The sequence below is a fragment of the Parabacteroides sp. MSK.9.14 genome, assembly GCF_019041495.1.
In the GTDB taxonomy this organism is placed as follows: domain Bacteria; phylum Bacteroidota; class Bacteroidia; order Bacteroidales; family Tannerellaceae; genus Parabacteroides; species Parabacteroides merdae.
This window is the reverse complement of sequence record NZ_JAHPXO010000014.1, coordinates 57,672-115,342: the sequence shown is the minus strand read 5'-3', so window position 1 is coordinate 115,342 and position 57,671 is coordinate 57,672. Positions and strand designations below refer to the sequence as shown.

Below are 57,671 nucleotides of genomic sequence, written 5' to 3'. Positions count from 1 at the left end.
ATTGATGCCCTTGACCAAATAAATTCAGGTTCGGACAAGAACAAAAATAACGCAGGTGTAGCAAGCGAATTGGCCAACGCATCTTTTGTAGGACGTATCAATTATGATTACGCAAGCAAATATTTATTCGAATTCTCTTTTCGCGAAGATGGTTCCGCAAAATTCTACAAAAACAACCGTTGGGGATTCTTCCCGAGCGTATCCGTAGGATGGCGTTTATCCGAAGAATCATTTATCAAGAATAACACCCAAATTTTTGACAACTTAAAGATCAGAGCATCATATGGCGTCATGGGGGATGACCAATTCTTGGACTCTAGCGGTAATCCGCAAGTTCTTCCGTTCCAATACCTGACAGGTTACAACTATCCGGGTGGAACAAATTATATCTTCGGTAGCGATGTAGTCAATTCATTGATAACAAAAGGATTGGCTAACACAGAATATTCTTGGTTGACATCCAAGATACTAAATGTCGGTTTCGATGCATCTTTGTGGAATCGTAAATTAGAAGCAAGTGTAGATGTTTTCTACCGGAAACGCGACGGCTTATTTGCATACCGTTCCGGTTCATTACCCAACACTTTTGGAGCTTCTTTCCCACAAGAAAACTTAAACAGTGATGATTTCCGAGGTTTTGAGTTGGTATTAGGACACACAAATACAGTAGGAGACTGGACTTACTCGGTCAAAGGTAATATGTCGTTCACTCGCGCGAAAAACCGCCACATTGAACAAGCTGATCCAATCAACTCCTATAAGAACTGGACCAGTAACTTTAGCGATCGTTGGAATAATATGTCTTTCGGTTACAAATGTGTAGGTCAGTTCCAAGATCAAGAAGACATCAATAACTGGGCAATCCAAGATGACGCCGGCAACACGACTATGATGCCGGGCGACTTGAAATACGAGGATTTCAATGGCGATGGCGTAATTGATAATAACGATATTCAACCAATTACCCGTAGCAACACGCCAGAAATTTATTTCGGTTTGGACCTGAGTGCCTCTTGGAAAGGTTTCGACTTCTCCTTGTTGATGCAAGGAGCAACCAATTACAATGTATATATGTCTGGTTGTTTGGGTAATGCCATGTTCAACGGGTCCAATACATTGGAATGCTTTATGGACCGATGGCATCGCGAAGACTTGTATGATCCTGAATCGGCATGGATTCCGGGGAAATATCCGTCAACATGGAACTCCGGGAAGCCATCTAACACTCGTGTTTCTACCTTCAACCACATCAGCTCATACTACCTGCGTGTAAAAAACATCGAGTTCGGCTACACCTTCCCCAAAGAGTGGTTAAGCAAGGTTTATGTTGAAAGATTACGTCTGTATGTATCCGGAAATAACGTACTGACATTTGATAATCTGCCGTTTGGCGACCCAGAAGCACCCAGTAGCGATAGAATCTTATATCCGCAGTTGAAAATTTGGAATATTGGTGTAAATGTTACATTTTAAGAATTTGATTAAAATATGAAAAGCATAAAATTATTAGTACTGTCTTTGTGTGGGCTATTTAGCATGTCGTCCTGTGTCAACGACTTCTTGGACCGTGATCCTATGGATATTATATCTGAAGACTTGGTTTGGTCCAATGAGAATGCGGTCAACGCTTATATGGCCGGAATGTACGAAGATATGTTCGTCGAACCTCATGCATGGTTGATTAACTGGGGTACCTTGGGGCATTACACAGACGAATCCATGCGTAGTTATTCATGGGGCTATCCCTACACCCCGGTATTGGATCTCTCCAGCTTGCAACAATGGGAATACAATAAAATACGTATCGCCAATGTGTTCTTGCAAAACATCCAAACCTCTACATTGAACGAGGATTTGAAACAACGTTGGACAGCGGAAGCACACTTTGTACGGGCATTCCACTATTTCACAATGGCAAAACGCTATGGTGGTGTACCTTTGATAAAAGAGGTACAAGAATATACCGGAAACAACGTAGAAGAACTAAAGGTTCCGCGCAATACGGAAGAAGAAGTCTGGAACTTCATTGCTGAAGAGTGTGATTTAGCGATCGCCGGTTTGCCTGAATCCTACGGATCTACAGACCAGTTCCGTGTAACCAAATATGCCGCAGCCGCTTTGAAAGCAAGAGCTCTGCTTTATGCAGGCTCCATCAGTCGCTATGGCACCGTACAGTTGAATGGCTTGGTAGGTATTCCTGCAGATAAGGCAAACGACTTTTTCAAAAGATCCATGGAGGCCTCTGACATGATCATTAAATCAGGCAAGTTCGCTCTATTCAATCAAGATCCGGATCCTGCTGCCAACTACCAACAACTGTTCTTAGACAAAACAATGAACAGCGAAGCTATCTTTGTAAAAGCTTTTGCATCTCCTGACAAAGCGCATAATTTCGATTATGCTATGGCCGCTCCCTCCTTCAAAATTGACTGGGGAACCAATACAAGTCCGACGTTGGAATTAGTAGAATCATATGAGTATATAGATGGAACACCTGGTACGTTAAAAACAACCGATGCAAGTGGAAATCTGATCTATTACGAAAACGCAGAAGATATTTTCAAGGATAAAGACCCGCGTTTCTTCGCCTCTATTCTTTACCCAGGTTCTCCTTGGCAAAACGGAGAGTTGGAAGTAAGACGCGGCATTATCAAAAATGATGGCTCCAAAGAGGCTGCCTCGGCATTCACGGATGTGTTCAGCGAAGATCCGTCTATGAAAACCGGAGGTAAAGATGGGCTCGTCATGGCAGGTGATTGCAGTCGTACAGGATTTTATATCAAGAAATTCATGGATCCTACCAATCGAGTAGAAATGGACCGTTCCGAAACGAACTTTATGGTGTTCCGTTATGCAGAAACCTTGCTGAATTATGCGGAAGCCGCTTTCGAATTGGGACTAAAAGACCAAGCTCTCCAAAAAGTGAACGAAGTACGTAAACGTGCTGGTATCAAGGAGAAAAATAGCTTGACAATGGATGATATCCGAAACGAAAGACGCGTAGAATTGGCATTCGAGAATTTACGTTACTGGGATTTGGTCCGTTGGCGTGTTGCTTCCAAAGTAATGAACAACACAACTTTCTCGGCATTAATTCCTTGGTTGGACTATAAGACCAAAAAATATGTTTTCGAGAAATCGGTCAATACCTTGAATCTGCCCAAAACGTTTTTGGACAAACAATACTACTTGGAGATTCCGGGTGTAGCTCAAAACGATTTATTAGAACAAAATCCGGGTTATTAATCTTTTCATATTTAAAGACATGAAAAAAATATTTTTATATGCAACACTAATTTGTGGCTTGTGCTCCTGCGGGCTTGACAACTATGACGCACCTACCGCTTCCCTAAGTGGAGCGATCATAGACAAAGAGACAAAAGAAAATGTCCCCGGACAAGCTCAAAACGGGACAAAAATACGTATGTATGAGTTTTATAATGACGAATGGTCTGTACAACCCAACGATTCATGGGTGAGCCAAGATGGCACATTCTCGAATACAGCAGTATTTACCGGTAAATACAAGATTTTAGCCGAAGGGCCTTTTGAGACAGTAGAACCGATCGAAATGGAAGTCTCAGGTTCAAAACAGATGAACTTTGAAGTAACACCGTTTTTGCGCATATCGGCAGAAGCGACATCCAACGAAACAGGCAAAGTTACGGTTAAAACTTCCGTAGACAATGTTTTAGATAAAACAATACAAGCAGTAGAATTCTACTACTGCAAGACTCCGTATGTGGATAAAAACACCTTTACGGCTAAAGAATCTGTAGAACTTGGTACGGAGACCGAATTAGACATTGCCACTTATTCTCATACGTTCGAGAATCTCAAAAGCGGAAAGACTTTCTACTTCCGGGTAGGAGCCTTAGCTGTTAACCCTGGCGGATTCTATAATTATAGTAAAGTAATAGAAGTTACCGTTAAATAAATCAGATCTATTTAAGGACTGTTTTTGCATTTTTCATTAACACAAGAAAATGCAAGACAGTCCTTAATCATCACAATGTAAACGGCCTAATATGAGTAAAACATCCAAATATCTGCTGATGATAGGTATCTATCTATTTCTTTCCTTGCTTTTTCTTATCGGAATAGAGTGTGGATTGAGAGCTTTCGGATATGGTGTAGATTTAGACCATCTTTTCTTGCAAACAGCGAATGGTAAATATTTATATCTCAACAAAAACATCAGTAGAAGGTACTTTACTCAATCACAAGCCACAAACGGAAATGTAGAGTTTTTTCGGAAAAAGAAACAAAAAAACACATTCAGAATTTTTGTTCTGGGCGAATCAGCAGCAATGGGATTTCCCTATCCCAATAATATTTCGTTCCAACGAATGCTGAAATACCAATTGCAAAAGACAAATCCAGACAAAGATATCGAGATCATCAATTTAGCTCTGACTGCAATCAACAGTTACACTTTTTACGATTTCGCACAAGAACTCGTTCATTTTGAGCCAGATGCGATTTTTATTTATGGTGGACACAACGAGTATTACGGAGCTTTGGGTGTAGGCTCCAATAATACACTCGGTAGCCATCCAACATTTATCCGTTGGGCAATCCGTTTGCGTCAGTTACGTCTTACTCAATGGCTCGATTCTTTAAAAAGCCACTTAAGCCCTCAAAAGGAGTTCTCAGACAACTTGATGAAATATGTGGTCAAAGAGCAAGTGATCCCCTACAAAAGCAAACTATTTCAACAAGGACTGGAACAGTTTCAAAACAATATGAAATTAGTACTTAATCTGTTCAAAAAACACCAAATACCAGTTTTCTTCTCAACTGTCGGAGTTAATTTAAAAGACTTAAAGCCTTTCAAAAGCATATCGTCTGACGAACATAGCGCCGATGAATATTATCAACTGGCACAAGAACAATTGCAAGCACAAGATAGCATAGCAGCATACACATCCTTCAGTCGGGCACGAGACTTGGACGCCCTTAGATTTAGAGCATCCAAAGAGATTAATGAGATCATCCGAGAATTAGCCAAAGATGACGATAATATTTACTTGGTAAATACCGAAGAGGAATTTAACCGAAAAAGCCCGTTCGGTATTCCCGGACGAGAATTATTGCTGGAACATGTACATCCTACTATCGAAGGGCATCGGGTGATCGCAAATTGCTTTTTGGAAGTTCTTCGGCAAAACCAATCCTGTTTTTCCAACAAAAAACTACAAATCGGCACTTCAGAAGATCTATACAACTTTCCTGTTTTAGAGTTTGACTCCTTAGCTGGAGAATATGCTTGCTTACAACTGCGTAAAGGATTCCCATTCTATGAAAAAGATCTCTCTACAATTACCCCTAAAACAGAAGTAGAAAAGATCGCAGCAAACTACGTACGACAAAAAAACTGGTATCAATCCATGGATCAACTGTATCAGTACGCACTTAATAGCAAGAATGAAAAATTATGTTTGGATATTCTCCGGGTTCGTATCACGGATAACCCTTACGACCTCACCTTCCTTGGTCAAGGAGGAGAATTCGCAGAGATCCGAAAAGAATATCCTTTAGCTATCTTCTTCTACACACGAAGTTTCCGCCTGTATCCCACGGTTCAAACAGCACAGAACTTAGTTGCAATCCATTTACGGCTCGATCAACCCGATCTGGCTCTTCCTTACATTGAATATATACTCCGAAACGGAAATCCGAAATTTAACGGACTCAAAGAGCTTTGCCATAAGATCATCCAGTACAAACAAGAATTAAATTGGCAATCGAATGATTCAATCCGGCAAGCAATCCGATCGATCTATCTACAAATGGGTAATCAGGATGCAGCCGACCTATACAATTAATAATAAAATGAGCTATATTTTAGGTATATCCGCATATTATCATGATGCAGCCGCAGCTTTGATAAAAGATGGCGAGATCATAGCTGCCGCACAAGAAGAACGCTTTACCCGAATCAAGAACGATGCATCTTTTCCTGCAAATGCAATCCGTTATTGTTTACAGCAAGCGGGAATTTTATTGTGTGATATCTCCACAATTATCTATTACGAAAAACCCTATCTGAAATTTGAGCGAATTTTAGAAATCTTTTATCGATACGCACCATGGGGGGTGGAACAGTTCATTAAAGGAATACCAATATGGATTGAAGAAAAACTTTTTTGCAAACGAATGCTCAAGCGTGAATTACACAAGTTAGGAAAATTCGATGAACAACATTGTAAACTTTTGTTCTCGGAACATCATTTGTCACATGCGGCTTCCGCATTTTTCGGTTCAGATTTTCAAGAAGCTGCGATTATAACAGTAGACGGTGTAGGAGAATGGAATACACTATCTATCGCTCATGGGAAAGCCAATCAAATTCAATTAATAAAAGAAATGCGATTTCCTGATTCTATTGGATTGTTCTATTCTGCATTTACCTATTATTTAGGATTCAAGGTGAACTCCGGGGAATATAAGATGATGGGATTAGCCCCTTACGCCGATCGATCTGACCGACAAACCTCAAAATTTGTCGATCAGATCAAACAACATCTACTGACGATCCATCCCGATGGTTCTATATCATTGAATATGTATTATTTCTCCTTCCACAAAAAAATGCGAATGGTTCATGAAAAGCGTTGGGAACAATTATTTCAATTGAAACCTCGAAAGGCAGAAAGCGAAATACGCCCAGAACACGCAAGTCTAGCACTTGCAGCTCAAATCGTATTGGAAGAGATACTATTGAGAATTGTTCAAACAGCCCAAAAGCTCACTGGCTGTTCCAACCTATGTCTAGCCGGAGGAGTCGCTCTAAATTGCGTAGCAAATGGTAAAATCATTCGTTCACAATTATTTGAGCATGTCTTCATCCAACCTGCCGCAGGAGATGCAGGAGGAGCATTAGGAGCGGCTTGGGCCACTTATTATATTTACCAAGGACATTCACGAAAAGCCGGGATGAACGGAGACAAGATGCACTTCGCCCAAACCGGTCCTCAATATACAGAGCATGAGATTCAAGATTTTTTGGACTCGAATAACATTTCTTATCACTATTTGGATGAAGCATTTTTATATGAAGAAGTGGCTAAACACATAGCTTCCGGTTTATGTATAGGTTGGTTTCAAGGGCGTATGGAGTTTGGCCCACGTGCATTAGGAAACCGAAGTATCTTAGCAGATCCCCGTGATAAAGAGATGCAAAAAAGATTAAATTTGAAAATCAAGTTCAGAGAAAGCTTCCGACCATTTGCTCCAGTTATATTAAAAGAAAAAGTCGGCGATTATTTTGAAAAGCTGAACGAATCCAATTATATGCTGATAACAACCAACATTTCTCTGAAACATCGGATACCATTGCCAAAGCATTATCAAGATTTAGATGCCGCAGAACGATTGGCGTTACCAAAATCAGATATTCCGGCAGTTACCCATGTGGATTTTTCCGCGCGCGTACAAACTGTTGATGAACAAAGTAATCCCAAATTAACGAAGCTTTTACGGGCATTCGAACAATTAACAGGCTACCCTTTGCTTATCAATACAAGTTTTAACGTACGTGGCGAACCTATTGTCTGCACCCCGCAAGATGCATACCGTTGTTTTATGACAACCAACTTAGATCTCTTGGTTTTAGGGAATTATATAATCAATAAAAATAACATACAAAAATCATAGAATATGGACACATTGAAAGACTTACTACTTTTTATAAAAGAACGAAAAAAATGGTGGTTGCTACCTGTATTAATATTCTTGCTATTGATTGGCTTGTTGCTAATCTCTACAAGTAATACAGTGATTGCCCCCTTTATTTACACTCTATTTTGAATGTCCTATGAATTGGATTCACATATACAAGAAAATACGTACGGTTTGGATTCGTTTCGGAAACCTGTTAAACAAGATCACCTCACCAATCCTGTTGGGAATTACTTATTTTTTGATCCTCACGCCAATTGCGTGGTTATACCGCCTGTTCAACCGGACAGAAGAGGAACAAGATAGTACAATGAACGAACGAGTTAAGACTTATTCTAAAGAAGATTTTATTCATCCATGGTAAATATAAAACAACTTCATACATTTTCCTACGGGCTACTACCATTCGTCCTATTTACAGTAATCCTTTATGCCTTTTTCTATAATCATCATCTGCTCTTTGCCGAGCAGTTACGATTGTTTGAATGGAACAAAGACTATTTCAACGAAATAGTTTATAATCCAGGAGGATTATCTGCCTATATAGGGGAGTTTTTCACACAGTTTTATCATTTAAATCATTTTGGGGGATGGATTTTAGGAGCCGGAGTCGGACTAACCGGTATATTATATCGCAACCTGATCTGCCATTGGAAAATTGGAGGAAATGTCTCATGGGAACTGATTCCTATCACTTCACTGGTTTTCTTCTATTTAAACCCTAACGCATCATTGGGACTCATTTTTGGACTTCTGATTACCCTTTTACTTGCAAGAATAACTCTTCATGAAAAGGAAGGCAAACGCAAAAGACTTCTGATCCTAATCAACTTACCGATTTGCTATTTCTTTACTGGAATAGGCTGTTATTTATATCTTATTCTCATCTTCCTCGATGAAATTTTTTCGAAGAAAAAACACTCATTTCTTGCTTGGATTCTATATACACTCGTTACAATCCTACTGCCTATCTTAACTTATTATAAATTCGACATCAATGAAACACAAGCTTGGATAGGTATAGCTTGTTTTATTACACAAGACTTACTTCATCCACTTGGTATCGTTATCGCTTCATTTTTAATGTCTCCCTTATTAGCTTACGGGACATATCATCTTTTACAGCGATTAACAGACAAAAAACGATTCGCTTTAAATCTGCTCATGGCTTTCTTCGCTATCGGGATCATCTTAAGCCAACTCAAAAATGAGGATGAACGACTTTATCAACTACATTATCTAATCACCCACGAAAAATGGGACGAAGCGATTACCTTCATGCAAAAAAAGCCTGTCCAAAATGTTCTGATGTCCTCCTATACCAACATTGCCCTGCTTCATCAGCAACGTCTTTCAAAAGAGCTATTCTCGTATTTCCAAGTAGCTCATGTCAACGAATTTTGGTCTTCCAACCATCTATTAAATTATCTGACTGCTGAGACTTATTTTCAGCTAGATATGCTCTATGCTGCCAGAGCCTATATGTTCATGGCGAACACGCAAACTCCATCCGGACGTTCCCCGCTCTATCTGACACGATTGGCGGAGATCGAATACAGAAGGGGAAAACGGGCTGCCAGCCTCAAATATGTGGCCTTACTGGAGTCTACCTTATTCTACAAAGACTGGGCTTACAAATTTAGGCAAAAGATGAACACAGACTCCTCGACAAAAAAGAGTCAACTTTCACCCAAAACCAATAAGCTTTTTCTTGCCAAAGAGATGCTTTTCAACGTGGAACAATTTGAGACACAAGCAGGAGCCAACAATCAAAAAGTCATCGATTTCCTGCTAGCAAAATATATGCTCAACAATCAATATAACGCATTTATCCAATTAGCCGCCCGGACTCATCTCACAATACATAGTAGCAAGCATTATCAAGAGTTTTTGCTAATGTATGCTTATCTACTGAAAGATAACTCATTGATTTCAAAATGGCAAATTGAACAAACTGTAATAGAGCGTTTCTACCGATATTTACAAATCAACCAGTCGGGAAAATCTCCGGAAGAAATCCAGGAATTACTATGCCCCTATAAAGACACCTATTGGTATTACGTACAATATAATAAAAAACAAATATGAGACTTAACATTTTTTACATACTTCTAATCGCCTTATGTGGCCTCTATGGATGCAAAAATCATCAACAACCAATCATTAAAGAAAATCTTAACATACTCCCAACAATTTATCCGGAGTATCAAGGTGCTCTTTTGCCCGTCAATATTGCTCCTTTGAATTTTAAGATACAAGATGAGGGTGATGAATGGATGATCCAGATTCAAGGGAAAGGAAATCCGATCACGATTACGGCGCATGACGCAGTAGAGATTCCGATTAAACGCTGGCGACAATTACTTCATCAAAATCAAGGAGGGAGCTTAAGTATCACCGTATCCAGTCGAAAAAAAGGAGAATGGTATCAATATTCTCCCTTCACGTGGGATGTATCCACTGATTCCATTGATAGTCACTTAGCCTATCGTTTAATAGAACCGACCTATGCGAATTGGAACAGTATGGCCATTTGTCAACGTGAACTATCTTCTTTCAAGGAAACGGAAATCATATCAAACAAAAAAAGCGGGCAGAACTGCATCAATTGTCATACCTTTAACCAAGGAAACCCGAATGAAATGGTCATGCACATGCGCAAAATAAATGCGGGAACGATTCTGATACAAGGAGGAGCATGTCAAAAACTCAACACAAAGACTCCTCATACGATTTCCAATTTCGTTTATCCGGATTGGCATCCTTCTGGCAAACAGATTGCATTCTCTACAAACCTAACCCAAATGTCTTTCTACGATGCACACCCTAAAATCATCGAAGTATACGATACGCAATCCGATATAGTTTTGTATGATATTTCCAAAAACGAAGTCTATACCAGTCCCCTTTTAGCCAATGCAAACAAACTAGAAAATTTTCCATTCTTTTCACCAGATGGGAAACAGCTCTATTTTTGTACGTGTGACCGGATAGATAGTTTGCCTCAACAATTCTCTAATATAAAATATCGTATCTGTAGTATTGGTTTTGATCCCCAAAATAATCAATTCAGCAAGCAGGTAGACACTCTCATTGACTTAACAAATGCAGGTAAAAGCGTAACCCTCCCCAGCATTTCACCTGATGGACAGTTTATTGCCTGTTCTGCCGCCCCTCATGGGTGCTTCTCCAGCTGGATCCCCGAATCAGATCTCTATCTATATAACACAAAAACTAAGAAATTGATAGCTGCGACTGAGTGGAATAGCCCGGAAGCAGAAAGCTGTACAACATGGTCCTCTAACAGCCGTTGGGTTATCTTCAGCAGCCGACGGGAGGATGGCATTTATAACCGACTCTATATCGCTCATATTGATTCTGTAGGAAACTTAAGCAAACCTTTCCTACTTCCACAGAGAGATCCTACTTACAACCAACGCAACCTAAAGGCTTATAATCTGCCTCGCCTTATCAAAGGCAAAGTGACGATTTCACCAATTACAATTGGGAGATGTGCTGAAGCAAAAGGCAAAAAATCGGTCCGATTTAGCAAACATTCTTATAAACCGCTTATCAACGAAGCGACAGAGAATCACAGTGAAATCAATTAAGGTAACACAAATAGGAATAACGAAACGATTTTCAACATAATTTGTGTTTGGCAGCAAGTGCCTGTGAAGGTCCTTGCTGTTTTTTTCTGCCGGACTAAAACAAAAGTTTGTTTCTTGTTAAACCTTTTTGCACCTAATTCGTCTATAATTTCGCGTACTTGTGTATATTTACGTGTCGATAAGTGTTTTTAAGTAGAATACCAGAAAAATATGACGAAGAGAGTGAAGTGGAGCGTGACGGCCGCAATTGTTTTGATGATTGCCGGAATGATCGCTTACCCGCAGATTAAAAGCCGTATGAAGGCATCCAAAGATGCAGCCGAAGTGGTTCCGCCAGCCGGAAGCCAAGTTCGGAAACAAGTTTTGAACATTAACGCGGAAGTGCTGAAATATCAGTCCCTTACCGACAAGACCATTGTAACCGGCAGTACGATCCCGGATGAGGAGGTAGACCTCTCGTTCGAATCGTCGGGCAAGATCGTGGCCATCTATTTTACGGAAGGTACGCATGTGAAAGCCGGTGACCTGCTTGCCAAGATCAATGACAAACCGTTACAGGCGGAACTGAAGAAGTTGGAAGCGCAAGTGCCTTTAGCCAAGGATCGCGTGTACCGCCAGCATACGCTTTTGGAAAAGGACGCGGTCAGTCAGGAGGCTTATGAACAAGTGGCTACCGAATATGAAAAGCTGATGGCGGACATCGAACTGGTAAAAGCCAATATTGCCCAGACCGAGCTCCGGGCGCCGTTCGACGGGATTATCGGCCTTCGTAATGTCAGCGAAGGAGCCTATGCCTCCCCCTCGACAGTTATCACCAAGCTGACAAAAATATCTCCCTTGAAAATCGAGTTCTCCGTTCCTGAACGCTACTCTGCCGACATCAAGGACGGTACGCCGATCGTATTCAGAATGAACACGTCCGTCGGCATGATGCAAGACTACAAAGCGACCGTTTATGCAGTAGAAAGCAAGATCGACGAGGCAACCCGCTCGCTGAAAGTGCGTGCAACCTATCCGAACCGGGACGAGTCGATCGTGCCGGGACGCTATACATCTGTCGAAATTACCCGCCGTGACATAAAAGACGCATTGGCGATCCCCAGCGAGGCACTGATCCCGGAAATGGGAAAGAACATCGTCTACCTGTATAAGAATGGCGTGGCCGAACCTGCCGAAATTATCTTAGGACTCCGCACGGAAAGCCAGGTCCAGGTATTGAAAGGGCTGAGCGTAGGTGATACGGTGATTACTTCCGGCGTGATGCAGCTTCGGACGGGAATGAAAGTGTCGATTGATAACCTGAAGTAACGAAGCAGCATGGCGAATATTTCCGAAATAAGCATAAAGAGACCGGTACTCTCGACCGTGATGACGATCATCCTTCTGTTGTTCGGGATGATCGGTTATAAGTTCTTAGGGGTCCGTGAGTTTCCGAGTGTGGACAACCCGATCATTTCGGTCAACGTAACCTATCCGGGAGCCAATGCCGAAGTAATCATGAACCAGATTACGGAGCCGCTCGAACAGAATATCAACGGTATTCCCGGCATTCGTTCGCTGAGCAGCGTCAGCAGTCAGGGAAGTTGCCGTATCACGGTAGAGTTTGAACTGTCTGTCGACCTGGAAACGGCGGCCAACGACGTGCGCGACAAAGTTTCGCGTGCCCAGCGTTACCTGCCGCGCGACTGCGACCCTCCGACGGTATCGAAAGCGGATGCCGATGCTACCCCGATCATGCAGATCGGTATCCGAAGCAGCAAACGCTCGCTGATGGAACTGAGTGAAATTGCCGAACTGACGGTGAAGGAACGGCTTCAGACCATTCCGAACGTGAGTGGCGTGGACATCTGGGGACAGAAACGCTACTCCATGCGCCTGTGGCTGGACCCGATCAAAATGGCCGGCTACGGAATTACTCCGTTGGATGTGAAGAACGCAGTGGACGCCGAAAACGTCGAGCTTCCATCCGGAAGCATTGAAGGAAACACGATCGACTTGTCTATCCGTACGTTAGGACTGATGCACACGGCAACGGAATTCAATGATTTGATCATCAAGCGTGACGGCGACAATATCATCCGCTTCCAAGACGTAGGGCGAGCCGAGGTGAGCCCGGAAGACTTGCGAAGCGTGATGCGCAAGAACGGCGAACCGATGGTTATCGACGTCATCATCCCGCAGCCGGGCGCCAACCAGATCGAAATTGCCGATGAGGCATACAAACGTATCGAGCAATTGAAGAAAGACCTGCCGGAAGACGTAACGGTCGAAATGGTGTACGACAATACACGCTTTATCCGGGCCTCCATCGCGGAGGTCGAAGAAACCATCTATGTGGCATTCCTGCTCGTGGTGCTGATCATCTTCCTGTTCCTGCGCGACTGGCGCGTGACGCTTGTCCCGGTGGTCGTTATCCCCGTATCATTGGTCGGGGCATTCTTTGTGATGTATGTCTCCGGCTTCTCCATCAATGTGCTGACAATGTTGGCGGTGGTGCTCTCGGTCGGACTGGTGGTGGACGACGCGATCGTGATGGCGGAGAACATCTACGTCCGCATCGAGCAGGGAATGGAACCGAAAGAGGCCGGTATAGACGGGGCGAAAGAGATATTCTTCGCCGTCGTGTCTACGACGGTAACACTCGTGTCCGTGTTCCTCCCGATCGTCTTTATGGAAGGTATGACGGGACGCTTGTTCAAGGAGTTCAGTATCGTGATCGCCGGTTCCGTAACGATATCTTCCTTTGTGGCTTTGACCTTTACGCCGATGTTGGCGACCAAGCTGCTGAGAAAACGCGAAAACAAAGGCTGGTTGTACACAAAGACGGAACCGTTCTTCGAAGGCATGAACAATATCTATGCAAAGTCGCTGAACGCGTTCCTGAACCACAAGTGGTGGTCCATACCGATTGTCGTGATCCTTTTCGGCTCCATCGGCTATTTCTGGCGAACCATCCGCTCCGAACTTTCTCCATTGGAAGACCGTTCATCCATTTCGATCAATATACGTGCACAGGAAGGAGCTACCTTCGAGTTCATCCGCGACTTTACGGACCAAGTGGCCGCCATGGCCGACACGTTGGCTCCCGAGCGGCAAGCCCTAACGGTTCGTGCGAATAACAGCAACGGATACATCACCGTTTTACTTCCCGACATCAAAGATCGCGAACGTTCGCAGATGGAGATTGCCGATGTGCTGTCAAAGAATGTACGGGGCAAGACAGAAGCACGTGCTTTCGTCCAGCAGCAATCCACTTTCGGAGGACGTCGCGCAGGTATGCCCGTCCAATATGTTTTACAAGCGACCAGCCTGGAGAAGCTACAGAAGTATTTGCCCGCCTTTATGCAGAAGGTAAGCGAAAGCCCGGTGTTCCAGATGGCAGACGTGAACCTGAAGTTTACGAAACCCGAAGCCCGTATCGAGATCAACCGCGACAAAGCTTCTTCATTGGGCGTCAGCACCCGCACGATTGCCCAGACACTACAATATGCATTGAGCGGCCAGCGTATGGGATATTTTTACATGAACGGGAAACAGTATCAGATATTGGGCGAAATCAACCGCCAGCAGCGCAACACGCCGTTGGACCTGAAATCCATTTATGTCCGCAGCGATGCAGGAGAGATGATCCAGCTGGACAACCTCGTCACATTGAAAGAAGACGTTGCCCCTCCTCAGCTGTACCGTTACAACCGCTTTGTGTCGGCAACGGTTTCCAGCGGACTCAACAAAGGTTATACGATCGGTGACGGCCTGGACGAAATGGACCGTATCGCCTCGGAGACGCTAGACAACAGTTTCCGCACGGCCCTGTCGGGCGAATCGAAAGAGTTCCGCGAAAGTTCGTCCAGCCTGATGTTTGCCATGATCCTCGCACTGTTCATGATCTATCTGGTCCTGGCCGCGCAGTTCGAGAGTTTCAAAGACCCGTTGGTCGTGATGTTCACGGTTCCGCTGGCTATTGCAGGGGCGTTGATCTTTATGAGCTATTCAGATATAACCATGAATATATTCAGTCAGATCGGTATCATCATGCTGATCGGTCTGGTGGCGAAAAACGGTATTTTGATCGTAGAGTTTGCCAACCAGCGCCAGGAAGCGGGACTGAGCATGGCGGAAGCGATCCGTTCGGCTTCCACACAACGTCTGCGGCCGATCCTGATGACCAGTATTTCGACGATCTTAGGATTGGTTCCGCTCGTATATGCTTCGGGCGAAGGGGCACAAGGACGTATCGCGATGGGTATCGCCGTAGTGGGCGGTATGATCGTTTCGACATTCCTTACCCTGTTTATCGTCCCGGCGATGTACAGCTTTATTTCCACGGACAGACAATCGAAAATTAATAATTAAGAATTAAAAATTAAGAAATAAGGCAATTGAGGATGAAGAGGTTTCTTTTATTAATATGTATAGCATTTACGGTCGTCCCGGCCGAGGCGCAACGGGTGTTCAGCCTGGACGACTGCATCCAGACCGGATTGGAACGCAATTATTCCATCCGCATCATCCGTAACGAACAGCAGATCAGCGACAACAACGCCACTCCCGGCAATGCCGGCTACCTGCCGACCGTCGACCTGAGCAGTGGTTTTAGCGGCACGCTTAACAATAACAAGTTGTCCGACGGAACGACAGAAAAAACGAACGGCATCCACAACGAGACGGTAGACATCGGCCTGAATGTGAACTGGACCGTCTTCGACGGATTAGGCATACAGGCCACTTACGAAAAACTGAAAGAGTTACAGAACTTGGGAGAATTGAACACCCGAATGACAATCGAGGATTTCGTTGCCGACCTTTCGAGCGAATACTACAACCTGATCCGCCAGAAGATCCGCCTCCGCAACCTCCGTTCCACGCTCGAACTGTCCCGCGAACGTCTGCGTATCGTGGAAGAGCGGTATTATATCGGCTCGATGTCCCGCCTGGACCTCCAACAAGCGCAAGTCGACTTCAATGCCGACAGCTCCAACGTCCTGAACCAGTTGGAACAAGTGCATACTTCACGTATCCGCCTGAACCGGCTGATGGCATTGGAGGATGTGGAGGAACAAGTACTGATCAAGGACTCCCTGATTACCCCCAACCCGTTTTTAGATGAAGTGGAACTATGGAAAAGCACGCTTACCTCCAATTCATCTCTGCTGATCGCCAAGAAAAACCAGGTGATTTCCGAGCTGGACTACAAAAAGATCAAGAGCCGTAACTATCCGTATGTCAAATTGAATGCCGGATACGGCTACACGGCGAACTGGTACGAGGTAGGAACGACCGACCTCCAGCGCCGCCTCGGCCTCAACTACGGGGTGACGGTCGGCATCAACGTATTCGACGGTTTCAACCGGAAACGCGAACAACGGAATGCCCGGATACAGATTCAGAACCAAGAATTGCGCACACAAGAACTCGAACTGGGATTGCGTGCCGATATGAGCAACTTCTGGATGGCTTATCGCAACAACCTGGACTTGTGGAGCCTGGAAAAAGAGAACTTGGTCGCGGCACAGGAAAACTACCGGATTGCGATCGACCGCTATAAACTGGGCGACCTGTCCGGTATCGAATTGCGTGAAGCCCAGAACAGCCTGCTCGAAGCGGAAGAGCGCCAGTCCATCGCCGAATACTCCACCAAGATATGCGAAATCTCCCTTTTGCAGCTTAGCGGAAAGATCATGGATATGTTCCATGAAAATGATTAACTTTGCAGAGTTAACGATTTATGATTTTAGATTTATGATCGAGGTTCACAAATCATAAATCTAAAGTCATAAATCTAAAATCATAAATCATGCGCATTATCCCCAAAGCTAATACACTAAGAAAAGGCATACTTTTATACAGAGGCATCCGTTACCGCAAAGGCTTCGGGGTTCATTCCCCCTTTGTCTTCAACCTGATCACTAAAGTGATTGAGGAGCGTTGCCAATACTATAGCTTCTACGACATCGAACTGATCCGCAAGCAGCTGCTTTTCCAAGATGACGAGATCACTTATCCCGACCGCCAGCAAAAGGGGAAGATGCGCCGCCGCACGATCGGCCGGATTGTCGAACGCGAAGCGATACGGCCCAAGCACGGCGCCTTACTTTTCCGTCTTGCCAACTATTTCAAATCAAAACACATCCTTCAGTTCGGCCCTTCCATGGGCCTGTCCACTTTGTATCTGACTTCATATGCATCCGATCTGAAATGTATCGCTCTGGAAAACGTACCGGAGTTTGCCTCCATCGCCCGTATCGCTTTCGGCAAAGCCGCCCGTAACCCGGTCGACCTGCGTGTCGGAAGCTACAAAGATTTACTACCGAAAGCCTTGAAAGACATGGAGCAACTCGATTTTGTCTTTTTCAACACCCTGTATGAGCAGCAAAACAATATCTGGCTGTTTGAGGAATGCTTGAAACATGTGCACGGCGATACGGTCTTTGTTTTCGAAGGCATCAAAACCAGCCGCAAAATGCGCGAATTCTGGCGGGAAGTATGCTGTCATCCCGAAGTAACGGTGACGATCGACCTGTATTCAATGGGAATCGTGTTTTTCAACAAGAAGTTACACAAGAGGGATTATATCGTCTATTTCTGACTCTTTATCCAAAGATACAAACAAATTGATTTTTGACTTATACATCCGTCTATCACCTCATCGACTGCAATGCTCGATTTGATCTGTGACCGTGATAATAATAGGAAACAATAACAAATATGCAAATAAAAATATACAGACCATACGCTAACTTGAATAAAAGTATTATAGAGTGATAGAGGCCATACTTCTAGCTTTAAACTATAAGGTCATAGAGTTTTTGACCTAAGTCGAATACCTTTTCGACCTTAGTGAAAAAGGTTTTCGACCATAGGCAAAAAGGTATTTGACTTAGGCCGAAAATAAAAAAGGATATAGGACAAAACGTAAACATCTATATATTAGCACACAAAAGTTTTCCGCAATCTCCTTATTTATCACTTAAATATGACGCTTTGGGTAAAAGGACGAGGGGGAGGAACTATAATCAAGCTGGATCAAGACGAGACATTGGTAAAGATGCCTGCAATTTTTTCTTTCCCATCAAAATAAATAATCTGAATCCTTGCACAAATCCCGGAATCTGACGAATATTGTACTCCTTTTTGCAACATCTGGCAAGGATGTGCGATTATATAATAAAACGATAAGTTATTGTCATATGAAAAAGAGCATTATATACACAGGGACCGGCGACAAGGGAACCACTTCCTTAGTTGGCGGCGAACGGGTGTCGAAAGCGCACCAACGTATCGAAAGCTATGGTACGGTCGACGAACTGAACTCGTTTATCGGGTTGTTGATCACTTCGCTTGAAGAGAAAGCGGATCAGGACTTCCTGCTGTTTATCCAGCACAAGTTGTTTACGATCGGTTCCTATCTGGCAACCGATCAGGAAAACACGGAACTGAAAGTAGAAAGTAAGGTGATGCCGGAAACGATCACCCGTATCGAGCGGGAAATAGACCGCCTGGATAACGAACTGCCCAAGATGCGCAACTTTATTTTGCCGGGAGGAAGCCGCCCGGCCTCTTTGGCACATGTGTGCCGGACAGTCTGCCGGCGTGCCGAACGCCAGATCTACCGTTTGGCAGAGACAATTCCGGTTGAAGAACCTGTCCTGGTTTTTATAAACAGATTGTCTGATTATCTGTTTGTTCTGGCACGTAAGGAATGCATACGGAATAATGGCAAAGAAATTATCTGGGATTATACTTGCATCTAAAGAATATTGTTTTATTTTTGCGGAAAATTTGAGAACCTGACCGCCGTAAGGTGGTTATTAATACTTGACAGCTATGTATTGGACATTAGAGTTAGCTTCAAAACTGGAAGACGCACCCTGGCCTGCAACCAAGGATGAACTGATTGACTATGCACAACGTTCTGGTGCGCCACTGGAAGTGATTGAAAATTTGCAGGAAATGGAAGACGAAGGTGAGATTTATGAATGCATGGAAGATATCTGGCCCGACTATCCAAGTAAAGAAGACTTTTTCTTCAACGAAGAAGAATATTAATGTGCGATAAAAACGTACAGGCATGAAATAATAACGAGGTGGCAGGGCTATGTCCCGCCGCCTCGTTTGCTTTTTATACAATTTATTCGGATTTATTCCGTTTCTTGATATATGAACAAATATCTCCTGCTTATTATCCTTTTGGTAACCGGCCTCACGGGAGCGCGGGCGCAATACGACTCGCAGCTAAGCCAGTATTTTATGGCGCTGGGTTACTATAATCCGGCGTATGCGGGTGTTACGGGAGACTTGAACATGTTGGCGCTGTCTCGTTTGCAATATGTCGGGATCGACGGGGCGCCGACCTCCTTTTTCATCAATGCGGATATGCCACTGAAGATCGGGAAAACCAATCATGGCATCGGGATGGTCGTCTTTACCGAAGGAATCGGGCTTTTCGTCAATACACATGTCAATTTGCAGTATGCCTATAAACAAAAACTGTTTGGCGGTACGCTCAGTATCGGAATGCAGTTCGGAATGGTAAACCAGTCGTTTGACGGAGAAAAGGTCTTTTATCCGACCAGCCAGTTCCACCAACAGGAAGACCAGGCAATTCCAAAGACGCAGGTGAGCGGAATGGGCTTCGACTTGAACGCCGGGCTTTACTATCACCGCAAGAACCTCTATGCCGGTTTGGGCGTCACGCACTTGAACAAGACGGAGATCATATTGGACGAATATTCTTCCATGTATCTCGCCAGCACATATAATTTGATAGCCGGATACAATATTCAGTTTCGAAATCCGTTGTATGAATTACAGCCGTCTGTATTCCTGAAAACAGACATGCTGAGCTTCCAGGCGGACATAACCGCCCGGCTGTTTTATAATAAGATGTTTAACGGAGGTTTTTCCTGGCGTGTGAATGAGTCGCTGATCCTGTTGTTAGGAGCCAAGATCGGGAGTTTTCAGGTAGGATATGCGTATGATTTTCCGATCTCTACCATACCCATCTTGAAAGCCACGAGTGGAAGCCACGAGTTGGTAGTGAGCTACAAGTTGAAGTTGAAAAAATCGAAGTCAGGAAAGAATAGACATAAAAGTGTACGTATATTATAGTATATGAAAAAAGTATTGTTAGTACTTGCGGCAGTAGCCCTGTTTACCTCATGTGGCAAAACCCTTTCCGGTGGCGGGGGCGAAGTGACAGGGGTACGATCGGTGGCGTTTAACGAACCTGCCCCTTACGGGATGGTTCTGATCAAAAGAGGCTCATTCGAGATGGGACCCGCAGATAAGGATTCCTTGTGGGGGATCAATCCTGAAACGAAAGGCGTCTCTTTCGATGCTTTCTGGATGGACGAGACAGAGGTGACGAATGCCAAATACCGTCAGTTCGTGTATTGGGTGCGCGATTCCATTATCCGCGAACGTCTGGCCGACCCGGCTTATGGCGGCAATGACCTGTTTAAGATTACTGAAGATAAATATGGCGAACCGGTGACTCCGCATCTGGACTGGAGCCGCCCGATTCCTTGGAAACGTGCCAATGAAGACGAGATACGGGCAATCGAAAGTGTCTACACCGTAAATCCGGTGACCGGCGAAAAGACGTTGGATCCGAAACAGATGGTCTATCGCTACGAATGGTACGACTATACGTCAGCAGCCCTTCGCAAACACAACCTGGACCCGGCAGCCCGCGTGCGTAACACCGATATCCAGGTCGACCCTGACGAAGTGATCATGATATCCAAAGACACGGCCTACATCACCGAGGAAGGCGAGATCGTGAACGAAACCATCACACGACGGCTCAGCGGGCCGTGGGATTTCCTCCACACCCGTATCGTGAATATCTATCCGGACGAAAGTTGCTGGGTGAACGATTTCAACAATGCTTACAACGAACCTTATATGCGTATGTATTTCTCGCATCCGGGCTATGACGATTATCCTGTGGTAGGCGTTTCCTGGGAACAGGCGACAGCATTCTGCGTATGGCGCACCAACCTGTTCAAGGAATCTCTGAACTTCCCCAGCGGACAGGCTCTCGAACCGTTCCGCCTGCCGACCGAAGGCGAATGGGAATATGCGGCCCGTACAGGCAAGAACGAAAACAAATATCCGTGGGCAGGCGACGAGCTGGTGAGCGGAAAAGGTTGCTTCTTGGGCAACTTCAAACCGGGCAAAGGCAACTATACGGAAGACGGTCATCTGATCACTTCGCGTGTCGGCTCTTTCGCTCCGAACGAATTCGGCCTCTATGACATGGCCGGCAACGTGGCGGAATGGACATCGACTTCTTATTCCGAATCCGGACCGAGCCAGATGAGCGACATGAATCCGGATCTGCGCTACAATGCCGCGAAGGAAGACCCGTATGCCATGAAGAAGAAGGTCGTACGCGGCGGTTCCTGGAAAGACGTGGCACAGTTTATCCGTTCGGATATGCGCACCTTCGAATACCAGAACGAAACGCGTTCATACATCGGTTTCCGTTGCGCCCGTACACAAATCGGTTTTTCGAGAGCAAAAGGTAAAAAATAACGCAGGGGCGGAGTTCGCCCGCCCTCTCTAATTAACGAATATACATTATATCATGGGAAAATATAGAAGATATAAAAACAGAGTAGAAATGTACCTCGCCAGTGAAAAAGGCAAGCGGGTACTGAATTTCTGTTATAGCTGGGGAGCCTCCATCGTTATTATAGGCGCCTTGTTCAAGTTGTTACACTTGCCGTATGGTAACCAAATCCTGTTTGTGGCCATGACGGTAGAAGCATTGGTATTCTTTATCTCCGCTTTTGAAAAGCCATTCAACGAATATCACTGGGAAGAAGTGTTCCCGGTTTTGAAATCGAAGAACCCGCTCGACCGTCCGGATTTCGCCAACACGCCTATGTCCAATCTGGTCAATTCGCCTGAGAATACGACCGACGACGAGGTTGCTGGCGGATTGAATATCAACTTAGGCGGCAAGCAGACTACCGGACTGGGCAATCTCGGCCTGGATGTGAGCGAAGAAGATACGAAAAACCTTTCCGACAGTATCAAGAAACTGAGCGCCGCCGCCGAACAGATCTCCAAGATGGCGGAACTGACGGAAGCGACGCAGAAATATCTGGAACAGCTTTCGGGTATGTCCGAGAATATGGAACGTTTCAGCCAGGTGACGCATTCGCTGACCGACGTTTCCGACACACTTTTGAACTCGTATAAGAGCATTACGGATAATTCGGATGGCATCAACCAGAATTCCCGCGGTTACGTGCAGCAGATGGAAATGCTGAACCGCAACATCTCCGGCTTGAACACGATCTACGAAATACAGTTGAAGAGCATCAGCTCGCAGATCGAATCGATCGAACATATCAACAGTGGCTTGAGCCGCATTCGCGAAATGTATGACGGCTCCGTTGTCGACAGTTCCGTGTTCCGCAACGAAACGGAAAAGATGACGCGACAGTTGGCCGAATTGAACCAGGTATACAGCCGCCTGTTGCAGGCTATGACGGTCAATATGGGATACCAGCAACCGGCGCAGCCCGCACAACCTGTTTACCAGCAGCAACCGCAGCCGGCACAGCAGCAGAATTACCAGCAGGCCTATCAGCAACCGTACGGATATCAGCAGCAGGCTCCGTATACAAACAACCCAATGAAGTAATCGGATATGGCAGGAATAGCAAATAATCCCAATTCGCCCCGTCAGAAGATGATCAACCTGATGTATCTGGTGTTCATCGCCATGATGGCACTCAACGTGTCGTCGGAGGTACTCGACGGTTTCGAACTGGTGGAAGGCAGCTTGCGTACTTCTATCGATAATACCTCGACCCGTAATGAGATCGTTACAGAGGAACTGAAGGCTTATTATCAGACAAATCCCGAAAAAGTACGTGAATGGTACGAAAAGGGGACAAAGGTGAAGGAGGCTTCCGACAGCCTGTACAATTACGTGCAGGATCTAAAAGTGCGTATCGCGCAGATTGCCGATGGTAAGGATGCCGATGTCAATAATATCGATCATAAGGACGACCTCGAAGCGGCTTCCCGCGTGATGCTGTCTCCCGTTTCGGGCGAAGGCAAGAAATTGCGCCAGAGCATCGAAAAATACCGGACACTGATGGGCGAGATGGTGGAAGACTCGGCCAAGACGCGCATCATCGAAGCCAGCCTGTCGACAACGCCGCCTCACAAGGCCGGTATCAATACTCGCACTTGGGAAGAGGCTTTGTTCGAGAATATGCCGGTGGCGGCGGCTGTTACCTTGCTGACGAAATTGCAAAGCGATATCCGCTATGCCGAAGGTGAAGTGTTGTCCAACCTGCTGAGCAGCGTCGACATGCGCGACTATCGTGTGAACCAGATCACGGCACAGGTGATTCCGGAAAGCCAGATCGTCATGCGCGGCAGCCAGTACAAGGCCAATATCGTCTTATCGGCTGTCGACTCGACGAAACGTCCGACCGTCTATGTGAACGGCAAGGAATTGCCTTATGATGCAAACGGCATGTTTACGGCTGTAGCCGGTACTCCGGGCACTTATCCGGTCAAAGGATATATCGAAATGCCGGGTAGCGACGGCAGCGTGATGCGCCGCGAGTTCGAAAGCGAATACTTCGTGACGGAACCGAGTGCGACGGTAGCGCCGATGCTGATGAATGTGTTGTATGCCGGAATCGCCAACCCGATCCGTATCGCCGTGCCGGGTGTGCCCAGCGGCAACGTGACGGCAACGATGACGAACGGGACACTGGTCCGCAAAGGCGACCAATGGGAAGCCCGTCCGACAACGGTTGGAACAGACGCCATCATTTCCGTCCATGCTAAAATGGCGGATGGGCGCAGCGTCGAGATGGCGAAAACGACTTTCCGCGTACGTGCCCTGCCCGACCCGATGCCTTTTATCGAATATAAGGACCAGAACGGCAATATGCGCAAGTTCCGTGGCGGTCAGTTCTCCAAACGCAATTTGGTGGAAGCCGACGGCATCCAGGCGGCTATCGACGACGACCTGCTGAACGTGCCGTTCAAGGTGTTGAGTTTCGAGCTGACTTTCTACGATTCGATGGGCAACATCATTCCGGAAGTCACGCAAGGCAACCAGTTCTCGCAGCGTCAGAAAGATTATATCCGCCGTCTGGCAAGAGGCAAACGCTTCTACATCACGCATGTGAAAGTATTAGGTCCGGACAATAAGGAACGTATCATTCCGACCGTCGAAGTAATCGTCAATTAACATAACGTAGGGACGAGGTCTGCTCGTCCCGTAATGTATAAAGATATATGAAACGTTTATATTACATAGCAACCCTCGCCATCGCCCTGTTCGCCTCCCTCCCCATACAGGCACAGGAAGAGGCCGGCAATACACAGCAACAGCAGCAGAGACGTCGCGGTCCCGAAGCAAGCCGTGGCGCCCGTGAAGAAGAGAAGAAAGAGAACGGCATGCCCGAACTGACCGTCCGAGCACAGGATATGAACGAGCGAATGACGCAGCATATCGGTAACGCTCGCTGGATGCGTGTCATCTACCGCCAGATCGACCTTACGAAAGAACAGAATGCTCCTCTATATTATCCCACCCAACCGATGAACGGGCAGATGAACTTGTTCTCGATCATCTTCCAGCTGGTATGCGAAGGCAAGTTGTCCGCCTATGAATACCTGGACGGTTACGAGGATTTCAGCGACAACCGCAAGCTCGACTTGAAAGTCATGCTGGACCGTTGCCGTATCTTCTACGAAGAGACGCCAGGCAAAGACAACGAACCTGCCGGTTTCGTCGTGAACGAAAGCGATATTCCTTCCGGCGATGTCCGCTCCTATTACATAAAGGAAGCGTGGTATTTCGACCAGAACAACTCCGTATTCGATGTCAAGACATTGGCGATCTGTCCGATTCTGACAATCGTGGACGATATGGGACAGAACACCATGCCGATGTTCTGGATTCCTTATGAAAATTTGCGTCCCTATATCAATACCGCCTATATCATGACGTCCAACATCAACAACGCCATGACTTTCACGCTCGACGACTATTTCCGTCGCCGGATGTTCCAGGGCGATATCTTCAAGACGCAGAACCTGATGAACCAACCTCTGCAAGCCTACTGCCCGACACCCGATTCGATGAAACGCGAGCAGGAACGTATCGAGAACCAGCTGATTACTTTCGAAAAATCTCTCTATCTGCAACCGGACACAGCTCAGTTGGCAGCTGATACAAAAGGCAAGAAATCTAAAAACGCAACCGTTTCCGCCCGTGGCAGAAAGACGGAAGCCGCAAAAGAGAGCAAACAAAAAGAGGTCAAAATCAAAGCTCCAAAAGCCCAGAAAAGCGCTCCGGTCCGCAGCGTACGCCGTCGCCGGTAATTACCTCTACAATATCCAAAACATAAAAGAGGCGTAGATTAGTGATGACTTGAATGACATCTGCTAATCTACGCCTCTTTTATGTTTCGTCGAAGAGGATTACAACTTATGTATCACCTTCATCAACTGATCTCCCAAGCCGATTGTGTAGCCTTGTGAAACGAACACTACACGGTTGAAAGTGTCGGCAATAATGAAGATTGGCAGTGTGTTGGCGTTCTGCAACTTCATGGCTGCGGCGATCTCCTTCTGAATTGTTTTGTCGATATCTATGCCGTATGTGATGGTAGTTGGCAACTCTCCGAACTCCTTCGGATCGAAGTTCTGGAAGCCTTTTTCATCGGGGAACAACAAAACCATGCCGCGACCCCATTCTTCAAGGTCCTTCTTTACGGCAGCGATGTCACGCATGGCATGGTTGGTCGGCTCCTGGCGCGCTCCGAGGACAGCGACAACATAATAGCCGCGGCCGGTGGTAGCCAACAGACTCGTTTCCTCGCCGTTATCAGCCCGTTTGAATTTGTTTTCGGAGTTGAAGTTGCCGATGACTTGTACATCGTCCTGGCTCTCACGCATCTCCAGTTTGATATCACTCGTCTTGCCTGGTTCTACGTTGAAGAAAGACATTTCGGCCAGTACGCTACCGTTTGCCATACGTGTTCCGGTTACCAGCATATAATGGCCCTCATCCATAGAAAGCGGCTTTTTCAACAGAGCACTCCAAGTATCACCGCCCCCCATATCCACATCGCCCGATTCGAAGTTAAGTGTCTGCAACTTGCCGGTCGGCAACACTTTCGCAATCGTGAAATGACTGTAATATTTCGGGTCCTGCAATGCTTTGATCGGCTGGTAAGAAGCGACGACCTTACCTTGCTTGGCAACCGTCTGCTCGGCAGCTTCGAAGTCTACATCCACCCAGTTCAGACCTTTCGCATATTGCACTTTTCCTGCCACTGGTTCGATACGTGCCGGAATACCGATGCTACGACATACAGCGACGAAAAATATATCGCGGGAACCTTTATCGGCCACGCGCGATTTCCATACGCCCATCGGCATAATCGGAATGCGTTGCGGATTCAGGCTGTCATTGATACTGATATTATCCTTCACCCAGTCTACAATTAATTGCGGATCAGCTTTAGCCTTCTTCACTAATGCCGAATCGACGTTGGCGGCAAAGAACTTCCTGTACGGCGTCAGGAACTCGTTTGCCACACGCGGATTGAGGATATATTCGGTAAACAGGGAACTTTGCACAGCCTGGGCATTGTTCAGATGGTCTGCTAACACGGAGGCCGGCGTATCACGCAAGTCCTTGGCAGAGATAACATTCAGCAAATCCATCGCCATCGGACGTTTGTCGGCAGGCGCATCGCGAAGGAACTTCTCTATCTCACGCCAATTTCCCCGGCTGCCGATCATGAAATCGGCTGTTTTCAGCGGGTCGATACCTAATTCTTTGGCAAGTGCTTCCGCTTTCTCTTCCGTATAAAAAGTGCCCACATATTTATTACGGATCACATCCTCTTCGTGCAAACGCTTGGCGTTGGCCTCTTTCTGTTCGTCCGTCACGCAGGCGGCAATGGAACCGTCTACCGGAGGAATGACATCAAGCGTGACGGTTTCGATGTCACCCGGTTTCTTGTCGAGAGTGATTGTCACGTTATTGTCTTTTCCGAACGACACCTTGCTATATCCGAACTTGCCGTCCTTAGTCGCCCATACCAGCATATCACCTTTACCGGCAGAAAGGAATGCCTTCCCTTCAGCATCCGCCTTCTTATTGGCTACGGAATAGAACTCGGCATAGTTATATATTTTGAACTCGACATCGGCTCCGGCAGCCGGCTGGCCGTTTTCATCCACAATGGTGATCGTTGCTTTGGCCGTCGGGGCATAATTGTCGATCACGTTGATCTCGGTGTAACCGTCGGTTACGTCCATGACTTCTTCCGGTCCGTTGTATTTGCCGAATACTTTCGTGTGCATCAGCATACCACGGTAAGCCGGTCCGTTGAACCACCCCAAGTTAAGTACCGGTTCCGGTTCACAGGCTCCGAGGAAATACCATTTACCGTTTACCCAAGCTTCCACCCAAGCATGGTTGTCGTCGGTATGCGCCCAACGCGGCGTATAGACCTGACGGGCCGGTATGCCGACCGAACGAAGGGCGGCTACGGTAAACGTCGACTCTTCGCCACAACGCCCGTAAGCGGTCTTCACGGATGCCAAAGGCGAACTCGTCCGGGCATCCGACGGCGTATAGATCACTTTCTCGTGGCACCAATGGTTCACTTCCAGCACGGCGTCATACAAGGACAAGCCCTTCACCCGGTCTTTCAATTCTTCATAAAAGACCATGCGGCTCTCGTCCAGATTCTCGTTGTTGACCCGCACGGGAAGTACGAAATGGCGGAAGATGTCTTCCGGTATGCTGTCTCCCCAAGGCATTTCCACCCGTGCACGAAACGAACTGCGGATATTGTCGAGATACAGTTGCCCGTCATAATCCGTGATATCTCCGATCGGCATATAGGCATACAAGAAAGTAAGCGCCTCTTTTTCGTCGGACGTCATCTTTTGGTTAAAGACTGAAAAAAGGTTTCCGTCCGGCAGAGCGGCCTGCTTTGCCCGGAAGTCATTCTCCACTTCGGCGCGGAACGTATCGTCCGAAATGAAATGTTGCTGCCTATTGCACGAAGTTCCCGCGAGGAGAACGAACAATAGTAGGAATAGATTTGTTTTAATCATAGCGTTAATTTTATCAGCACAAATATAGTGAATATATTTATTAGTCAGTAGATAACCTTGTCTTTTAAGTGTTAAGCTGTTGTGCATATCGTTATTTTTTCTTTACTTTGAAGTGACAAAGTATAGAGTAAACCGTTATTATCAGCCTATGTTCCACGAATTACAAATCTTCGAGAATCCGGAAGCAATCCTGTTGGTTGCTTCGATTATCTTTTTCTTCAGTATTATTGCCGGTAAAGCCGGTTTCCGTTTCGGCCTTCCCGCCTTGCTTCTCTTTTTAGGTGTCGGAATGCTGTTCGGCAGCGACGGCTTAGGCATTCAGTTCAGCAATCCCAGTGCAGCACAGTTCATAGGCATGTTGGCGTTGAGTATCATCCTGTTTTCCGGTGGTATGGATACTAAAATGTCCGAGATCAAGCCGATAGCCACGGAAGGAGTTGTCCTTGCAACAGTGGGAGTATTGTTAACGACGCTTATAACGGGAGGTTTTATCTATTATGTGTTTTTGTGGTCTACAGGTTATGAAACGCTTACGGTAGCCGAATCTATGCTGATGGCGGCAGTGATGTCGTCTACAGACTCTGCTTCCGTCTTTTCCATCCTTAGGAGCAAAGGGGTTTATTTGAAACAACGCCTGCGTCCGACCCTCGAATTGGAGAGCGGTAGCAACGACCCGATGGCATATATGCTTACCTTGCTTATTATCGCTTATATACAGGTCGGAGGTATGAACTTGCAGGAAGCTGTCCTGCAATTGCTCGTCCAGCTATCCGTCGGTGCGATAGCCGGTTTCCTGTTAGGTAAGCTGGCCGTTCTGATGATCAACAAGATCAATATGGACAACGAGTCTTTATATCCGATCTTATTGTTAACAACTGCTTTCTTCACTTTCTCGGCGACTACTTTATGTAAAGGGAACGGCTATCTGGCCGTGTACATTGCCGGCCTGGTCGTGGGGAACGCTAAGATTGTGCATAAAAAGAGTATGGGAACTTTCTTCGACGGTTTTGCCTGGCTGTGGCAGATCGTCATGTTCCTCACGTTAGGTCTGTTGGTGAACCCGCACGAGTTGCTGCCAGTCGCTCCAGTAGGCCTTTTAGTGGGAGTATTTATGATACTGATAGCTCGTCCGGCAACGATTTTCCTGTGTTTGCTTCCATTTAAAAACTTTACAACAAAAGGAAAGCTATATATCTCGTGGGTGGGACTTCGTGGAGCAGTTCCGATAATCTTCGCAACTTATCCTTGGATTGCCGGAGTCGATCATGGAGGCATGATCTTTAATATCGTGTTTTTCATCACGATCCTTTCCCTATTGATACAAGGAACAACCGTAACACAGGCTGCCAAATGGCTCGGACTTGTCGACAAGCCGGAGCGAAAAGATGTGTTCGGTATCGAATTGCCGGAAGATATTAAGAGTGCCATGAGTGAAATAGACATCACTCCTGCTGTCCTTTCTCATGGAAACAAATTGATGCAACTCACCTTGCCCGACCACACCCTTGCCGTTATGGTGAAAAGAGACGGACATTATTTCATCCCGAAAGGCAACACGGAGCTGAAAGAAAACGACAAACTTTTGATGATTTCCGATAACGACGAGGCCTTGTTACAGGCATACGATTCGTTAGGGGTGAAAAACTATACGATGAAAAAGAACTGAAGGATTCTCAATCAGGGCTGCTTCGATACTACAATGGAATCACGTAACACCAACAGCCCTTCCGGTCCCATGTTGAACAGTAAATCCACAATACTCATATTCGGAAGAAATCCGTGCTTGCCCTGAAAAACCTGATAATAGGGTTTCGGGGAGAAGGACGGATCTTCTCCTTCATGTTTCGGCCGGATGATCTCACGGAAATCGTTCGGCACTTCGGACTGGTATTCTTCCGTATAAATAACATTCGGATGCAGGTCAAGCAGGCGACAGATCAACTGACGCAATTCCTCATTGTAATCGAATAGGAACTCATATTTTTTCTCGTAAAAAGGAGCGAAGTCCTCTTCGTAATATTCGAAAAACGGACTCATATTATAAGCCGAAACCAAAGCATTCCAATGCAGGTGACGCCAGTTCCCATGATCGGAGATACGGATGTCCTTGGTCGGACACTTCAACGTGTCCGGCTTCACGATGGGGATAGATAAAGCTAACGGACCGTTGGCGGCGGCAATGGTACAACGGTTCCGGAAGGTTTGCTTGAGGTAGTTTTCAGCTGTTTCCAAGTGTACTTCCGGATATTGGAACAGTTTGCAATATTGCTGGACCGGCCCCAAATAGGTAGTAGAAATATAAACGGGTTGCATCATTCAGTTTACGGGTTTAAAGATTCGTTGTTTGTCACGGCTGAACCAACATAACCAGGCATTTCCGATGATATGGTCACGCGGAACAAAGCCTAAATGGCGGGAATCGACCGATTCGTTTACATTGTCGGAAAGCATCCAGTAATAATCTTGTTCGAAGAAGAAAAACGCAGTTTCCCTTCCATCTAAATATAGCTTTCCGTCACGAAAAACAGCCTTTTCTCCGGCCTCGGCCAATATCGCTTCCTTGCAAGCGACAAGGGCAGCTTCATCCAGGCGGTATGCCCGGCCTTTACGGGGAACAACCAGCTTGTACGGAGCAGACTGATTCCGGATAAAATGAATATTCATCTCTTCCGTCAGTTCTTCACGCAATTGATATTCTTCGAAAGAAGTCAGGGAAAAAGAAAAACCGAACGTCTCGCTCTTCCAGTTCCGCACAGGTATGCTCAACTTTTGCAGCGCTTTCAGGAAATCGGCGGCACTCTTCTGGGTAATGAAACAGGTGTTAAGCGCACGAGGAGAGTGAGGTAGCAGCTTCCCGTTCACCTCATACCCGTCGCCACTCACCAAGATAGTATCCCCAGGCATACCGATACAACGGCTCAATAACAATGGGTTACTCACCGTGTCTTTCAGGAGCGGACTGGTAAACAGCACGACCTTGTTCCGTCCCGGATTTCCTTCAAGCGGCAATTTATTTACCAAGATATAATCGCCTTGATGCAATGCATCTTCCATCGCACTCGTTGATATCCGGTAAGATTCGATACAGAAACGGCGGACAGGTATAACAATGAGAAAGGCGATAACAATCGTTACCACCCAACTCACGTAGAGGCGACTTTTACGTCCACCCGCCCCGTTTATGTTATTATGAATCTTTTTCCCCATAGAAATTTGCTTAATCCGGGTGTACCCAACGGAACATACGGTTCCAGCGAATACCGCCGTCAAACAAGCTACGATCCTTATCCAGTGACAGCCAGATCATGATCGGCTTACCTACGATATGGTCTTCCGGCACGAAACCCCAGGAACGGCTGTCGGCACTGTTGTGGCGGTTGTCACCCATCATCCAGTAATAATCGTATTTGAACGTATAGGTCGTTTCCGGCTTGCCGTTGATGTAAACCTTACTATCCTTTACTTCCAATTTATTATGTTCATAATTGACGATACAGCGTTTATAAAGGGCTATATTACGTTCCGTCAACGGGATCGTGGTTCCCTTCTTCGGGATCCATAGTGGTCCGTAATTGTCACGACTCCATCCGGTCTGGTAGTCAACCGGATAATAGGAATCGGTTCCTACGGGATCCGGTTCGAGAACCACACGTTTCACGACCGGAAGTTTTTTAGCTACTTCCAATGTCTTTTGAGTCAGCGGGAAATGGTAAATCGGGTTATACTGCCCGTTGGCATTCGGCTGAATATTCAACATAGACATATATTGGGGATTATAGCTTCCATCGATCAATACACGGTCGGCTTTGCTGACATCCAGTAAACGGAACTGCTCCTCACTCAACATGGAGCCATCCGTCTCGACGAAGTAGTTAAGCTGCATCTTTTCCGGATTCTTGGCAGCAACACCATCGATGTAGACCTGGTTGTCACGAATCTCGATCGTGTCGCCCGGCATACCGATACACCGTTTGACATAATTCTCTCGTTTATCAACAGGGCGATAGATCACATCACCGAAATCCGCTTTATTCAACAGGATGGCTTCCCGTCCGTATTGTTCTACCAAATGATAATAATCCGGATTCTGAACTTTTAGTGCAACCGTATCGCCGGCAGGGAAGTTGAACACCACAATATCATTCCGTTTCACATGACCGAGGCCTTTCACCCGTTTGTAGTCCCATTCCGGCCAGTCCAAATATGACTTGCAGTTGAAGAAAGGTAATGTGTTTTGTACCAGAGGGAAAGCGACCGGCGTATTCGGCACGCGCGGTCCATAGCTGAGCTTACTCACAAACAGATAGTCACCCACTAACAAGGACTTCTCCAGCGAGGAACTGGGAATCTGGTAATTCTGGAAAATAAAGATATTGATGAAATAGACGGCAACCAATGCAAACAGGATATCATCCACCCATTCCAACACATTACGTACCTGCGGATTCTTGGTACGTTTCCAGGCTCCCCAAGGGATATACCCGGTCAGAAAAATATCGACAAGGACAATCAGGCCCAACAACAACCAGGCATTCTGCATCCAAAGCGTGAAAAGCAGGTAGAGAACGGCTGCTATGCTGAATTTAATCCATTGTTTCTTGGAAAACTTCTTCATTTGTTTCTGTTATTAATTAAAATTTAAGCATATCATCCATTCCGAGGAAACCTTTCTTTCCAGCAGTAAATTCGGCGGCAATAACAGCGCCCAAGGCAAATCCGGCACGACTCTTCGCATCGTGCTTGATGCTGATCGTGTCGACATCCGACTCGTATGTGATTTCGTGGATACCCGGAACTTCTCCTTTACGAATGGCATGGATAGGTATATCGGTTGTTTTCTCAGCCGTTTCCAAAGTCCAGCGGTCTTTACGATCCACGTTTTCAATGATTCCTTCCGCCAGTGTGATAGCTGTTCCGCTAGGAGCATCCAATTTATGGATATGGTGAGTTTCCATCATTTTGATATCGTAAGCGGAGAAATTATTCATAATCTTTGCCAGATATTTGTTGATAGCGAAGAATATATTTACACCGATGCTGAAATTGGAGGCATAGAAAAAAGTTTTACCCTCTTTTTCGCACATATCTTTGACTTGCCCAATCTTGTCAAGCCATCCTGTCGTACCGGAAACAACCGGAATGCCTGCTGCAAAACATTGCATATAATTGTTGAATGCTGTAGCCGGAGTCGTAAACTCGATCGCGACGTCAGCACTCTTGAATTTGTCGGAGTGTATTTCTTCAGGGTTATTGATATCTACGATAGACACGATTTGGTGTCCTCTTCCAAGTGCTATCTGCTCGATAGTTTTTCCCATCTTTCCGTAACCGATAAGTGCAATCTTCATACTTATATATTTAACTTTCAATTTTAATTTTTCAACTTTCAACTGATAACGTGCTGCAAATATAAAGAATAATGCTTAGATTTGGGACATAAATCTTAACTCTGAAAAAAGATGGAACGTTTATTACATTATGTTTGGAAATACAAACTTTACGCGGCCACACCATTGATAACAACAGAGGGACGTCCCGTCCAGGTAATCGATCCCGGAATGCAGAATACGGATGCAGGTCCCGATTTTTTCAATGCGAAGATCAAAATAGACGGAACGCTATGGGTAGGAAGTGTCGAAATTCATGATAAATCTTCCGACTGGCTGCTCCATCATCATGATACGGATAAGGCATACGACTGTGTAATCCTTCACATTATAGGCTTTAATGATTTCCAGCCAGTTCGAACGAACGGAAACCCGATTCCACAAATGCTCCTGACTGTTCCGGAAAATATTCTCCGCAGTATAGACTGGCTGCTTTACCGGGAGGCGGCTCTTCCGTGCCTCGATCACATAACCGGGATCGCTCCTTTGCATATAGCCTGTTGGATGGAAGCCTTGCTAAGCGAGCGGCTGGAACGGAAAACACATGACATATTCCTCCTTTTGGATGCGTATCAGACAGACTGGAATGAAGTTTTTTATATTACTTTAACCCGAAACTTCGGCTTTGGTGTGAATAATGATGCTTTTGAAAGGCTGGCAAAGAGCTTGCCGCTTCGTTGCATTCAAAAACAGCGGAACAGCCATTCGCAGATAGAAGCAATGCTTTTCGGACAGGCAGGAATGTTAGAGGAGGAAAACGACGATCATTACTACCGCTTGTTGCAACGGGAATACGATTTTTTACGCCATAAGTTCGGCCTGTCACCAATGGAAGATTTCGTATTTAAGAACCTACGGACACGGCCTGTCAACTTTCCGTATCTGAAAGTGGCACAGTTAGCCGCACTTTGGGTACGGTACGACACTCTGTTTTCTGCCATTCTTGAAGCCAGGAGCACCGGAGAGATCAAAAAGTATTTCAGGATTCCTCCATCCGGTTATTGGGAGACACATTATCATTTCCGGTATGCTTCTCCCCGAAAGGAAAAGACCATAGGCGAAAACGCCCTGAACATCCTACTGATAAACACGGTCGTTCCGATGCTCTTTGCCTACGGCCTACATAACAAACGTCCCGAATATTGCGAACGTGCTACCCGCCTTTTAGAAAGTATTCCTCCGGAAAAGAACACCATCGTCACCACCTTCTACAACGCCGGTATCACCGTCCGCCACGCTGGCGACAGCCAGGCTTTGATCCAATTAAAACGCGAATATTGCGAAAAGAAGAAATGTTTGTATTGCAGGATCGGGTTCAGGATGTTAAAAACGACAATCGGACAAAAGTCCGTTTAAATGCAAAGATTGATTAATGACAGGATACCCTACTAATTTTCACCGGATTTTTCCCTATTTTTGCACGTGTTTATCGAATGTATTTGAAATAGACATAAATGGATACTAAATATATACGAAATTCATTCCGCCTGTTGTATGGAATGCTGCTGTTGACTGTCATTTATTCGTGTGCCAATATCGGTAGTCCGAACGGAGGACCCTATGATGAAACACCTCCCAAATTCGTAAGCAGTACACCGGTCCCAAATCAGATTAATTATACAGGTAAAAAGATAGAAATCCTCTTTGACGAGCTGATCCAGATCGAGAAACCTTCGGAGAACGTGATTATCACTCCGCCCCAGATGGAACTACCGGTTATCCGCTCTGCCGGAAAGAAGGCGGTGATCGAATTGAAAGACACGTTGAAACCTAACACGACCTACACGATCGACTTCACCAATTCCATCTCCGACAATAATGAGAAAAACGTGTTCGAAAACTTCTCTTTCGCTTTCTCTACCGGAGACATCATCGACACACTCGAAGTTTCGGGAGTCTTGCTGAATGCCGAGAATCTAGAACCGATGCCAGGCATTACGATCGGCCTGCACAACAATTTGGAAGATTCCGCATTCGTGAAACTCCCGTTCGTCCGTACTTCCCGTACGAATGACAAAGGGCAGTTCACGATTCGTAATATCACTCCTGGAACCTATCATATTTTTGCCTTAAACGATGTGAACCGCGACTATAAATTCGACCAACCCGGCGAAGACATCGCTTTCTTGGATTCCGTCATCGTCCCTTCCTTCGAACTGACGACCCGGCAGGATACGACCTGGAAAGACAGCCTGACGATCGATACGATCCGGACGGTCGGTTACACCCGTTTCTTCCCGGACAACATCGAACTCCGCCTGTTCAAGGAGAAATTCAAACGCCAGTATATGGTAAAGCCCGAACGCCCGGACGAGAAATATTTTACGCTGCGTTTCAATACGAAGCTGGACACCGTACCGGTGCCTGTCCCCATCAATTTCACCCCGGAAGACAGTACCTGGTATTTTGTGCAGCAGACGGAAGGCGGCGCGGCCGTTAACTACTGGCTTGCCGATTCGACCGTCTGGAAGCAGGACACTCTGCAGGTGCAGGTCTCCTATCCGAAGAGCGACTCCCTGAACATCCTGCGCCCGCAAACCGACACGGTCCAACTGGTATTGCGCCGCCGTCCGGCAGAAAAGAAAAAGAAGAAAAAGAAAGACGAACCCGATCCGATCGTGTTCTTAGGCATGCAAGTAGACGCTCCCAGTTCGATGGACTTGTTCGATACGATATCCGTAACCTTCAACGAACCGGTATTGGATATCAACAAAGAGATGTTCTTCCTCGACCAAAAGATCGATACCGTTTGGAATACGGTAGATTTCGACTTCTTCCCCGATTCGACTAACAGCCTGAACTATTTTATCAGACGTCCGTGGAAGTATGGGGAAGAATACCGCATCGAAGTGGACTCCGCCGCCATCCACAGCCTTTACGGGAAGTGGAACGACTTCTTTACCGGTGAGTTCAAAATCAAGAAAGAAGACGAATACGGCCATCTCTATCTCAATATCAACGGTGTGGACACGACTGCTTTCGTCGAATTGCTCAGTAGTGGAGACGCCCCTGTCCGCAAAGCGAAAGTAAAAGACGGCGGAGTACTCTTCATGGACTTGAAGCCCGATAAGTATTATGCCCGTATCGTGATCGACACAAACGGCAACGGAGTGTGGGATACCGGTAATTATATCGAAAAGCGACAGCCCGAAGAAGTTTATTATTCTCCCAAAATGTACGAGATCATGCAGAACTGGCAGGTCGAAGAGACATGGAATGTCAACTCCACCCCGCTGGCCAAGCAAAAGCCTCTTGAGATAACGAAGAATAAGCCGAAGGAAGCAACCAAGAAGAAAAGAAACTACAAAGATGAAAGTCAACAATCATCGCCAAGGAATAATAGCGGCGGCAACATGGGAATGCCGTTCTGACATCGTCCGCCTGTGGCTGATATTTTTGCTATTGCTATCGGCCGTGTGTGCGAAAGCGCAGGAAATCCCAGTCCGCCACAGGTTCAGCCCCGGCGAGGAAGTGCAGTATGAGTTATACTTCAAATGGGGCCTTCTGATGCCCCGTGCAGGCCACGCCACCCTTTCCATCCGCGACGCGGAATACGAGGGCGAGCCGTCCTATCACTACCGGCTTATCTTCCGTACCTCCGGCATTATCGAAAAGGTCTATAAGATGCGAGATACGATCGATTGCCATTTTACCCCCGACATGCTGCTTCTACGGAGTGAGAAGCGGGTAAACGAGAATGACTATTATCTGATAGACGACATCCGTTTCTCCTACGACCGGAAGAAGATACTCGCTCATTCCCACCGTTATACGCCCACCCGCACGAAGATCGACACGATGCTCGTGACGGAAGACCCACACATGTTCGACATGCTGGGAGCAACGATGTATCTGCGTTCCCTGGACTGGGACAAGATGAAAAGCGGTGAGAGCTTCCCTTTCCAAGTGGCGATCGGACGCGAACGCATCAACATCAGTTTCCGCTATACCGGGCAGCAGATCGTTGAACGAAGTGAGACGTTGAAGTACAGAACCCGCCATTTCTATATCGACATCTACGACGACGCCTTTACCCAAAGCAAGGAAGCCGCCGAGATCTGGATCGGCGACGACGAGAACCATATCCCGATCAAGATACGCGCCAAACTGAAGATCGGTGCGGCCGAAGTCTATTATAAGTCCTCCAAAGGCTTGCGCTATCCGCTCACTTCGCGGGTAGAAATCAAGAGACGGTAATTCTTAAGGCTTTACAGGTAAAGAAACCGTGAAGCAGGTTTCCCGGTAAGGTAGCGAAGCCACCGACAATTCTCCTCCATGCATCCGTATGATCTGCCGGGAAAGGCTCAACCCAATGCCGCTTCCCGTAGCCTTGGTGGTGAAGAAGGGGACGAAGATATCTTCTATCAGGTCGGAAGGGACGCCAGGACCGTTGTCCGTCACCCGGATAAGCAATTGATTCTTCTCCGTATCGACTTCCATACGGATCTTTCCATCCGCCTGCCCTTCGAGTGCCTGCATAGCGTTCTTCAGCAGGTTGATCAAGACTTGTGACAGCAGCTTTTCGTCTGCATGGACCGTTATCTCCGGCTGGAACAGCACGAGGGAGAAATCAATATGCTGCCGTTGCATATCCGGCAAGTACAGAGTTTGCAGGTTTTGCAGCAGATACGTGAGCGGGAATGGCTCAGGCTCCGGCTGCTTCAGGTAAGCGAACTGCCGGTACGATTCGGTGAAATGCATCAGGGTTTGCCCCTGGCTTTTGATGGTATCCAATCCCCGTATCGTCTTGCGGATGGTGGCATCGGTGATCTCCCCGCTGCTTTTCGGCGCGTCTTTCGTCCGGAAATAAGAAAGGAGCGTGCCGGAGAGGGAGACGACCGGAGCGATGGAGTTCATGATTTCGTGTGTCAGGACATGCATCAGCTTATCCCACGATTCATATTCCTTGCAATGCAGTTCGCGGTCGAACGCCTTCCGTCTGTTCTCGGTCATCAACATGTGTATGCGGTTGAAGGCGGCATGCAGGCGACGCTGTTCCCGGCTTCCGATGTCTTCGGGGAAATAGAGCATCGATTCGTCGTCCTCGATGGCATCCAGGAAAAGCTGTATCCTCCGGTTCGAAGCGTTGAGATAATAGACAAGGAGACTGATCAGCCACGCTGCGATAAAGAGGGCCACGAAACCCAGTATGACTGCCCGCCCCGTAACGATGCCGGCCACGCCCAAGCCCGCCACCAGTACGATGGCAACCACTTGCAAAAGAATGCGTATGTATAGACGGGCACTGAACATATCGGCGGGGGATCAGAGGTTGAAACGCTTCATCTTATTATACAAAGTCTGCCGGCTCACGCCCAACTGCTCTGCCGCAGCCGTCAGGTTCCCTTCATTCTGGGTGATAGCCGCCAAGATCGCCTGCCGCTCCACCTCTTCTAAATTGGGTACTTCGCTAAAAGAGAGCGCCTTTCCCGGACGGATAAAGAGGTCGGAGGCACGAATCACATTCTTTTCCGCTAGGATCACCGCCTTCTCGATCGTATGCTGCAATTCCCGGATGTTGCCGGGCCAGTCATAGTTCGCGAGCTTCTCCAACGCCTGCGGATGCAGGATTAGCCCCGGCCGCCCGTAAAGGTCTGTATATTTTTTCAGGAAATAATCGACAAACAGGGCGATATCTTCCCGCCGGTTCCGAAGAGGCGGAATCTCGATCTGTATCGTATTAATGCGGTAGAACAGGTCTTCACGGAAAAGCGACTGAGCCACCATCTCCGGCAGGTTGCGGTTCGTGGCGGCAATCAAGCGTATGTCGACCGGAATCTTCCGATTGCTCCCAAGGCGGGTGACCTCGCGATTCTGCAAGGCAGCCAAGAGCTTGGCTTGCAATCCTAACGGCAGGTTTCCGATCTCGTCGAGAAACAGTGTGCTCCCGTGTGCCGCCTCGAACTTCCCCGGACGGCTCTCGCGCGCATCCGTAAAAGCGCCTCGTTCATGCCCGAACAACTCGCTTTCGAACAGCGACTCGCTGACGGCTCCCATATCCACGTTGACCATCTCTCGGCCGCTGCGGAGCGAAAGGCGGTGTATCTCACGTGCTAGCATCTCCTTACCTGTACCGTTCTCTCCGGTGATCAGGACATTGGCGTCTGTCTTAGCTACTTTTGTCACCACTTTGATCAGTTTCATCATCACGGGAGAATGCCCGATAATCATAGCCGGCTCACTCGGCCTCTCCACTGGATGCACCAGCTGACTGGATTTCCGTTCGCGCAGGGCGGCACGTATCTTCCCGATCAGGTTATCGTTGTCCCAGGGCTTCAATACAAAATCGGCTGCCCCACCCTTCAACGCCCTAACTACCAACTCGACATCCCCGTAGGCAGTCAGCATGATAACAGGAAGTTCCGGTGCGATCTCCCGTATGCGACGGAGCCAGAAAAGCCCTTCATTACCAGTATTAACTCCGGCAGAGAAATTCATATCCAACAGGACAAGATCAACCGGCCGACTGTCCAGGACCGAAAGGATACTGTTCGGGTTCGAGGCAGTCTCCACCCCTTCGAACTCATCTTCCAGAAGCAGTTCGAGAGAGGTCAGTACGCTTTTGTTATCATCAACGATCAGGATAGTTCCGGCTTGCATAAGATCTTTTTCCGGTAAAGTTATCCGCTTCCCCGTTACCTTGCAAGCGAGCGTCAAAATATTTGACACTTTTGGATTATTATTCTGCACGAACCATTTTTTCCTTGCATCGAGTTATCAGGCACTTGCTTCAAATTATCGTTTATCCGGTCTTTCATTCGATGAAGCCTGTTGTTCAATTCGATATTTCTTGCTGAAAAAAATTGCCTCTTCAGATTATTTTCCATATCTTTCGTTTTTCATATTTATAAAGGGATAGAGCGTACAATAGAAAACAAAAATGGATATCAACCTTGAGTCAAAATATCTGGAAGAACTTGGAAAGGGGGATCATAAAGCCTTCGATATGCTTTACATCCAATACAGTCCAAGACTAAAGCACTTCTTAACAGGTTTCATAAAGAATCGGGATGAAGCGAGCGACATGACCCAAGATATCTTCTATAAAATCTGGACCAACCGGGAAACGATCTCAAAAGTAGATTCTTTTAAGGCCTATCTCTTCCGCATGGCCCGCAACATGATCTATGATTATTACGAACACAGCCTGATCGAAGAAAACTACCAGCAAAAAGAGCAAAGAAGATCGACCTACGACGATCTGATAGAAGAAGAACTCTACGCCAGGGAGCTATCGCTGCTCATTGACATTGCTGTCGAGAAGATGCCGCCTCAACGCCGGAACATCTTTATTATGAGCCGGAAAGATGGCCTGAGCAATGAAGAAATCGCCCAACGGCTGAATATCAGCAAACGGACAGTAGAAAACCACATGACACAAGCCCTTGCCGAATTGCGGAAGATCGCATATTCCACTTTGCTGCTTTTTTTCTGAAAAAAATGCACTTCCGGCTGTGTGTGCTTCCCCACTCATCCGTTAGCTATAATATAAAGACGAAAAATGGGCAAAAGAAACATACATATATTAATAGAGAAATTTTTCGAGAACGACCTGTCCCCGGAAATACAGAAGAAGTTCCATGCCTGGCTGCTTGACCGGAATTTTCAGGAAGAGAAAGAAAAGGCGATGGTTACTTTATGGGAAGAGAAATCTGCCGTGGCAAACGAATCCACTTTCCAGGAATTATCCCGACTACATAAGCGGATCGAAGCATCCGATCGGATGCTTCACAAGCCAATTGGCTTATATATCAAGAGAATTGCCGCCATACTACTTTTGCCGTTGCTTGGTGCTTTCGGTACCTATTATTATCTGACAAAAGTAAATCCGGTTGTGGAAGAAGCTCAATTGAAAGAATGTTTCGTCGCAAATGGAGAACAGAAACAAGTAAAACTGCCCGATGGGACGAAAGTTTGGTTGAACTCCGGTTCTTTACTGGTCTATGACAAACATTTCAGGGGAAAAAGACGTCTCCTGTTCCTCAACGGGGAAGCCCGCTTCCAAGTCGCCAAAGATCCGACAAAACCCTTTTTGGTCAAAACCGCCCATATGACGGTCAAAGCACTCGGCACCGTATTCAATCTAAACGCTTATTCAGACCAGGATGTTACGATTGCCACGTTGGAAGAAGGGAAAATCCAAGTCTATCCCTGTTTGAAGCAAGACACAAGCCTGATTTTATCGCCAGACGAACAAATCATCTACAATCACCGCCTGGAAACACTGGCACTCAATACTGTCGACGCCGGACGCGTGATGCAATGGACCGACGGGTATCTGATATTCCAGACGGCCTCGTTCGACCAGATCGTAAAGACCATCGAACGTAAATTCGATGTAACGATCAATTACGAGACGGAACGGTTCGCCGGCAGAAGCTTTACAATGAAGTTTAATCCTGACGAGGGCCTGAAACAAGTACTGGAAGTCATGAAAGAGATGATAAAAGGACTGAACTACAAAATAAAAGAGGACAAAGTGTACATAAACTAAAAAAGAGGAGATACTAATATGAAAAAAAGAACCGGGAAGATGACGCCAATCAGATCTCCCCGGCTTGAAATCGAGCAACACCATTCATTCTAACTAATTATCCGGCAGGATAAAAATCATGCATAGTATTTACTTAAATATCTAATTTTACAAAAATATGGAATTAAACCTGAAAACACAACAGAATAAGCTAATTAGTTTATTCCGCGTTTCGTTAATGTTTTTTCTTTTCTTTTTTGTGCAACAGACAGTTGCCAGTAGCCAGTCGATCACACTGCCATCCCACAACATCACAATCAAAGATGCTTTCTCCGAAATAGAGAAACAAACAGGTATGTCGGTCGACTATGATGAGTCGGTCATTAATCTGAATAAACAGGTCAATGCCTCTGTTAACAATAAATCTTTGAATGAAACACTCGCACTGATCCTGAAAGAGAGCGGATGCACATTCGTCATCCGGAACAATCACATCATCATCTCTGCCCAAACGGTTCAACAGCAACAGAAGCAAGTGACGATTTCCGGTACGGTAAGTGACAATTTAGGCCCTATTGCCGGTGCTAATGTGGTAGAAAAAGGCACAACCAACGGGATCATCACAGATATGGACGGCAATTATACCCTCTCGGTTCCCCAGGGAGCGGTGATCCAGTTTTCCTATATCGGATACGTGACCAAAGAGATTACAGTCGATAGCCAGAAGAACATCAACGTGCAGTTGGCGGAAGACGCACAGAAGCTGGACGAAGTCGTCGTCGTCGGTTATGGGACGGCCAAGAAAAGCGACCTAGCCGGGTCTGTTGTCCGTGCCGATCTGGGAACTTTGCAGGAATCACCGAATATCAGCTTGGGTTCGGCATTACAGGGGACGGTTCCCGGACTGAACGTAAGCTCGGTATCTGAAGCCGGTAAAGATCCGGATATGTCTATCCGCGGCCGTACGTCCATCAGTGGCGGTAACAGTCCGTTGATCGTTCTGGACGGCATCATTTTCCGTGGGAACATGGTCGATATCAATATGAACGATGTCGAATCCATCGATATCCTGAAAGATGCAAGCGCCGCCGCCATCTATGGATCGGAAGCCAGCAACGGTGTGATCCTGATCACTTCCAAAACGGGTAAGGTGATGAGTAAACCGACAATCGAATACAGCGGTTCGTTCTCTTACCAGCAACCGACCAACAAAGACATGTATCCCGAAGGACGCGACGGGTTCCTTCGCAAGATCGCAGACCGCTTCCTCGAAGAAAGCCGTATTGGAGACGATATGCTCCAACCGAATCCGAATTGGGATCCGACTTCGCATTTGATGGACCGCAACGCACTGGACGGATATGAAAACGGGACGGAAACCGACTGGTGGAATATGCTGACAAACAAAACCCCTTATATCCAAAATCACAATCTGAGTGTAAGAGGGAAAAACGAATTGAGCAGCTACTTCTTCTCTATGGGTTATACAGATCAGAAGAACCTGGTAATCAACGATACATATAAACGCTACAACATCCGTATCAACATGGATACCAAAATCACGAGCTTCCTGAAAGTAGGTGTACAATCATTCTTCACTGTCAGCGATTATTCAGGTGAATCACCCGATCTGTCTACTGTTGTAGGACTTCCTCCTATTGTTGCGGCAACCGATGAAAACGGCGACTATATTCGCGAACCGTATAAAAACTCCCTGAATCCGTTACTGACTATCCAACAGGATGACACCAACAAGCGTTACAATCTGTTCGGAAACTTCTATGCAGACATTGATTTCCCATTTCTGAAAGGATTGAATTACCGTATGAACTTCTCGCAGAACCTGATCGAAAACAAGATTTACAACTTCAACAAATGGGGAGCGAACTTTACAGGTTCCGGTTCAAAAGAGAACAACAGCGAGTATAACTGGACAGTCGACAACATCCTGTCGTATAAAAACAAGTTCGGAAAGCATGCAATCAATGCCACTTTCGTATATGGAGTGGAAAAAAGACAGTACGAGATGACAAAGGCAGGAGCAACCAACTTCTCTAATGATATTCTGGGCTACAACAAACTGGACGCAGGGCAGGCAGACTTGCAAACAGCTAAATCAGGCGCATGGACAGAATCCAGCCTGTACACCATGCTGCGTGCCATCTATACGTTCAACGACAAATATATCGTCACCGGAACAGTCCGCCGCGATGGGTTCTCCGGATTCGGGAAAAACCACAAGTTCGGTGTATTTCCCTCCGCTGCTTTGGCATGGCGTATCAGCGAAGAAGACTTCTTCAAAAATAATGTGGACTGGATGGAGAACCTGAAACTGCGCCTCTCTTATGGCCAAAACGGTAACCGTACGGTAGGACGGTATCAGACAATGGCACAGATGGGAGCCGGAGTTGGCTCCGTTAAAGTGGACGACTCGACTGTCAATGCCGGGTACCTGTTTGGAGATGGCGTAAGCGCCGAACAAATGCAATGGATCAAATCGTTGGCCAACGCCGATTTGAAATGGGAAACGACCAATACGTTCAATATCGCCGCCGATTTCAGTGCTTTAAACAGTCGTATTTTCGGTACTGTTGAATATTACACATCGCAAACGAACAACTTGTTATTCAATATCAATATTCCGCAAATGAACGGTCTGGACAAAATCCCGTCCAATATCGGTAAAATGAGCAACAAAGGTTTTGAAATGACCGTAACAGGAATCCCTATAGAAACAAAAGATTTCTCCTGGGATGTCACATTCAACTTCTCCCGTAACCGCAACAAGGTTAAAAGTATTCTGGGAATCGATGCCGACGGTGACGGACGGGAAGACGACCTGATCTCCGATAAGATATTTATCAACCATCCGTATGGAGTTTGTTATGATTACAACATCATCGGCATGTGGCAGATTGCAGACAAACAGAATGGTCTGATTCCCGACGGATTCGAATATGGGACTTATAAAGTGGAAGATGTTAACAACGATGGTAAATATACCGCCGATAAAGACCGAAAGATAATAGGCTATTCCGATCCTGCTTATCGCTTCAGCATCCAGAACTCATTCCGCTACAAAAATTGGGAATTCAAATTCATGATCAATTCCGTACAAGGAGGAAAAAATTATTATTACGGACAGCCGGGCAAAGACCTTGCCAATCCGGATAATATCTACCAGAACAACCTGTTCAACTTCGATTACTGGACACCGGAAAACCCGAACGCACGTTACCGCCAGTTAGGCTATTATACTCAAGCGCTCGGATACACGTTTTCCCCTTATGTACAACGCAGCTTCGTCCGTTTGCAGGATGTTACATTGTCCTATAATGTACCCGCCTCTTTCCTAAGCAAGTTCAAAGTCAACCGGCTGAAACTGTATGTAACAGGAAAGAACCTCCTTACTTTCACCGACTGGGATGGTTGGGATCCTGAAACAGGAACCGGTCTGAACACGAGCAAGTATCCGGTTATGAGAAGCTATTCTATTGGTCTTAATCTTGAATTTTAATTATATATGAATATGAAATCAATCAAATACGGCATTATGCTTTTAGCGGCATTCGCCTCCTTTTCTTCATGCGACGAGCACGACTTTTTGAAGGAAAAACCTCTGGATTTTTATTCGCCGGAGAATTCAATGGAGACAAGCGCTCATTTCCAATCATCGTTAAACTACCTGTATAACCGTGTAAGATATCAGGTTTGCGAGATGACAATGGACACCCGCTTCGCTTTCTATTATGCAACAGATTTTGCTTTCAACGGAACCGATTACTATAAGCCGGCAAAGTTGAATGATTATAAAAACGTGATGGTACCGACTTTTGCCGTACCTAAAGAGGTTTGGAAAGAATCCTACACGGTCATATCCAATGCCAACGTTATTTTAAACCGTTTAACAAATGCCAGCCAGGTAAATGACGAAGATAAAAAGGTAATCAGAGGAGAAGCTTTGGTGTTCAGAGGGTATGCTTACCGTATGCTAGCCAATCTATTCGGAGGCGTCCCTTTGATTCTGGAAGAAATCACGACTCCTCGCCGCGACTATGTACGGGCAAGCCGGGAAGAAGTTTATAAGCAAATCAAACAAGATCTGGAAGAAGCTGTTTCTTTGCTTCCTAATATCGAATCGGTAAAAGACGGAAAGCTAAGTAAGCAGGTCGCACAACACCTGTTGGCAGAAGTCAACATCTGTTTAGGCTTATATGACGAGGCGATACAAGCGGCAAGTGCCGTAATTGACCATCCGGAAATGGCACTTATGACCAACCGTTTCGGTTCACGTCAGAACGAAGCCGGCGATGTCTATTGGGATCTGTTCCGGCTGAACAACCAAAACAGGGGTAGCGGTAACAAAGAAAGTTTATGGGTGCTGCAATATGATTACCTAAATCCGGGTTCCAACACGGACTACAATGCGTCATTCAGCTTTATCCCTTACTACCAGAATATCAAAATAACGGCTAAAAATGAGGCAGGTGAGGAAGTCAATACAACAGCGTTCTTAGGAGTGACGGATGGCAAATGTGGACGTGGTATCGGCTGGATCCAGCCGACCAGCCATTTCTTCAATGATATTTGGTCCAAAGGTTCGGAAAACGACATCCGGAACTCGGAATACAACATCATCCGCGACGTGCGTATCGATAATCCGGAATCTCCGGCTTTCGGGCAATGGCTGGTAAAAGACGGTTATTACAAACAGCTTGACTCGATCCGCCAGTGGTATCCGCTGATGACAAAGATTTCTCGTGTTAACAACTTCCCCGAAGAATTCTACCAGAAAGACGCAAACGGTAATCCTTTGATGACTCCTTTCGGCGAACATCTGGTAATCAACAGTGCGAACGGCTCCTATAAAGACGTTTACTTGTTCCGCCTTGCCGAAACCTACCTACTGAGAGCGGAAGCGTATGTCAACAAGGGTGACCAGGCAAAAGCGGCAGCCGATGTCAATACGGTTCGTAGTCGTGCAAATGCCGATCCGGCACAACCGGCAGAAGTAAACATCGACTATATCCTGGACGAACGCCTACGCGAGTTGTATTGCGAAGAACTCCGCATGCTGACTTTATGTCGTATGGGTAAACTTGCCGACAGGAACCGAAGATATAACCCCAGAACAGGCATGAGTATAGAGGATTATCATAATCTCTGGCCAATCCCCTACTCGGAAATCGAACGGAATGTATATGCCACGATCGAACAAAATCCGGGATATTAATTCATTTTAAATCTTTAAAGTGTCCGGATGAATTGCATATCTTTGCATCTGGACACTTTTTTGTATAATCTTAAAAATACCATGTATATGCGCACTATTTCTTATCTGATCTCATTCTTGTTGCTGGCCGCGTGCACGGGAACACCCTCAAAAGCACCACTCACCTTGTGGTACGACAAGCCTGCCCAAAACTGGGACGAGGCACTCCCCATCGGGAACGGCCGTGCGGGAGCAATGGTTTTCGGAGGAGTTGAGAAAGAACAACTTCAACTGAATGAAAACACGTTATACAGCGGGGAACCGTCAGTCGTTTTCAAAGATGTGAAAATAACACCGGAGATGTTCGACAAAGTTGTCGGGCTGATGAAAGCCGGAAAATACAAGACAGCTTCCGACCTGGTTTGCAAGAACTGGCTGGGACGCCTGCACCAATATTACCAACCGTTCGGAGACCTGCATATCCAAAACAACAAGCCGGGAGATGCTGCCGGATACAAACGGGCATTAAACATCTCGGATGCGGTTGCCACAACAGTCTATAAACAAAACGGAGTGAAATACGAACGGGAAGTATTCGCTTCCCATCCGGACAATGTGATCGTCATGCATCTGAAAAGCGATACACCGAATGGCATCGACATCTCGCTCGATTTCACATCACCTCATCCGACAGCCCAGCAAAAAGGGACTGACGACCGTCTGATCCTGCACGGACAGGCTCCCGGCTATGTGGAACGGCGTACATTCGAGCAAATCGAACAATGGGGCGACCAATACAAACACCCTGAACTCTACGATGCGAACGGCAAACGCAAGTTCGACAAACGGATGCTTTACGGCGACGAGATCGGCGGGAAAGGTATGTTTTTCGAAGCCCAGTTGAAACCGGTCTTCCCTAAAGACGGGAAATGTGAGATTACCGACGCCGGTATCCATATATACAACACGGACGAAGTCTATTTCATACTCAGTATGGCAACAAGTTTCAATGGTTTCGACAAAAGTCCGAGCCGGGATGGTATCGATCCTTCGGCCAAAGCAGCCAGCATTCTGGAAAAAGCCCTTTCCTATGACTATCAGACACTGAAACAACGCCATACGGAAGATTACCGTTCCCTTTTCGACCGAGTCGATTTCGAACTGTTTTCCTCTCCCGAACAAAAGGCGATGCCGACCGACAAACGTCTCGAACAGTTTGCCGGAAACGCCGATCCCGACTTGGCAGCTCTCCTGTTCCAATTCGGACGTTACCTGATGATCAGCGGATCACGTCCAGGCGGACAACCTTTGAACTTGCAAGGAATCTGGAACAAAGACACAATTCCAGCCTGGAACTGCGGCTATACGATCAATATCAACACAGAAATGAACTACTGGCCGGCCGAACTCACCAATCTGTCGGAATGCCAGGAACCTCTTTTCCGAATGATCCGGGAACTGTCTGTCTCCGGTGCCGAAACAGCCCGGAATATGTATAACCGCCGTGGTTGGGTGGCCCATCATAACACATCCATCTGGCGAGAGTCCTTGCCGAACGACAACGTGCCGACAGCTTCTTTCTGGCCGATGGTGCAAGGGTGGTTGTGTAGCCACTTATGGGAACACTACCAGTTCACACAGGATGAAACATTCCTGAAAAACGAGGCCTATCCGTTGATGAAAGGGGCCGCCGAGTTCTTTGCCGACTGGCTGATAGACGATGGCAACGGTCATTTGGTGACTCCGGTAGGTGTCTCTCCGGAAAACCGCTTCATCACGGAAGACGGACAAACGGCAGCCATGAGTATGGGACCGACCATGGACATGGCCATTATCCGGGAAACTTTTACCCGCACGATCGCCGCTTCGGAAATGTTCAATCTGGATGAATCGTTTCGCAATGAATTGAAAGATAAATTAGCACGCCTGTTACCCTATCAAATCGGAAAGCGTGGACAACTACAGGAATGGATATATGACTTCAAGGAATGGGAACCTCAACACCGCCATTTCTCCCACTTGTACGGTTTCCATCCGAGCGACCAGATCACACCGGACAAAACACCGGAACTGTTCAATGCAGTCCGCAAAACACTCGAACTGCGGGGCGACTTGGCTTCCGGCTGGTCGATGGGCTGGAAAATAAACTGCTGGGCACGCTTGTTAGACGGCAACCACGCCTACAAGATCATCGCCAACCTGTTCAATCCTGTCGGATTCGGAAACAGTGCACATAGAGGAGGAGGGCTCTTCCGAAACTTACTGTGTGCACACCCTCCTTTCCAAATCGATGGAAATTTCGGCTATACGGCAGGTGTCGTTGAAATGTTATTGCAAAGCCATGCCGGATACATCCATCTGTTGCCTGCTTTGCCCGATGTATGGGCAGAGGGCTCTGTTTCCGGCCTGAAGGCACGGGGCAACTTCGAGATTACGATGAACTGGAAGAATGGAAAATTGACAGAAGCCAATATCCATTCGCTGTCTGGGAAAAGCTGTACACTTCGTGCCAGACAAGCATTCACGGTCAAATCGAACGGTAGAACCATAGCTACATCCACCCCGGTCCGGTCAAACGGTAAAGAATATTTCCAAGCGACATTCGAAACGCAAAAAGATGGAACATATCTAATCACACAATAAACACGAAGAAATGAAACAAGCATTATCATTGATCGGAGTTTCCTTTTTATCTGTTGTCAGTTCACTGGCAGCAGATAAAAAGCCCAATATCATTCTGATTCTTGCCGACGACATGCGAGCTTCAGGAATGAACTTTTTAGGAAAAGAACAAGTCCAAACGCCCAACCTGGATAAATTGGCAGGAGAAAGTACAGTCTTCACCAACGCCCACATCATGGGTGGTACATCCGGAGCCGTCAGTATGCCAAGTCGGGCCATGCTAATGACCGGAAAATATCTTTATAACCTCGAAAAACAGGGAGCAACAATCCCGAATTCGCACACGATGATAGGTGAAACCCTTCAGAAAGCCGGCTATAATACATTCCATACCGGTAAATGGCATAGTAGCTATGAAGCCCTGAACCGTTGCTTTAAAGAAGGGAAAGCCATCTTTTTCGGAGGCATGTGGGATCACTGGAATGTTCCCTTGTACGATTACCATGCAGATATGAATTACGGAAAACGTCGTCCGGTCATCCATAACCAGGCAAAATCGAACAAAGTAGAATATGAAATAGGAGAATATATGTATTCAGGAAAGCATTCCGTAGATATTTTCACCCATGAAGCCGTCGAATATATTCAACAACAAAAAGATAAAAACCAGCCGTTCTTCTTGTCGGTAGCCTATATGTCTCCCCATGACCCTCGGAGCATGCCGGATGAATACATGCAGCTTTACGACCAGAGCCAAATACAACTTCCACCCAATTTTATGGAAAAGCACCCGTTCGATAACGGAGAATTAGAAATACGTGACGAAATATTGGCTGCTATTCCCCGCCGTCCGGATGAAATCAAAAAACATATCAGGGAATACTATGCCATGATCTCCCATGTAGACAAACGCGTAGGCAACATTATCCAAACTCTGAAAGATAACGGGTTATATGAAAACACAATCATCATATTTGCAGGAGACAACGGGTTGGCAGTCGGACAACACGGCCTGATGGGGAAACAGAATGTATACGAACATAGCGTCGGCGTCCCTTTGATGATCAAAGCTGCCGCACAGCATACCGGTAAAAAGACCGCAGACCTATGTTACTTGATAGACGTATTCCCAACCCTTTGCGACATGCTCCAACTACCTGTACCCCAATCGGTAGACGGTATCAGTCTACTTTCTTCCTTAGATGGGAAAGAGCCTGTCCGCGACTACCTATATTACAGCTATATGGATAATCAACGCGGCATTTCCGATGGAACCTGGAAGTTGATTGAATATCATGTGAATGGGAAACGCACGACCCAGTTATTCAATCTGAAAAACGATCCTTGGGAGAGGAACGATCTCAGCGGACAAAAGAAATACGAAAAAACAATCCAGCGTCTTCGCGAAAAGATGGCTGAAGAGCAGAAGAGGACAAATGATACATCTGTTTTCTGGAATAATTTCAGTTATTAATTATGTTTTCGCGCACACTCCATGTTTATTTAAAAATAAACTTCTACTTTTGTGGTCTGAACACATTATAAACCATCGATATGGATAAGAAAGTAATAACCTTTGGAGAAATCATGCTTAGACTGGCCACTCCAGACTATCTCCGTTTTTGTCAAAGTGATAAATTGAATGCTACCTTTGGTGGCGGTGAAGCTAATGTTGCCGTATCACTGGCAAACTATGGTATTGCAACCGAGTTTGTAACCCGTTTACCTAAAAACGACATTGCGCGTGCTTGCGTAATGGACCTGCGTAAATACGGTGTAGGGACTTCTCACATCGTTTACGGCGGCGACCGTTTGGGTATCTATTTTCTGGAAACAGGTGCGGTAGCCCGTGCCAGCAAAGTCGTCTATGACCGCGCTCACTCGGCTATCTCCGAAATCCAACCGGGAATGGTAAACTGGGAAGAAGTATTCAAAGATGCATCCTGGTTCCACTGGACAGGCATTACACCGGCCATTTCACAGGGTGCGGCAGATGCTTGCCTCGAAGCTATCCAAGTGGCAAACCGTATGGGTATCCCCGTATCATGCGACCTTAATTACCGCAAAAATTTGTGGAAATATGGCAAAACGGCCTCTGAAGTGATGCCGGAACTGGTTGCAGGTTGTGACGTAATCCTTGGTAACGAAGAGGATGCGGAAAAGGTATTCGGCATCAAACCGGAAGGTTTCGACGTAACAGCCACAAACGGCGAAGTAAACGCTGCCGAATTCGAATCCGTTTGCACACAATTGATGGCTAAATTCCCACGTGCAAAGAAAGTGATCATCACACTGCGCGGCGCTATCAATGCAAACCACAATACGTGGGGCGGCGTTCTCTATGCCAACAGCAAACTGTACCAGTCTCGTCGTTACGACATTACTCATATCGTTGACCGTGTAGGTGGTGGAGACTCTTTCATGGGAGGTTTGATCTACGGTCTGCTGACTTATACGACAGACGACCAGAAAGCACTCGATTTCGCTGTCGCTGCATCTTGCTTGAAACACACGATCTACGGCGACTTCAACCAAGTGACAGTCGAAGAAGTTGAAAAGTTGATGAGTGGCGATGCTTCCGGACGAGTTTCAAGATAAGTGACAATTCAATCATAAATTATAATTCAGAAATCATAAATCTTATCATGGCAAGATTCAATAAAATGCAGGTACTCGATGCGATCGTCAGTACAGGGATGGTACCTGTTTACTACAATAAAGATGTAGAAATCGCAAAGCAGGTTGTCAAAGCTTGCTACGAAGGCGGTGTCCGTGCATTCGAATTCACCAATCGCGGTGACTTCGCTCATGAAGTATTTGCCGAACTGATCAAGTTCGCTACAAAAGAATGCCCCGAACTGGTATTAGGCGTCGGATCTATCGTGGATGCCGGAACAGCTTCCCTATACTTGCAATTGGGTGCTAACTTCGTTGTCGGTCCATTGTTCAACCCGGAAATCGCGAAGGTTTGTAATCGTCGCTTGGTCCCATATACACCAGGATGCGGTTCCGTTTCGGAAATCGGTTTCGCCCAAGAAGTAGGTTGTGACCTGTGTAAGATTTTCCCTGCCGGAAACGTAGGCGGACCATCGTTCGTGAAGAACATCAAAGCTCCGATGCCTTGGTCTATGATCATGGCTACAGGCGCCGTAGAACCGACGGAAGAAAATCTGTCGGCCTGGTTTAAAGCTGGCGTGACTTGCGTAGGCATGGGTTCCAAGCTGTTCCCGAAAGAAATGATTGCAGCCGGCAACTGGGAGGCAATATCCACACTTTGTCGCGATGCACTGGCAACTATCAAGAAATATCGTTAAATGATTTCTGAATTATGATTTATGCGCCGATGATAAATCATAATTCAGAAATCTATAAATCATAAATCTAAAATCATAAATCATGAAATCCTTTCTCGATTCCAATTTCCTGCTCCAGTCTGAGACAGCTCAGAAACTGTATCACGAACACGCAGCCAAAATGCCAATCATCGATTATCACTGCCACTTGATCCCGCAACAGATAGCCGACAACTATCAGTTTGCCGACCTGACGGAAATATGGTTGGGTGGTGACCATTATAAATGGCGTGCGATGCGTGCCAACGGCGTACCTGAAACATACATCACAGGGGATAAACCAGCGTATGAAAAATTTGAAAAATGGGCTGAAACCCTGCAGTATGCCATGCGCAACCCTCTATATCACTGGACCCATCTTGAACTGAGCCGTATCTTCGGCATAGACAAGGTTCTGAATCCGTCCACCGCCCGCGAGATATACGACGAATGCACAGCCAAATTGCAAACACCGGAATTCCGTGCCCAGGCAATCATGGAACGTATGAACGTGGAAGTCGTATGTACGACCGACGATCCGATCGATGATTTGAAATATCATACCCAAATCCGCCAAAGCAGTCTGAAAACCAAAGTGCTTCCTGCCTGGCGACCGGACAAGGCTATGGCAATCGAGAATGTCGATACATATAACGAATATCTGACCAAGTTGGAAGCAGCTGCCGACATGTCGATCCTCAACTTCAAAAACTTGATCGACGCTTTGCAGAAACGTCACGACTTCTTCGCGTCACAAGGCTGCCGCCTGTCCGACCATGGAATACTTACATTCTATGCCGAACCCTATACGGATGCTGAAATCGAGGCCATATTCCTGAAAGCACGTATGAAGAAAGAACTGACAGTCGAAGAAATCGACAAATTCCGTTCTGCCATGTTGTACGAATTTGCGGTTATGGATGCCAAAAGCGACTGGGTACAACAGTTCCACTATGGTGCAACCCGCAACAACAACGTCCGCATGTTTAAGCAATTAGGTCCCGACACAGGCTACGATGCAATTGGAGATGCAGAAGTCGCAGCTCCGCTAGCTCGCTTCCTGAGCCGTTTGGACGAAGAAGGCGTACTGGCAAAGTCTATCTTCTACAACCTAAACCCGCGTGATAACGAACTGCTGATGACAACGATCTACAGCTTTAACGACGGCACGGTTCCGGGCAAGATGCAGTATGGCTCCGGCTGGTGGTTCCTGGATCAGATTCACGGCATGGAAAAGCAGATGAACGCATTGTCCGACTTAGGATTGCTGAGCCGCTTCGTCGGAATGCTCACGGATTCACGCAGTTTCCTATCCTACCCGCGTCATGAATACTTCCGCCGCATCCTGTGTAACATCCTGGGCCGCGAAGTGGAAGACGGTCTACTGCCTGCATCCGAACTGCCGTTCATCGGTAAGATGGTCGAAGATATCAGTTACAATAATGCGAAAGGATATTTCAGGTTCTAAAAGAAACTTTCCTTAATTATAAAGGGCCGCGTCAGCAAAGATTTGACACGGCCCTTGTTTTTTTACCTCTTTCTTTTCGCTTTGGCAGCCGCCTCTTTGGCCTTTTGGGCTTCGCGGCGGGCTTTTTCTTTGGCCTTCAGCTTTTCTTTGTATTCGCGTTCCTTCTGCTTACGTTCTTTTTCCTTTTGTTTCAGGCGTTCCTTATACTCACGTTCTTTCTGCTTACGCAGTTCTTCACGGGCTTTGAGTTTCGCCTTACGGTCGGCTTCGACCTGTTTCAGCTTGGCCTTGCGGTCGCGTTCAAGCTGTTTTTCTCGTTCGGCTTTTGCTTTCAGCAACGCTTCTTCTTCAACCTTTTGCTTCTTCAGAAGTTCCTCGTTTTCTTTTGCCTTCTTTTCCTGCAATTCTTTTTCGGCTTTCTGTTGAGCTTCAAAAGCTTTACGAGCTTCTTCCTTACGGGCTTCAACTTCATCGGCTTCGCGCTTGCGGAGTTCTTCGATCTCTTTCAACGTGAGTTCCTTCGGTTGTTCGACAGGAGTGACAACAGCGGAAACGGTGTCGGACGATGCCGGAACAACCGTATCTTTTACAACCGGCTGTACAGAAACAGTATCTACATCCGCCGGAAGGAGCGTTTCTGTTTCACGGACAGTCATTGTATCGACCGCCGGAAGTTCTACCGGAACCGTATCTTTTACGGCAGACGGTACAACAACTTCTTCTACAGCCTGCTGCTGGCGTTGTTCTTTCGGGCGGACGGTCTTCTTGACAGGTTCCGGCTTTTCTTCCGGAATATTTTCAGAATCCTGTGCTTCGGCCTCTTCAGCTTTTGCCTCTTCCTCTTTGATCTGTTCGGCAGCCATACGGGCTTTCCAACGAGCGGCCAGTTCAGGAACGGCCTCACCGAAGTTTTCCTGGAAGAATTCGACATATTCCTCAAGCGTCTTTCCCCGCATCAAGGTTTCATAATTGTCGTCGGAGATCGGAAGAATAGCCACATTTTTGTCCAATGCAGTTGCATAGCCATCCGCTCCGTAGATCATCTTATAATAATGCAAGATCTCATCCAAATTAAAGAAACCATGAATCGTCAACATGCTCATCGGACCGGCTTCTTCAAAACTCAAATCAAACTCCTTCACCATAAAATTGGCAAAGTTATAGGCGGCAACGGCAAAAAGCAACTGGTTACGATCGAGTGTTCCGGTCGGGAACATTAACAGCATCCGGTAAGACGTGTTAGATTCAGCCGTAAAGACACGTGCCGAGTCGGCTGCCGACAACGTACCATCATCCCCCACACCGAAACGCAAGTTCCAACTCATTCCCCTAATACCACCTTGAACCATCATACGCCCACGCAGAACACCTTTCAGCATTTCACCCGCCAGTTCCGTCACATCAGCCGTCGGATATTTCTCAACCAATGCTTTCAAGGCGTTTTTGAAACCTTCAGCATCCCCAGCCTGCACATAGGTCAGCGCCTCGAGGAACATGAACTTAGGCAATAGATCCGCCAACGGATACTTGGCACTGACATCGCGATAATTACGACGAACGGTGACCGTATCTTCCGCCAGGTAACTTGCATAGGTCGCCTGGTAGATCGAATCCTGCACCTTGTCCATCATCCGGATATTATATTCGTAATTCGGATCGGCAATCGCAACCGCATAATCCGATTCAGGGAAAGTCGTAACCAACTTATTCTTATAAGCAGCAGCGAGCGCTTGGTTTCCGGAACGAAGAGCCATCAGATAAACCTGGTAGTAGCTTTCCAAAAGGTGACTATGCTTCGGGAAACGGCGTTCCAACTCCTCAAAGGCTTCGGTTGCCAACGGGATATCCTCGAGTTTGTCCTTATAAATCATAGCCATGTTATAGAGACCATCTTCTATGATAATATTGGAAGCCTGGATATCTTCGGGTGTCAACGGAAGCTGCTGAATGTAATACTCACGTGTTTTCGGGTCATCGGAAGCAGCAGGTTCCAGTCCGGCCTCGAGCGAATCGGTAGCCAGTTCGCCCACCTCTCCTTCGGAAGCATCCTCAGTTTCGTCTGCCATATTCTCATTAAAAGTGGACATTTCTTTCTTACGTCGACGCCAGTCATCTTCCAGCGCACGCCGTCCCCATTTACGTTGGAAAGCTGCTTTTCCCTGCGATACTGCCTGCGGGTTATAGAAATAGAAACCGGAACCTCCGGATGTCGTCGGTAATGTGATGCCGCCAGTCTCTGTTCCTGGACGGTCGATACCAGTCCCTTTTGCCTCCTGTTCCGCCAGATAAGCTTCTTTCTCGGCCAGGGCCTTGGCTTCCTCCTCCTCTTTCTTCACCTGCTCGATGATTTTGTCGATCACGGCAAGCCGTTCCGACTCCGGCATTTTGGCAAGAGTTTGCAAACTATCCTGCAAATGGACCGCCTCCACATGCACGACCAACTCGTCCAAGATAGCAGACAGCTTGGATACCCGTTCATAGTCTTTATATTCTTTCTGGATGCCGGACAATGCACCGCTGAAATTCGGTTGTGCCTTGACATAGTCGCGCTTCTGGAAATAAAGATCACCCAGTTTGATCTGGCAGATCGCCTTGTCCAAACCGTTCTGTGTGCTTTTCTCCACACCCAGCTCGTAGTTTTTGATGGCATTGACTGTATCTTCACGGCTCATATAAACATTGCCCAACGCATAATAGACCTGATCGAGCAGGTCCTTGTTCTTATCGCTTTTCGCCATCCGTTGCAACATCTT

Annotated in this window: 41 protein-coding genes (2 of these 41 cut by a window edge); 33 read left to right on the top strand and 8 right to left on the bottom strand. The window is 46.5% G+C overall.

The window, feature by feature from the left end; all coding sequences use genetic code 11:
* The 20 genes from KTG12_RS09520 to gldN form a co-directional block, all read left to right on the top strand.
* Positions 1 to 1,473 carry the end of a TonB-dependent receptor gene (locus KTG12_RS09520; protein ID WP_216945426.1) on the top strand. The gene continues 1,698 nt to the left of window position 1, outside the view, so only the last 1,473 of its 3,171 coding nucleotides appear in the window; its start codon lies off the left edge, out of view; it ends in the stop codon at positions 1,471 to 1,473.
* A 15-nt stretch (positions 1,474 to 1,488) separates the two neighbouring features.
* Positions 1,489 to 3,246, top strand: a complete 1,758-nt coding sequence (locus tag KTG12_RS09515; RefSeq protein ID WP_005649627.1) for a RagB/SusD family nutrient uptake outer membrane protein — start codon at positions 1,489 to 1,491, stop codon at positions 3,244 to 3,246.
* Between the two features lie 19 nt (positions 3,247 to 3,265).
* On the top strand, positions 3,266 to 3,937 hold the full coding sequence (locus tag KTG12_RS09510) for a DUF3823 domain-containing protein (protein ID WP_005633321.1): 672 nt from the start codon (positions 3,266 to 3,268) through the stop codon (positions 3,935 to 3,937).
* 91 nt (positions 3,938 to 4,028) lie between these two features.
* Complete coding sequence (locus KTG12_RS09505) at positions 4,029 to 5,828, top strand: SGNH/GDSL hydrolase family protein (RefSeq protein WP_005633322.1); 1,800 nt, start codon at positions 4,029 to 4,031, stop codon at positions 5,826 to 5,828.
* Positions 5,806 to 7,659, top strand: coding sequence for a carbamoyltransferase (locus tag KTG12_RS09500; protein ID WP_022321293.1), 1,854 nt, complete (start codon positions 5,806 to 5,808; stop codon positions 7,657 to 7,659). Before KTG12_RS09505 ends, KTG12_RS09500 begins: the two co-directional genes overlap by 23 nt.
* A 3-nt stretch (positions 7,660 to 7,662) precedes the next feature.
* Entirely contained in the window at positions 7,663 to 7,812 is a 150-nt protein-coding gene (locus KTG12_RS21730; RefSeq protein ID WP_005633324.1) for a DUF5989 family protein, read from the top strand.
* 7 nt (positions 7,813 to 7,819) lie between these two features.
* Positions 7,820 to 8,047, top strand: a complete 228-nt coding sequence (locus tag KTG12_RS09495; protein ID WP_005633325.1) for a hypothetical protein — start codon at positions 7,820 to 7,822, stop codon at positions 8,045 to 8,047.
* Entirely contained in the window at positions 8,041 to 9,771 is a 1,731-nt protein-coding gene (locus tag KTG12_RS09490; RefSeq protein ID WP_122121551.1) for a DUF6057 family protein, read from the top strand. Before KTG12_RS09495 ends, KTG12_RS09490 begins: the two co-directional genes overlap by 7 nt.
* A complete protein-coding gene (locus tag KTG12_RS09485; RefSeq protein WP_005633328.1) occupies positions 9,768 to 11,294 on the top strand; it encodes a PD40 domain-containing protein in 1,527 nt (508 codons plus the stop codon). Before KTG12_RS09490 ends, KTG12_RS09485 begins: the two co-directional genes overlap by 4 nt.
* Positions 11,295 to 11,504: 210 nt before the next feature.
* Complete coding sequence (locus tag KTG12_RS09480) at positions 11,505 to 12,602, top strand: efflux RND transporter periplasmic adaptor subunit (RefSeq protein ID WP_005633330.1); 1,098 nt, start codon at positions 11,505 to 11,507, stop codon at positions 12,600 to 12,602.
* Between the two features lie 9 nt (positions 12,603 to 12,611).
* Positions 12,612 to 15,647, top strand: coding sequence for an efflux RND transporter permease subunit (locus KTG12_RS09475; RefSeq protein ID WP_155144022.1), 3,036 nt, complete (start codon positions 12,612 to 12,614; stop codon positions 15,645 to 15,647).
* A 32-nt stretch (positions 15,648 to 15,679) separates the two neighbouring features.
* Positions 15,680 to 16,999 (top strand): TolC family protein, encoded by a 1,320-nt coding sequence (locus tag KTG12_RS09470; RefSeq protein ID WP_216945425.1) that lies wholly within the window; start codon positions 15,680 to 15,682, stop codon positions 16,997 to 16,999.
* Positions 17,000 to 17,088: 89 nt separating this feature from the next.
* Entirely contained in the window at positions 17,089 to 17,880 is a 792-nt protein-coding gene (locus KTG12_RS09465) for an O-methyltransferase (RefSeq protein ID WP_022321528.1), read from the top strand.
* 601 nt (positions 17,881 to 18,481) lie between these two features.
* Entirely contained in the window at positions 18,482 to 19,045 is a 564-nt protein-coding gene (locus KTG12_RS09460) for a cob(I)yrinic acid a,c-diamide adenosyltransferase (RefSeq protein WP_005633341.1), read from the top strand.
* A 73-nt stretch (positions 19,046 to 19,118) separates the two neighbouring features.
* On the top strand, positions 19,119 to 19,340 hold the full coding sequence (locus tag KTG12_RS09455; RefSeq protein ID WP_005633363.1) for a DUF2795 domain-containing protein: 222 nt from the start codon (positions 19,119 to 19,121) through the stop codon (positions 19,338 to 19,340).
* A gap of 111 nt (positions 19,341 to 19,451) precedes the next feature.
* Complete coding sequence (locus tag KTG12_RS09450; RefSeq protein WP_155144024.1) at positions 19,452 to 20,402, top strand: type IX secretion system membrane protein PorP/SprF; 951 nt, start codon at positions 19,452 to 19,454, stop codon at positions 20,400 to 20,402.
* 3 nt (positions 20,403 to 20,405) lie between these two features.
* The gene (locus tag KTG12_RS09445) at positions 20,406 to 21,833 is read left to right on the top strand and encodes an SUMF1/EgtB/PvdO family nonheme iron enzyme (protein WP_005633367.1); all 1,428 of its coding nucleotides are present in this window, start codon (positions 20,406 to 20,408) and stop codon (positions 21,831 to 21,833) included.
* Positions 21,834 to 21,885: 52 nt separating this feature from the next.
* On the top strand, positions 21,886 to 22,953 hold the full coding sequence (gene gldL, locus KTG12_RS09440; RefSeq protein ID WP_227225915.1) for a gliding motility protein GldL: 1,068 nt from the start codon (positions 21,886 to 21,888) through the stop codon (positions 22,951 to 22,953).
* Positions 22,954 to 22,959: 6 nt separating this feature from the next.
* A complete protein-coding gene (gene gldM, locus KTG12_RS09435; protein ID WP_022321531.1) occupies positions 22,960 to 24,528 on the top strand; it encodes a gliding motility protein GldM in 1,569 nt (522 codons plus the stop codon).
* A 47-nt stretch (positions 24,529 to 24,575) separates the two neighbouring features.
* A complete protein-coding gene (gene gldN, locus KTG12_RS09430; RefSeq protein ID WP_005633373.1) occupies positions 24,576 to 25,667 on the top strand; it encodes a gliding motility protein GldN in 1,092 nt (363 codons plus the stop codon).
* Positions 25,668 to 25,766: 99 nt separating this feature from the next.
* On the opposite strand, the gene KTG12_RS09425 is transcribed toward gldN, so the two are convergent.
* Positions 25,767 to 28,424 (bottom strand): transglutaminase domain-containing protein, encoded by a 2,658-nt coding sequence (locus KTG12_RS09425; RefSeq protein WP_173022993.1) that lies wholly within the window; start codon positions 28,422 to 28,424, stop codon positions 25,767 to 25,769.
* Positions 28,425 to 28,572: 148 nt separating this feature from the next.
* On the opposite strand from KTG12_RS09425, the gene KTG12_RS09420 reads away from it, so the two are divergent.
* On the top strand, positions 28,573 to 30,090 hold the full coding sequence (locus tag KTG12_RS09420) for a potassium/proton antiporter (protein WP_005633377.1): 1,518 nt from the start codon (positions 28,573 to 28,575) through the stop codon (positions 30,088 to 30,090).
* A gap of 11 nt (positions 30,091 to 30,101) precedes the next feature.
* Here the strand turns inward: KTG12_RS09420 and KTG12_RS09415 are convergent, their stop codons facing one another.
* From KTG12_RS09415 to dapB, 4 genes are read right to left on the bottom strand one after another with little or no spacing between them, the layout of a single operon-like run.
* Positions 30,102 to 30,737: a WbqC family protein gene (locus KTG12_RS09415; RefSeq protein ID WP_138273205.1), complete on the bottom strand. Its 636-nt coding sequence runs from the start codon at positions 30,735 to 30,737 to the stop codon at positions 30,102 to 30,104.
* A 3-nt stretch (positions 30,738 to 30,740) separates the two neighbouring features.
* Positions 30,741 to 31,631 carry a signal peptidase I gene (gene lepB / locus KTG12_RS09410; protein WP_005633381.1) on the bottom strand — a complete coding sequence of 297 codons (891 nt, stop codon included), beginning with the start codon at positions 31,629 to 31,631 and terminating at the stop codon, positions 30,741 to 30,743.
* A gap of 10 nt (positions 31,632 to 31,641) precedes the next feature.
* On the bottom strand, positions 31,642 to 33,039 hold the full coding sequence (gene lepB / locus KTG12_RS09405; protein ID WP_005633383.1) for a signal peptidase I: 1,398 nt from the start codon (positions 33,037 to 33,039) through the stop codon (positions 31,642 to 31,644).
* Between the two features lie 16 nt (positions 33,040 to 33,055).
* A complete protein-coding gene (gene dapB, locus KTG12_RS09400) occupies positions 33,056 to 33,772 on the bottom strand; it encodes a 4-hydroxy-tetrahydrodipicolinate reductase (RefSeq protein ID WP_005649643.1) in 717 nt (238 codons plus the stop codon).
* 111 nt (positions 33,773 to 33,883) lie between these two features.
* Between dapB and KTG12_RS09395 the strand changes: the two genes are divergently transcribed.
* From KTG12_RS09395 to KTG12_RS09385, 3 genes are all read left to right on the top strand, one after another.
* Positions 33,884 to 35,167 (top strand): DUF2851 family protein, encoded by a 1,284-nt coding sequence (locus KTG12_RS09395; RefSeq protein WP_022321534.1) that lies wholly within the window; start codon positions 33,884 to 33,886, stop codon positions 35,165 to 35,167.
* A 98-nt stretch (positions 35,168 to 35,265) separates the two neighbouring features.
* Positions 35,266 to 37,182 (top strand): Ig-like domain-containing protein, encoded by a 1,917-nt coding sequence (locus KTG12_RS09390; RefSeq protein ID WP_022321535.1) that lies wholly within the window; start codon positions 35,266 to 35,268, stop codon positions 37,180 to 37,182.
* Positions 37,121 to 38,008 carry a DUF3108 domain-containing protein gene (locus tag KTG12_RS09385; RefSeq protein WP_005649646.1) on the top strand — a complete coding sequence of 296 codons (888 nt, stop codon included), beginning with the start codon at positions 37,121 to 37,123 and terminating at the stop codon, positions 38,006 to 38,008. The genes KTG12_RS09390 and KTG12_RS09385 overlap by 62 nt, the downstream gene beginning before the upstream one ends.
* A 3-nt stretch (positions 38,009 to 38,011) precedes the next feature.
* Here KTG12_RS09385 and KTG12_RS09380 read toward each other — a convergent pair whose 3' ends face one another.
* Positions 38,012 to 39,064, bottom strand: coding sequence for a PAS domain-containing sensor histidine kinase (locus KTG12_RS09380; RefSeq protein WP_005633393.1), 1,053 nt, complete (start codon positions 39,062 to 39,064; stop codon positions 38,012 to 38,014).
* Positions 39,065 to 39,076: 12 nt separating this feature from the next.
* Entirely contained in the window at positions 39,077 to 40,411 is a 1,335-nt protein-coding gene (locus tag KTG12_RS09375; protein ID WP_173022994.1) for a sigma-54 dependent transcriptional regulator, read from the bottom strand.
* Positions 40,412 to 40,691: 280 nt separating this feature from the next.
* Here KTG12_RS09375 and KTG12_RS09370 point away from each other — a divergent pair, with 280 nt between their 5' ends.
* The 9 genes from KTG12_RS09370 (at position 40,692) to uxaC (ending at position 54,918) form a co-directional block, all read left to right on the top strand.
* Entirely contained in the window at positions 40,692 to 41,246 is a 555-nt protein-coding gene (locus KTG12_RS09370) for an RNA polymerase sigma-70 factor (protein WP_005633399.1), read from the top strand.
* Positions 41,247 to 41,312: 66 nt separating this feature from the next.
* Positions 41,313 to 42,305 (top strand): FecR family protein, encoded by a 993-nt coding sequence (locus KTG12_RS09365; RefSeq protein ID WP_022321537.1) that lies wholly within the window; start codon positions 41,313 to 41,315, stop codon positions 42,303 to 42,305.
* 238 nt (positions 42,306 to 42,543) lie between these two features.
* Entirely contained in the window at positions 42,544 to 45,801 is a 3,258-nt protein-coding gene (locus tag KTG12_RS09360; RefSeq protein WP_224204069.1) for a TonB-dependent receptor, read from the top strand.
* A gap of 12 nt (positions 45,802 to 45,813) precedes the next feature.
* Positions 45,814 to 47,517 carry a RagB/SusD family nutrient uptake outer membrane protein gene (locus tag KTG12_RS09355; protein ID WP_022321538.1) on the top strand — a complete coding sequence of 568 codons (1,704 nt, stop codon included), beginning with the start codon at positions 45,814 to 45,816 and terminating at the stop codon, positions 47,515 to 47,517.
* Between the two features lie 87 nt (positions 47,518 to 47,604).
* The gene (locus KTG12_RS09350; protein WP_138273203.1) at positions 47,605 to 50,139 is read left to right on the top strand and encodes a glycoside hydrolase N-terminal domain-containing protein; all 2,535 of its coding nucleotides are present in this window, start codon (positions 47,605 to 47,607) and stop codon (positions 50,137 to 50,139) included.
* Positions 50,140 to 50,149: 10 nt separating this feature from the next.
* On the top strand, positions 50,150 to 51,592 hold the full coding sequence (locus tag KTG12_RS09345; protein ID WP_005633410.1) for a sulfatase-like hydrolase/transferase: 1,443 nt from the start codon (positions 50,150 to 50,152) through the stop codon (positions 51,590 to 51,592).
* An 80-nt stretch (positions 51,593 to 51,672) separates the two neighbouring features.
* A complete protein-coding gene (locus KTG12_RS09340; RefSeq protein WP_122115565.1) occupies positions 51,673 to 52,716 on the top strand; it encodes a sugar kinase in 1,044 nt (347 codons plus the stop codon).
* Positions 52,717 to 52,763: 47 nt separating this feature from the next.
* The gene (locus KTG12_RS09335; protein WP_005633416.1) at positions 52,764 to 53,432 is read left to right on the top strand and encodes a bifunctional 4-hydroxy-2-oxoglutarate aldolase/2-dehydro-3-deoxy-phosphogluconate aldolase; all 669 of its coding nucleotides are present in this window, start codon (positions 52,764 to 52,766) and stop codon (positions 53,430 to 53,432) included.
* 82 nt (positions 53,433 to 53,514) lie between these two features.
* Positions 53,515 to 54,918 carry a glucuronate isomerase gene (uxaC, locus tag KTG12_RS09330; protein WP_122115566.1) on the top strand — a complete coding sequence of 468 codons (1,404 nt, stop codon included), beginning with the start codon at positions 53,515 to 53,517 and terminating at the stop codon, positions 54,916 to 54,918.
* 62 nt (positions 54,919 to 54,980) lie between these two features.
* On the opposite strand, the gene KTG12_RS09325 is transcribed toward uxaC, so the two are convergent.
* Positions 54,981 to 57,671: the 3' portion of a tetratricopeptide repeat protein gene (locus tag KTG12_RS09325; protein WP_122115567.1), read on the bottom strand. Its footprint extends 903 nt past the window's final position; the window shows 2,691 of its 3,594 coding nt (coding positions 904–3,594); the start codon falls outside the window, past its right edge; the stop codon is at positions 54,981 to 54,983.

What these genes read in the sequence shown, in the direction of transcription:
- KTG12_RS09515 (WP_005649627.1), top strand. Translation starts at nt 1,489, where the DNA reads ATGAAAAGCATAAAATTATTAGTACTGTCTTTGTGTGGGCTATTTAGC.
- KTG12_RS09510 (WP_005633321.1), top strand. Translation starts at nt 3,266, where the DNA reads ATGAAAAAAATATTTTTATATGCAACACTAATTTGTGGCTTGTGCTCC.
- KTG12_RS09505 (WP_005633322.1), top strand. Translation starts at nt 4,029, where the DNA reads ATGAGTAAAACATCCAAATATCTGCTGATGATAGGTATCTATCTATTT.
- KTG12_RS09500 (WP_022321293.1), top strand. Translation starts at nt 5,806, where the DNA reads ATGCAGCCGACCTATACAATTAATAATAAAATGAGCTATATTTTAGGT.
- KTG12_RS21730 (WP_005633324.1), top strand. Translation starts at nt 7,663, where the DNA reads ATGGACACATTGAAAGACTTACTACTTTTTATAAAAGAACGAAAAAAA.
- KTG12_RS09495 (WP_005633325.1), top strand. Translation starts at nt 7,820, where the DNA reads ATGAATTGGATTCACATATACAAGAAAATACGTACGGTTTGGATTCGT.
- KTG12_RS09490 (WP_122121551.1), top strand. Translation starts at nt 8,041, where the DNA reads ATGGTAAATATAAAACAACTTCATACATTTTCCTACGGGCTACTACCA.
- KTG12_RS09485 (WP_005633328.1), top strand. Translation starts at nt 9,768, where the DNA reads ATGAGACTTAACATTTTTTACATACTTCTAATCGCCTTATGTGGCCTC.
- KTG12_RS09480 (WP_005633330.1), top strand. Translation starts at nt 11,505, where the DNA reads ATGACGAAGAGAGTGAAGTGGAGCGTGACGGCCGCAATTGTTTTGATG.
- KTG12_RS09475 (WP_155144022.1), top strand. Translation starts at nt 12,612, where the DNA reads ATGGCGAATATTTCCGAAATAAGCATAAAGAGACCGGTACTCTCGACC.
- KTG12_RS09470 (WP_216945425.1), top strand. Translation starts at nt 15,680, where the DNA reads ATGAAGAGGTTTCTTTTATTAATATGTATAGCATTTACGGTCGTCCCG.
- KTG12_RS09465 (WP_022321528.1), top strand. Translation starts at nt 17,089, where the DNA reads ATGCGCATTATCCCCAAAGCTAATACACTAAGAAAAGGCATACTTTTA.
- KTG12_RS09460 (WP_005633341.1), top strand. Translation starts at nt 18,482, where the DNA reads ATGAAAAAGAGCATTATATACACAGGGACCGGCGACAAGGGAACCACT.
- KTG12_RS09455 (WP_005633363.1), top strand. Translation starts at nt 19,119, where the DNA reads ATGTATTGGACATTAGAGTTAGCTTCAAAACTGGAAGACGCACCCTGG.
- KTG12_RS09450 (WP_155144024.1), top strand. Translation starts at nt 19,452, where the DNA reads ATGAACAAATATCTCCTGCTTATTATCCTTTTGGTAACCGGCCTCACG.
- KTG12_RS09445 (WP_005633367.1), top strand. Translation starts at nt 20,406, where the DNA reads ATGAAAAAAGTATTGTTAGTACTTGCGGCAGTAGCCCTGTTTACCTCA.
- gldL (WP_227225915.1), top strand. Translation starts at nt 21,886, where the DNA reads ATGGGAAAATATAGAAGATATAAAAACAGAGTAGAAATGTACCTCGCC.
- gldM (WP_022321531.1), top strand. Translation starts at nt 22,960, where the DNA reads ATGGCAGGAATAGCAAATAATCCCAATTCGCCCCGTCAGAAGATGATC.
- gldN (WP_005633373.1), top strand. Translation starts at nt 24,576, where the DNA reads ATGAAACGTTTATATTACATAGCAACCCTCGCCATCGCCCTGTTCGCC.
- KTG12_RS09425 (WP_173022993.1), bottom strand. Translation starts at nt 28,424, where the DNA reads ATGATTAAAACAAATCTATTCCTACTATTGTTCGTTCTCCTCGCGGGA.
- KTG12_RS09420 (WP_005633377.1), top strand. Translation starts at nt 28,573, where the DNA reads ATGTTCCACGAATTACAAATCTTCGAGAATCCGGAAGCAATCCTGTTG.
- KTG12_RS09415 (WP_138273205.1), bottom strand. Translation starts at nt 30,737, where the DNA reads ATGCAACCCGTTTATATTTCTACTACCTATTTGGGGCCGGTCCAGCAA.
- lepB (WP_005633381.1), bottom strand. Translation starts at nt 31,631, where the DNA reads ATGGGGAAAAAGATTCATAATAACATAAACGGGGCGGGTGGACGTAAA.
- lepB (WP_005633383.1), bottom strand. Translation starts at nt 33,039, where the DNA reads ATGAAGAAGTTTTCCAAGAAACAATGGATTAAATTCAGCATAGCAGCC.
- dapB (WP_005649643.1), bottom strand. Translation starts at nt 33,772, where the DNA reads ATGAAGATTGCACTTATCGGTTACGGAAAGATGGGAAAAACTATCGAG.
- KTG12_RS09395 (WP_022321534.1), top strand. Translation starts at nt 33,884, where the DNA reads ATGGAACGTTTATTACATTATGTTTGGAAATACAAACTTTACGCGGCC.
- KTG12_RS09390 (WP_022321535.1), top strand. Translation starts at nt 35,266, where the DNA reads ATGGATACTAAATATATACGAAATTCATTCCGCCTGTTGTATGGAATG.
- KTG12_RS09385 (WP_005649646.1), top strand. Translation starts at nt 37,121, where the DNA reads ATGAAAGTCAACAATCATCGCCAAGGAATAATAGCGGCGGCAACATGG.
- KTG12_RS09380 (WP_005633393.1), bottom strand. Translation starts at nt 39,064, where the DNA reads ATGTTCAGTGCCCGTCTATACATACGCATTCTTTTGCAAGTGGTTGCC.
- KTG12_RS09375 (WP_173022994.1), bottom strand. Translation starts at nt 40,411, where the DNA reads ATGCAAGCCGGAACTATCCTGATCGTTGATGATAACAAAAGCGTACTG.
- KTG12_RS09370 (WP_005633399.1), top strand. Translation starts at nt 40,692, where the DNA reads ATGGATATCAACCTTGAGTCAAAATATCTGGAAGAACTTGGAAAGGGG.
- KTG12_RS09365 (WP_022321537.1), top strand. Translation starts at nt 41,313, where the DNA reads ATGGGCAAAAGAAACATACATATATTAATAGAGAAATTTTTCGAGAAC.
- KTG12_RS09355 (WP_022321538.1), top strand. Translation starts at nt 45,814, where the DNA reads ATGAAATCAATCAAATACGGCATTATGCTTTTAGCGGCATTCGCCTCC.
- KTG12_RS09350 (WP_138273203.1), top strand. Translation starts at nt 47,605, where the DNA reads ATGCGCACTATTTCTTATCTGATCTCATTCTTGTTGCTGGCCGCGTGC.
- KTG12_RS09345 (WP_005633410.1), top strand. Translation starts at nt 50,150, where the DNA reads ATGAAACAAGCATTATCATTGATCGGAGTTTCCTTTTTATCTGTTGTC.
- KTG12_RS09340 (WP_122115565.1), top strand. Translation starts at nt 51,673, where the DNA reads ATGGATAAGAAAGTAATAACCTTTGGAGAAATCATGCTTAGACTGGCC.
- KTG12_RS09335 (WP_005633416.1), top strand. Translation starts at nt 52,764, where the DNA reads ATGGCAAGATTCAATAAAATGCAGGTACTCGATGCGATCGTCAGTACA.
- uxaC (WP_122115566.1), top strand. Translation starts at nt 53,515, where the DNA reads ATGAAATCCTTTCTCGATTCCAATTTCCTGCTCCAGTCTGAGACAGCT.